Source organism: Cupriavidus sp. 01T418, from assembly GCF_056398885.1.
Map to the genome: position 1 here is coordinate 1 of NZ_JBFTQG010000031.1, position 56,189 is coordinate 56,189.

At 65.0% G+C, this 56,189-nt stretch carries 52 protein-coding genes, 1 tRNA gene and 1 pseudogene (1 of these 54 running past the window's edge); 17 read left to right on the forward strand and 37 right to left on the reverse strand.

Features of this window, described 5'->3' with window-relative positions; all coding sequences use genetic code 11:
• Positions 1–281 precede the first annotated feature (281 nt).
• The 11 genes from AC1DQ3_RS24670 to AC1DQ3_RS24720 all read right to left on the reverse strand — a co-directional run bounded on the left by AC1DQ3_RS24670 (position 282) and on the right by AC1DQ3_RS24720 (position 11,372).
• Positions 282–713, reverse strand: a complete 432-nt coding sequence (locus AC1DQ3_RS24670) for a hypothetical protein (protein WP_477122863.1) — start codon at positions 711–713, stop codon at positions 282–284.
• A gap of 214 nt (positions 714–927) precedes the next feature.
• A complete protein-coding gene (locus AC1DQ3_RS24675) occupies positions 928–1,404 on the reverse strand; it encodes a putative quinol monooxygenase (protein WP_477122782.1) in 477 nt (158 codons plus the stop codon).
• A 30-nt stretch (positions 1,405–1,434) separates the two neighbouring features.
• Positions 1,435–2,415 carry an NAD(P)H-dependent flavin oxidoreductase gene (locus AC1DQ3_RS24680; RefSeq protein WP_477122783.1) on the reverse strand — a complete coding sequence of 327 codons (981 nt, stop codon included), beginning with the start codon at positions 2,413–2,415 and terminating at the stop codon, positions 1,435–1,437.
• Positions 2,416–2,455: 40 nt separating this feature from the next.
• Positions 2,456–4,267: an acyl-CoA dehydrogenase C-terminal domain-containing protein gene (locus AC1DQ3_RS24685; RefSeq protein WP_477122784.1), complete on the reverse strand. Its 1,812-nt coding sequence runs from the start codon at positions 4,265–4,267 to the stop codon at positions 2,456–2,458.
• Between the two features lie 119 nt (positions 4,268–4,386).
• Positions 4,387–6,276, reverse strand: a complete 1,890-nt coding sequence (locus tag AC1DQ3_RS24690; protein ID WP_477122785.1) for an acyl-CoA synthetase — start codon at positions 6,274–6,276, stop codon at positions 4,387–4,389.
• A 124-nt stretch (positions 6,277–6,400) separates the two neighbouring features.
• On the reverse strand, positions 6,401–6,859 hold the full coding sequence (locus AC1DQ3_RS24695; protein WP_477122786.1) for a MaoC family dehydratase: 459 nt from the start codon (positions 6,857–6,859) through the stop codon (positions 6,401–6,403).
• Positions 6,860–6,899: 40 nt separating this feature from the next.
• Positions 6,900–7,688 (reverse strand): crotonase/enoyl-CoA hydratase family protein, encoded by a 789-nt coding sequence (locus AC1DQ3_RS24700; protein WP_477122787.1) that lies wholly within the window; start codon positions 7,686–7,688, stop codon positions 6,900–6,902.
• Between the two features lie 48 nt (positions 7,689–7,736).
• Complete coding sequence (locus tag AC1DQ3_RS24705; RefSeq protein WP_477122788.1) at positions 7,737–8,519, reverse strand: SDR family oxidoreductase; 783 nt, start codon at positions 8,517–8,519, stop codon at positions 7,737–7,739.
• Between the two features lie 136 nt (positions 8,520–8,655).
• Complete coding sequence (locus AC1DQ3_RS24710) at positions 8,656–9,429, reverse strand: enoyl-CoA hydratase (protein WP_477122789.1); 774 nt, start codon at positions 9,427–9,429, stop codon at positions 8,656–8,658.
• A 135-nt stretch (positions 9,430–9,564) separates the two neighbouring features.
• On the reverse strand, positions 9,565–10,197 hold the full coding sequence (locus AC1DQ3_RS24715) for a response regulator (RefSeq protein WP_477122790.1): 633 nt from the start codon (positions 10,195–10,197) through the stop codon (positions 9,565–9,567).
• A gap of 8 nt (positions 10,198–10,205) precedes the next feature.
• A complete protein-coding gene (locus AC1DQ3_RS24720) occupies positions 10,206–11,372 on the reverse strand; it encodes a PAS domain-containing sensor histidine kinase (RefSeq protein WP_477122791.1) in 1,167 nt (388 codons plus the stop codon).
• 91 nt (positions 11,373–11,463) lie between these two features.
• Here AC1DQ3_RS24720 and AC1DQ3_RS24725 point away from each other — a divergent pair, with 91 nt between their 5' ends.
• Entirely contained in the window at positions 11,464–12,030 is a 567-nt protein-coding gene (locus AC1DQ3_RS24725; protein WP_477122792.1) for a TetR/AcrR family transcriptional regulator, read from the forward strand.
• 32 nt (positions 12,031–12,062) lie between these two features.
• Here the strand turns inward: AC1DQ3_RS24725 and AC1DQ3_RS24730 are convergent, their stop codons facing one another.
• The 3 genes from AC1DQ3_RS24730 to AC1DQ3_RS24740 all read right to left on the reverse strand — a co-directional run bounded on the left by AC1DQ3_RS24730 (position 12,063) and on the right by AC1DQ3_RS24740 (position 15,245).
• Complete coding sequence (locus AC1DQ3_RS24730) at positions 12,063–12,365, reverse strand: hypothetical protein (protein WP_477122793.1); 303 nt, start codon at positions 12,363–12,365, stop codon at positions 12,063–12,065.
• 488 nt (positions 12,366–12,853) lie between these two features.
• Positions 12,854–13,825 carry a VTT domain-containing protein gene (locus AC1DQ3_RS24735; protein WP_477122794.1) on the reverse strand — a complete coding sequence of 324 codons (972 nt, stop codon included), beginning with the start codon at positions 13,823–13,825 and terminating at the stop codon, positions 12,854–12,856.
• Positions 13,826–14,177: 352 nt separating this feature from the next.
• Positions 14,178–15,245 (reverse strand): alkene reductase, encoded by a 1,068-nt coding sequence (locus AC1DQ3_RS24740; protein ID WP_477122795.1) that lies wholly within the window; start codon positions 15,243–15,245, stop codon positions 14,178–14,180.
• Between the two features lie 370 nt (positions 15,246–15,615).
• On the opposite strand from AC1DQ3_RS24740, the gene AC1DQ3_RS24745 reads away from it, so the two are divergent.
• Both AC1DQ3_RS24745 and AC1DQ3_RS24750 read left to right on the forward strand, forming a co-directional pair.
• The gene (locus tag AC1DQ3_RS24745; protein ID WP_477122796.1) at positions 15,616–16,065 is read left to right on the forward strand and encodes an Rrf2 family transcriptional regulator; all 450 of its coding nucleotides are present in this window, start codon (positions 15,616–15,618) and stop codon (positions 16,063–16,065) included.
• A 130-nt stretch (positions 16,066–16,195) separates the two neighbouring features.
• Positions 16,196–16,714 (forward strand): DUF1697 domain-containing protein, encoded by a 519-nt coding sequence (locus tag AC1DQ3_RS24750; protein WP_477122797.1) that lies wholly within the window; start codon positions 16,196–16,198, stop codon positions 16,712–16,714.
• A gap of 258 nt (positions 16,715–16,972) precedes the next feature.
• On the opposite strand, the gene AC1DQ3_RS24755 is transcribed toward AC1DQ3_RS24750, so the two are convergent.
• On the reverse strand, positions 16,973–17,887 hold the full coding sequence (locus AC1DQ3_RS24755; RefSeq protein WP_477122864.1) for a LysR family transcriptional regulator: 915 nt from the start codon (positions 17,885–17,887) through the stop codon (positions 16,973–16,975).
• Between the two features lie 214 nt (positions 17,888–18,101).
• Here AC1DQ3_RS24755 and AC1DQ3_RS24760 point away from each other — a divergent pair, with 214 nt between their 5' ends.
• Positions 18,102–18,731: a glutathione S-transferase family protein gene (locus AC1DQ3_RS24760; RefSeq protein WP_477122798.1), complete on the forward strand. Its 630-nt coding sequence runs from the start codon at positions 18,102–18,104 to the stop codon at positions 18,729–18,731.
• 84 nt (positions 18,732–18,815) lie between these two features.
• Positions 18,816–19,184, forward strand: a complete 369-nt coding sequence (locus AC1DQ3_RS24765; protein WP_477122799.1) for a nuclear transport factor 2 family protein — start codon at positions 18,816–18,818, stop codon at positions 19,182–19,184.
• A gap of 134 nt (positions 19,185–19,318) precedes the next feature.
• Here AC1DQ3_RS24765 and AC1DQ3_RS24770 read toward each other — a convergent pair whose 3' ends face one another.
• From AC1DQ3_RS24770 to AC1DQ3_RS24800, 7 genes and pseudogenes are all read right to left on the reverse strand, one after another.
• The gene (locus AC1DQ3_RS24770) at positions 19,319–20,521 is read right to left on the reverse strand and encodes a ribonucleotide-diphosphate reductase subunit beta (RefSeq protein WP_477122800.1); all 1,203 of its coding nucleotides are present in this window, start codon (positions 20,519–20,521) and stop codon (positions 19,319–19,321) included.
• Positions 20,522–20,594: 73 nt separating this feature from the next.
• Positions 20,595–23,441, reverse strand: a pseudogene (locus tag AC1DQ3_RS24775) (ribonucleoside-diphosphate reductase subunit alpha); the annotation flags it as partial.
• A 503-nt stretch (positions 23,442–23,944) separates the two neighbouring features.
• Positions 23,945–24,562 carry a 1,6-anhydro-N-acetylmuramyl-L-alanine amidase AmpD gene (ampD, locus tag AC1DQ3_RS24780; RefSeq protein WP_477122801.1) on the reverse strand — a complete coding sequence of 206 codons (618 nt, stop codon included), beginning with the start codon at positions 24,560–24,562 and terminating at the stop codon, positions 23,945–23,947.
• Positions 24,555–26,273 (reverse strand): sigma-54-dependent transcriptional regulator, encoded by a 1,719-nt coding sequence (locus AC1DQ3_RS24785; protein WP_477122802.1) that lies wholly within the window; start codon positions 26,271–26,273, stop codon positions 24,555–24,557. The genes ampD and AC1DQ3_RS24785 overlap by 8 nt, the downstream gene beginning before the upstream one ends.
• A gap of 83 nt (positions 26,274–26,356) precedes the next feature.
• Positions 26,357–28,426 (reverse strand): sensor histidine kinase, encoded by a 2,070-nt coding sequence (locus AC1DQ3_RS24790; protein ID WP_477122803.1) that lies wholly within the window; start codon positions 28,424–28,426, stop codon positions 26,357–26,359.
• A 68-nt stretch (positions 28,427–28,494) separates the two neighbouring features.
• A complete protein-coding gene (locus AC1DQ3_RS24795) occupies positions 28,495–28,776 on the reverse strand; it encodes a PP0621 family protein (protein ID WP_477122804.1) in 282 nt (93 codons plus the stop codon).
• Between the two features lie 7 nt (positions 28,777–28,783).
• Complete coding sequence (locus AC1DQ3_RS24800; RefSeq protein ID WP_477122805.1) at positions 28,784–29,713, reverse strand: cytochrome C assembly family protein; 930 nt, start codon at positions 29,711–29,713, stop codon at positions 28,784–28,786.
• A gap of 103 nt (positions 29,714–29,816) precedes the next feature.
• Here AC1DQ3_RS24800 and ffh point away from each other — a divergent pair, with 103 nt between their 5' ends.
• Entirely contained in the window at positions 29,817–31,211 is a 1,395-nt protein-coding gene (gene ffh, locus AC1DQ3_RS24805) for a signal recognition particle protein (protein WP_477122806.1), read from the forward strand.
• Between the two features lie 86 nt (positions 31,212–31,297).
• Positions 31,298–31,840, forward strand: coding sequence for a hypoxanthine-guanine phosphoribosyltransferase (locus tag AC1DQ3_RS24810; protein WP_477122807.1), 543 nt, complete (start codon positions 31,298–31,300; stop codon positions 31,838–31,840).
• Here AC1DQ3_RS24810 and AC1DQ3_RS24815 read toward each other — a convergent pair.
• From AC1DQ3_RS24815 to AC1DQ3_RS24835, 5 genes are all read right to left on the reverse strand, one after another.
• The gene (locus AC1DQ3_RS24815; protein ID WP_477122808.1) at positions 31,824–32,444 is read right to left on the reverse strand and encodes a LysE family translocator; all 621 of its coding nucleotides are present in this window, start codon (positions 32,442–32,444) and stop codon (positions 31,824–31,826) included. The two genes, AC1DQ3_RS24810 and AC1DQ3_RS24815, sit on opposite strands and share 17 nt — an antisense overlap.
• A gap of 114 nt (positions 32,445–32,558) precedes the next feature.
• Entirely contained in the window at positions 32,559–32,702 is a 144-nt protein-coding gene (locus AC1DQ3_RS24820) for a hypothetical protein (protein ID WP_477122809.1), read from the reverse strand.
• A complete protein-coding gene (locus AC1DQ3_RS24825) occupies positions 32,699–33,652 on the reverse strand; it encodes a 2OG-Fe(II) oxygenase (RefSeq protein ID WP_477122810.1) in 954 nt (317 codons plus the stop codon). Before AC1DQ3_RS24825 ends, AC1DQ3_RS24820 begins: the two co-directional genes overlap by 4 nt.
• Positions 33,649–34,410, reverse strand: a complete 762-nt coding sequence (locus AC1DQ3_RS24830) for a lytic transglycosylase domain-containing protein (RefSeq protein ID WP_477122811.1) — start codon at positions 34,408–34,410, stop codon at positions 33,649–33,651. Before AC1DQ3_RS24830 ends, AC1DQ3_RS24825 begins: the two co-directional genes overlap by 4 nt.
• Positions 34,411–34,415: 5 nt before the next feature.
• Positions 34,416–36,137 carry a proline--tRNA ligase gene (locus AC1DQ3_RS24835; protein WP_477122812.1) on the reverse strand — a complete coding sequence of 574 codons (1,722 nt, stop codon included), beginning with the start codon at positions 36,135–36,137 and terminating at the stop codon, positions 34,416–34,418.
• Positions 36,138–36,320: 183 nt separating this feature from the next.
• Between AC1DQ3_RS24835 and AC1DQ3_RS24840 the strand changes: the two genes are divergently transcribed.
• Together AC1DQ3_RS24840 and AC1DQ3_RS24845 are read left to right on the forward strand one after the other, a co-directional pair.
• The gene (locus tag AC1DQ3_RS24840) at positions 36,321–36,983 is read left to right on the forward strand and encodes an RNA pyrophosphohydrolase (protein ID WP_477122813.1); all 663 of its coding nucleotides are present in this window, start codon (positions 36,321–36,323) and stop codon (positions 36,981–36,983) included.
• A complete protein-coding gene (locus AC1DQ3_RS24845) occupies positions 36,976–37,605 on the forward strand; it encodes a CNP1-like family protein (RefSeq protein ID WP_477122814.1) in 630 nt (209 codons plus the stop codon). The genes AC1DQ3_RS24840 and AC1DQ3_RS24845 overlap by 8 nt, the downstream gene beginning before the upstream one ends.
• A gap of 106 nt (positions 37,606–37,711) precedes the next feature.
• Here AC1DQ3_RS24845 and proB read toward each other — a convergent pair whose 3' ends face one another.
• The 4 genes from proB to rplU all read right to left on the reverse strand — a co-directional run bounded on the left by proB (position 37,712) and on the right by rplU (position 40,810).
• The gene (gene proB / locus AC1DQ3_RS24850; protein ID WP_477122815.1) at positions 37,712–38,830 is read right to left on the reverse strand and encodes a glutamate 5-kinase; all 1,119 of its coding nucleotides are present in this window, start codon (positions 38,828–38,830) and stop codon (positions 37,712–37,714) included.
• Between the two features lie 90 nt (positions 38,831–38,920).
• Positions 38,921–40,021 carry a GTPase ObgE gene (gene obgE, locus AC1DQ3_RS24855; protein WP_477122816.1) on the reverse strand — a complete coding sequence of 367 codons (1,101 nt, stop codon included), beginning with the start codon at positions 40,019–40,021 and terminating at the stop codon, positions 38,921–38,923.
• Between the two features lie 147 nt (positions 40,022–40,168).
• Positions 40,169–40,429 (reverse strand): 50S ribosomal protein L27, encoded by a 261-nt coding sequence (rpmA, locus tag AC1DQ3_RS24860; RefSeq protein ID WP_035875569.1) that lies wholly within the window; start codon positions 40,427–40,429, stop codon positions 40,169–40,171.
• 69 nt (positions 40,430–40,498) lie between these two features.
• The gene (rplU, locus tag AC1DQ3_RS24865; RefSeq protein WP_006576525.1) at positions 40,499–40,810 is read right to left on the reverse strand and encodes a 50S ribosomal protein L21; all 312 of its coding nucleotides are present in this window, start codon (positions 40,808–40,810) and stop codon (positions 40,499–40,501) included.
• 580 nt (positions 40,811–41,390) lie between these two features.
• Here rplU and ispB point away from each other — a divergent pair.
• Positions 41,391–42,320, forward strand: coding sequence for an octaprenyl diphosphate synthase (ispB, locus tag AC1DQ3_RS24870; RefSeq protein ID WP_477122865.1), 930 nt, complete (start codon positions 41,391–41,393; stop codon positions 42,318–42,320).
• Positions 42,321–42,433: 113 nt separating this feature from the next.
• Positions 42,434–42,510, forward strand: a tRNA-Pro gene (locus tag AC1DQ3_RS24875).
• A gap of 90 nt (positions 42,511–42,600) precedes the next feature.
• On the opposite strand, the gene AC1DQ3_RS24880 is transcribed toward AC1DQ3_RS24875, so the two are convergent.
• Positions 42,601–42,990: a hypothetical protein gene (locus tag AC1DQ3_RS24880; protein ID WP_477122817.1), complete on the reverse strand. Its 390-nt coding sequence runs from the start codon at positions 42,988–42,990 to the stop codon at positions 42,601–42,603.
• A gap of 576 nt (positions 42,991–43,566) precedes the next feature.
• Here AC1DQ3_RS24880 and pilB point away from each other — a divergent pair.
• The 6 genes from pilB to AC1DQ3_RS24910 all read left to right on the forward strand — a co-directional run bounded on the left by pilB (position 43,567) and on the right by AC1DQ3_RS24910 (position 49,448).
• On the forward strand, positions 43,567–45,321 hold the full coding sequence (pilB, locus tag AC1DQ3_RS24885; RefSeq protein ID WP_477122818.1) for a type IV-A pilus assembly ATPase PilB: 1,755 nt from the start codon (positions 43,567–43,569) through the stop codon (positions 45,319–45,321).
• 72 nt (positions 45,322–45,393) lie between these two features.
• The gene (locus AC1DQ3_RS24890; protein WP_477122819.1) at positions 45,394–46,659 is read left to right on the forward strand and encodes a type II secretion system F family protein; all 1,266 of its coding nucleotides are present in this window, start codon (positions 45,394–45,396) and stop codon (positions 46,657–46,659) included.
• A gap of 3 nt (positions 46,660–46,662) precedes the next feature.
• A complete protein-coding gene (locus tag AC1DQ3_RS24895; protein ID WP_477122820.1) occupies positions 46,663–47,580 on the forward strand; it encodes a prepilin peptidase in 918 nt (305 codons plus the stop codon).
• 102 nt (positions 47,581–47,682) lie between these two features.
• Complete coding sequence (gene coaE, locus AC1DQ3_RS24900) at positions 47,683–48,294, forward strand: dephospho-CoA kinase (protein WP_477122821.1); 612 nt, start codon at positions 47,683–47,685, stop codon at positions 48,292–48,294.
• A gap of 205 nt (positions 48,295–48,499) precedes the next feature.
• On the forward strand, positions 48,500–49,258 hold the full coding sequence (zapD, locus tag AC1DQ3_RS24905; RefSeq protein WP_477122822.1) for a cell division protein ZapD: 759 nt from the start codon (positions 48,500–48,502) through the stop codon (positions 49,256–49,258).
• A gap of 4 nt (positions 49,259–49,262) precedes the next feature.
• A complete protein-coding gene (locus tag AC1DQ3_RS24910; protein ID WP_477122823.1) occupies positions 49,263–49,448 on the forward strand; it encodes a DNA gyrase inhibitor YacG in 186 nt (61 codons plus the stop codon).
• Between the two features lie 30 nt (positions 49,449–49,478).
• On the opposite strand, the gene AC1DQ3_RS24915 is transcribed toward AC1DQ3_RS24910, so the two are convergent.
• The 5 genes from AC1DQ3_RS24915 to AC1DQ3_RS24935 all read right to left on the reverse strand — a co-directional run.
• A complete protein-coding gene (locus tag AC1DQ3_RS24915; protein ID WP_477122824.1) occupies positions 49,479–49,919 on the reverse strand; it encodes an NUDIX domain-containing protein in 441 nt (146 codons plus the stop codon).
• Complete coding sequence (locus tag AC1DQ3_RS24920) at positions 49,916–50,818, reverse strand: ATP-binding protein (protein ID WP_477122825.1); 903 nt, start codon at positions 50,816–50,818, stop codon at positions 49,916–49,918. The genes AC1DQ3_RS24915 and AC1DQ3_RS24920 overlap by 4 nt, the downstream gene beginning before the upstream one ends.
• A gap of 83 nt (positions 50,819–50,901) precedes the next feature.
• Entirely contained in the window at positions 50,902–52,131 is a 1,230-nt protein-coding gene (gene argJ, locus AC1DQ3_RS24925; RefSeq protein ID WP_477122826.1) for a bifunctional glutamate N-acetyltransferase/amino-acid acetyltransferase ArgJ, read from the reverse strand.
• 149 nt (positions 52,132–52,280) lie between these two features.
• Entirely contained in the window at positions 52,281–55,064 is a 2,784-nt protein-coding gene (gene secA / locus AC1DQ3_RS24930) for a preprotein translocase subunit SecA (protein WP_477122827.1), read from the reverse strand.
• Between the two features lie 240 nt (positions 55,065–55,304).
• On the reverse strand, positions 55,305–56,189 hold the 3' portion of the coding sequence (locus AC1DQ3_RS24935) for a M23 family metallopeptidase (RefSeq protein ID WP_477122866.1). 51 nt of this gene lie beyond the right edge of the window; the window shows 885 of its 936 coding nt (coding positions 52–936); its start codon lies off the right edge, out of view; the stop codon is at positions 55,305–55,307.

Here is a 56,189-nt window from a genome sequence, read left to right on the forward strand (position 1 = left end):
GCTATCGATTGGCCGGCCTTCACCTGGCGAACCGCCTCCAATTTGTATTCCTGCGTGTATTTCGCTCGCGTTTGCTTGCCTGACATGTCTTAGCTCCTTGCTCGTATTTGAACATAGGCTAAGAACTCCACTCTTCGGGGGCAAGATCAAACCACAGGGCGGCTGACGTTGGCGGGAACCCGCCTTAGGCCCATCACACGCACGATCGCTTTCGCATCGCGCGGTCGGCCCGCCTTGTCCCGAAATCGTTCGGTAGTCCGCCCTGTCGAACTTCCGCCAGATCACCCACGCATTCGCAACAGATGCGCGTAAGAGACCAGCTTGCGTTTCTCATTTGCAAGCGTCTTTCGTTTGGACGCCGAGCGGGTTGGTTGGCCACGCTCGAACTTGGCGGCAGCGCGTGCATCCTCCTGCGCGTAGGTCCGCGCGGTCTTGGCTTCCGCCTTCAGGCGTTCAGCTTCCAGCCGCACAGCAGTGCGTTCCTCGCGGGCAAGCTCTTGCACGGCTGACATGATTTCGGCTCTTAGCAGATCGCGCCTTTGCTTGGCATCGGCACGGGCAGCCTGCAATTGCTCTTTCTTCTGCCGCAGCCAGTCTCTCCGGTTGACCGGCGCAGGCCTGGCCTCTGGTGGCACGCTCAGGCGCAAAGCCCTGCTGATTGAAACTCTCTCAGTCCGCAGCGTGCGCCGCGCTTCCTGCTTTGCATCACTCACGCTGCACCATTCTCCCAGCACCACATAGGTGCGGCCCATGCATCACCAGTTGAAGTCCATGAACTCACCCTGCAAACCTTACCATAGGACTCCATCCTGGGCTTGGACGAAGGGGGCCAGACACCGGCATGCCGCAGCGACCGGCCGCTCCCGGCTGCGGATTCGACTGGTCGATGCAACAGTCATCCAAGCCGCTGAAGGAATGCAGCTCCGCCTAGGCAGCCTTTTCGGGTGGCCGCACGCCATCGGTGACGTATTGCCGGATCGCCTCAAGGGTGCCCAGATCCAACTCCTTCGCGTCATCCACCCCGAAATGGCCGAGCCACTGTTCCACCAGCCTGGCGCGCTCGGGGTCGGATCTGCCGCTTCCGGCAAGTCCTGGATCAGCCGGGCTCAGGCCGGCAGCGACTTCCATTGCGGCCAGTCGTAACACGGTCGGCGCACCATCCATTAGCGGGCCCAGCTGGCGGCCGATCCGGCGATAGTGATCCGATTTGACGTGCGCCTGGGCAGCCGCCTCGTCGGCATAGCGCTCGACAAACACGTATTCATGTGCTTCCTCCGAACGCCACAGGTCGTACGACAGGCACCCGGCTTCCGCGCGCGACTCGACGACCAGGCCGGCCGCCAGCGCTTCGAACTCGGCCTCCCGGCCCTCCTTCACCTTGATCTTCGCTACGATTCCACGCATTTCCTTGTCCTCCTGATTGTTCCCAAATGTTTAGCCACGCGACAACATTCCCTGAAGTCGCGTCGCGACAATCTCCTCCGCCTGCTGCATGATCCTGTCGATCAGGTCTCCGACCCGGGGAATATCGTCGATGAGCCCGGCGACCATGCCGCAGGACCAGGCGCCCGCGTCGAGGTTGCCGTCCAGCATCACGCGCGGATAAACACCGCCGACCTCTTCGACGATGTCCGAGAAGGTGATGTCCGCCCCCAGGCGCTTTTCCTTCTCCAGCAGGCGCTCGACCCCCGCATTGTTCAGCACACGCTCGGTATTGCGCAGCGGGCGCATGACGAGCCGCGTATCGAGTTCCGTTGCGTCAATGATGGCCTGCTTGACCTTTCGATGTACCGGTGCCTCTTCCGTTGCGACGAAGCGGGTTCCCATGTTGATGCCGGCCGCGCCCATCGCCAGCGCGGCGACCAGCGAGCGGCCGTCTGCCATCCCGCCGGAAGCGATAAATGGCACCCTGAGTTCGTCCGCGGCGCGGGGTAGCAGAATGAAGTTTGGGACGTCGTCCTCGCCCGGATGTCCGCCGCATTCGAAGCCGTCGACGCTGACCGCATCGCAGCCGATGCTCTCGGCCTTCAGTGCATGCCGCACCGACGTGCATTTGTGGATGACCCGAACGCCCGCTTCGTGCAGCGTCGGCAGCCATTGCTGGGGATTGTTTCCGGCCGTCTCGACAATGCGGACGCCGCCATCGATGATCGCCCGCACATAGCCCGCGTAGTCCGGCGGATTGCGCGACGGCAGAAAGGTCAGATTGACACCGAACGGCTTGTCGGTCATTTCCCGGCATCGCCCGATCTCACGGGCCAAGGCGTCCGGACTTGGCTGCGTCAGTGCCGTAATGATGCCCAGGCCGCCCGCATTCGATACCGCGGCGGCCAGCTCCGCGAACCCGACGTAGTGCATGCCACCCTGGATGATGGGATGCTCGATGCCGAACAACTCGGTGATTTGTGTCTTCATCGAAAAAGCTCCTTGTAGAAAATAGAAAAGTATTGATCGTTCAGAAGTGGTCAGCCGGCAGCGCCATCAGACAGGCTGCGCCCGTCTCCACTCGCTGCCGCAAGGCCGGGACCAGCGGCAGTTCACGCGCGAACCAGAAGCGGGCGAGTTCCAGCTTGCGGCGCAGGAAAGGTCCGTTCTCCGCGTCGGGCAGCAGGCCGAGCGCGACGTCCGACATCCGCAGCCACATCCAGGCGCAGGCGACGATACCCATCATGGCCAGGAAATCGCTGGAGGCGGCGCCGGCGTCGTACGGGTTGCGCGACGGGTCAGCAAGCCACTTCGCGCAGGCACGGATATCCTGCGCGGCTTGCCGTAGCGCGTCAGCGTGCGCGCGCAACGGCTCGCGCTGTGCCGCCTCCCCTGCGGTGGCATCGACCATGTCGAGAAACCCGGCCAGCGCCCGCCCGCCGCCGGCGGGCAGCTTGCGCAGCACGAGATCCAGCGCTTGCACACCGTTGGCCCCCTCATAGAGCTGGAAGATGCGACAGTCGCGCACGAGCTGCTCGACGCCGTTGTCGCGGATGTAGCCGTGCCCGCCCATCAGTTGCATGGCGTCGTTGGCCGACTCGAAGGAGCGGTCGCTAAAAAACGCCTTGACGACGGGCGTCAGCAGGCTGCCGATCGCGCTTCGGCTGGCGCGCAGCGCTTCGTCGGGTTCGTCGAGCAGCGCCCTCACGTGAAGCGCGAGGGCACGGGCGGCTTCGAGGAAGGACGCCTGCTTCAGCAGCAGCCGGCGCACGTCTGGGTGGACCACGATCGGGTCCGCCGCGTCGCCGGTGCGATCCTCCGCCCTGGCGGCCCGGCCGGCCAGCCGCTCGCGGGCGTAGTTGGCCGCGTGGCCATAGGCGCGGCTTGCCGACGACAGCGCCTGCAACCCGGTGACGAGGCGCGCTGAATTCATCATGTCGAACATGCCGCTCATGCCGGCAGACGACTTGCGTTGCGTGCCGCCAGGCTGGCTCGACTCCCGCAGCGGATAGGCCAGCGCATGCTCGAATGACAACGTGCAGGTCGCGCTCCCCTTCAGGCCCATTTTGTGCTCGATTCCGGCCACGACGACGCCGTTCGATCCGCCCGACATGCCGCTATCGGGGTCCACCACACGCTTGGGTACCAGGAAAAGCCGGACCGTCGACAGGTCGTCGCGAATGCGTCCATCCTCGCCCGGAACCTTCGCCAGCACGAGGTGGATGACGTTCCCGGTCAGATCCTGGTCGCCGCCGGAAATGAAGATCTTGGTGCCGCTGAGGCGCCAGCTACCGTCAGGCTGCGACACCGCACGCGTCTTCATCAGCCGCAGGTCGGTCCCGCAATGCGGTTCGGTCAGGCACATCGTGCCGGCCCAGCGGCCCTCCACCATCGCTGGGACGACGTGCTCCAGCATCCACGGCTCGCCGGTGCGGCGGACCGTCTCATGCGCGGCGGCGGTCAGTATCGCGTAGAGGCCGAGCGAATTGCAGGCTGATGCGGAGAACTCACGCACGGCCTGGTCGATCCCCTCCGGCAGGCCAGCTCCGCCGGATTCCTCCGGGACCGAGACCCGGTTCCAGCCTGCCTCGCACAGCGCGGCGTATCCGGCGAGGTAGCCGGACGGCGTCCTGACCGCGCCGTTGTCGAAGTGGCAGCCTTCTTCGTCCCCGGGGCCGTCCAGGGGCGCCCAGACCTTCTCGAAAAAGCGCGCGGCCTGTTCGAGCACCTGCCGCGTGTCTGCGCGCGCCATGCCACCCAGCGCGTGTGGCACGGTGGGCGCGATCACGTCGTGCAACAGGAAGACATAGTCGTCGACGGGCGCCTTGTAGTTTGTAGACACGGCGATTCCTTTTTGATGAATGCGATCGATGGCCGGACATCGGCCGGTCAGGCGATAGCCGATGTCGCTGGCGAACAGCCACTTGCCGGCTGTTCTTCGGTCGATGGGTCGGCTCCTGGTCAAGCTCCTTCGATATGTCGGACCGCATAGGGAATGGTGAAGCAGCGCAGCGCGCCGGCCAGGACCGCATCGTCGGCGTCACGCGTCGGCACCCGGATCTCCACGAAGAAGCCGCGGCTGCCCCGGTCCGTGGCCTGCACCTCTGCGCCCAGGCCGATGCCGTCGAGCGCGGCGCGGAACATCCGCTCGATGGCATCGATGCGCAGCAGGTTCTTCTGGATCTTGCCGACCGACGTCTTCGGCATTTCTGGCAGCACGAAGCAGTGTTTCGGAATTGCCGCGCGTTCTGGCATGTGCTCGGCGGCGTACCGCAGGATGCTATCCGCCAAGGCGCTCGCTCCCGGCTTCAGCACCACGTAGGCGACCGGTACCTCGCCGGCATGCGCATCGGGCGCGCCGACCACGGCGGCATCCTGGATCGCCGGATGGCCGAACAGCACCTCCTCCACCATCTTCGGATCGATGTTGTGTCCGCCGCGGATGATCAGGTCCTTGGCGCGGCCAGTAATCCACAGCCAGCCGTCCGCGTCGAGGTAGCCGAGATCGCCGGTGTCCAGCCAGTCRCCGTCGAACCAGAGCGCAGCCTTGTCCTGGCCCAGGTAGCCGGGGAAGACCGAAGGCCCGCGCACGATAACGAGGCCCGGCTCGCCCGGCGCGCAGTCCCGGACCACGCTCCCGGTGCCGTCCGGCAGCACCACGCGGACCTGCTGGTACGGCAGCCGCACGCCCGAGCTGCCAACCTTGACCTGCTCGACCTGGGGCGTGATGCAGGTGACCGCCGTGGTTTCGGTCATGCCCCAGCTTTCACGGATACGGACGCTGGTCATGCGATGGAAGGCGTCGGCGACGGTAGTCGACAGGGGCGCGGTCGACGAGGCGACGTAGGTCAGCGTCGAAATGTCAGCGCCACCCAGCGGAATCGACAGCACCTGGTTCACCAACGTCGGCACGAGGATCAGCATGTTGGCCCGAAAAGCCTCGATGATGCGCCAGAGGTTCGGCAGCACGGACGGATGGCGAAAGCCGGTCGATGTCATCAACACGACTGTCGCCCCCATCGCCAGCGGGCTGAAACAGCCGACCACCGCGCCGGCGACATGGAAAACCGGGACACCGAGCACTTGCACCTCGGTCGAGTCGAGTCCCCACAGGTAATTCGACGCCCACACCCAGTACACCTGGTTGCGGTGGAGGTTGCGCGCCAGCTTCGGCGCGCCGGTCGTGCCGCCGGTGTGGAAGAGCGAGGCGGTGTCGTCGGGCGAGAAGATCCGCCCGGAGAGCAGGCGATCGGAGGGATGGCGCTCGACGGCTTCGGCGAAATCGATGACGGGCACGCCGGCGGCCTTCGCCGGACCCGCTCCGCCGACGCGAATCACCGCCACCAGCGATGGAAGGCCGCGCGCTACGGCCTCCGCCTTGGCCCAGATATCGGCGTGCTCGTCGCCACCAAACGCGACCAGTACCTTGGTGCCGGCCGAGCGGAACATCTGGATGAGGATGTCCGGCTCCAGCATCCAGTTGGCCGGATTGACGATCCCCGCAGCCTGGGCACCCCACAGGACGAACTGCATTTCGGGGATCGCTGGCATCAGCACCGAGACGACATCGTCCTTGCCGACGCCGAGGTCGGCCAGCAGATTTGCCGTCTGGTGGACCTTGGCGCGCAACTCGGCATAGGTCACCTGCCGCGCAGTCTCGAGGGGACGGGCGCCGTCGGTGAAGTAGCGGATGGCAACCTTCGACGGGTCGATGGCGCAGCCGTCCATCAGCATTTCGTAGGTGGAGGCCGGCAGTTTGCGCTCCGCAAGCGGGACGCGCTCGAAGCGGGCGACGTCGGCTTCGCTCAACAGGAGGTCGGGGGTCCAGTAGTCTGGCATCGGGGCGGTCATCTTGTTGTCTCCAGTCTTTGTATTTCTTTGGGCGAACGGCACCCCAAGGGCGCCGTTCGCCCCTCCGCGCAATGACGTTCGTCGCACGGCGACGGTTGGTGTCGGTAATCGACGGGAACTGCTCCTAGAAGTACAGCTTGGCCAGCGACTCCGCGACGCAGACGGGCCTGGCCGATCCTTCCATCTCGAACGTGACTTTCCACGTCACCTTCACGCCGCCCTGCCCTTCGTCAGCCACGTCCTCCAGGACGGCGCGGATGCGTACCTTCGCGCCCACGGGCACGGGGCCGGTAAAGCGGACGCGGTTCAGGCCGTAGTTGACGCGAGCACGTACGCCCTCGAAACCAGTTACCTGCGCCATCAGCATCGGCAGCAGCGACAGCGTCAGGAATCCATGTGCGACGGGGCCGCCGAACGGCGACTCCCGCCTCGCCCGCTCGGGATCGACATGGATCCACTGGCGGTCGCCAGTTGCCTCGGCAAACAGATTCACCTCCTGCTGCGTAACCAGATGCCAGTCGCTCGGACCGGCCTCCTTGCCCTGGAACGCCTTCAGTGCTTCGATTGACGTGAAGGTCTGCATAGTGGCTCCCGTATCGGCAGTCATGGCGGTGAGCCGCAGCTCAGCGCCCCTGGAATCGCGCCTCGCGGCGCTCGACGAAGGACTGGATACCCTCCTTGAAGTCCTCCGTGGCGAAGACCTGCTCGCTCACCCGCGGGATGACGGCGATGGCCGCCTTCTCGCCGTGCTCGATGTAGGTCAGCGCCGCCGCTTTGGTCGCGCGCAGGCCGATGGGGGCGACCTTGCAGATCAGCCGGGCGATCTCCATCGCGCGCTCGCGGTGCTTGCCATAGGGATGGACCTCCTGGACGAAGCCGCAGCGATACGCCTCCTGTGCCGAGAACTCGTCGCACAGGAACAGGTGGTACATCGCGTTGCCCCAACCAGTGCGCGTCAGGTAGCGGAAGTGAGCGCCGCCGAGCGGGGCGATGCCGCGCTTCGATTCGAGTTGGCAGAAGCGCGCGGTATCGGCCGCAATCACGATGTCGGAGGCGAGCATCTGCTCGATGCCGATGGTATAGGTGATGCCGTGGACGACCGAGATCAGCGGCTTGCTGCAGCGCTTCTTGAGGCCGAACGGGTCGACCTGGTCGTCTGGAATCGGCTTGGCCGTGGCGTTCGGGCCGAAGAACTTCGGCATGTCGAGGCCGGCCGTGGTGTGCTCGCCCGCCGGATCCAGCACCGCCACCCACAGGTTGTCGTCGTTGTCGAACTCGGTCAGCCGCTGCGAGAGCTGCTGCATCAGTTCCGGCGTGATGGCGTTCTTCTTGGCGACGTTGTCCAGCGAAATAATCGCGATATGGCCCTCGATCGTCATGCGGACTTCGGGCGTGCCTGCTGCGTTGCTCATGGTGTTTTCCTTTGGATCGGGATGGTTTGGATTCGGAATCGAACTTCTTCAGACTGCGGTCAGGCCGCCGTCGACGGCGAGGATCTGGCCGGTGATGTGCTTGCCCGCGTCGCTCGCGAACAGCAGGGCCGCGCCCTTGAGATCGTCGTCGTCACCGATGCGCTGCAGAGGCGCCCCCTCCGACAGCTTCTCGACGCCCACTTTCTCGATCGTCCCCCTGGTCATCTTTGACGGGAAAAATCCCGGCGCGATGGCATTGACGGTGACCCCATGCGGGCCCCATTCGCCGGCCAGCGCACGCGTAAAGTTGACGATGGCGCCCTTGCTGGTGTTGTAGGCAATGGTCGGCTGGCCCTTGGGACCGTTGCCCTTGAGGCCGGCGATCGAGGCAAGGTTGATCACGCGCCCGAATCGGTTGGGAATCATCGACAGCCGCCCGATCTTCTGCGTCAGCAGGAAGATTGAGCGCACGTTCAGGTTCATGACCTTGTCCCAAGCGGACAGCGGGTGGTCGACGGTGGTCGCGCCCCAGGTGGCGCCGGCGTTGTTGACGAGGATGTCGACCTTGCCAAGGCGTTCCATCGCTTCGTTGGCGAGGCGTTCCACGTCGTCCTCCACGGCGTTGTCAGCGGCGATCCAGCTTGCGTCGACGCCCAGGCCGGCCAGATGCGCCTGCGCGGCTTGAAGCGCGTCCGCCTTGCGCGCCGAGATCACCACGCGGGCGCCCTGCGTGCCGAGCGCCTCGGCAATCTGCAGGCCCAGCCCGCTGGATCCCCCGGTGATGAGAGCCGTGCGGCCCTTCAGGTCGAAAAGTTTTGCCACAGCAGTCATTGCCGTCTCCTTGTTGATGGGTGGAACTCGTCACAGCATTTCGAACAGCACGGCGGCGCCTTGTCCGCCACCGATGCACATGGTCACCACGAGGTACTTCGCGCCGCGCTCTGATTGGCTGTCATCGGCCCCGGGCTCAGGCGGGGGCAGCGGTCCGCACGGGCGCCCGTTGCAGGAAGCGCCGGAAAATTTCCTGTGCCTCGGGCGACTGCCGCAGGGTGTCGAACACGACCGTCTCGCGCTGGAGACTGTCCCTGACCAGCATCTCGGTCGCCTCGCGCACCAGTCCGCGCGTCGCCATCAGCGCCTGGCGCGGCTTGCTGGCGAGGCACTTGGCGATCGCCAGCGCCTCCGCCGCGACCGTCTCCAGCGGCATCACGCGATTGATGAGTCCAGCCCGATGGGCTTCGGCGGCGGGAATGGTGGTGGCCAGCAGCAGCCATTCGGTTGCCTTGTTGCGGCCCACCACCTGCTGCAGCAGCAGCGTGGAGGCGAATTCAGGGCACAGCCCGAGGTCGACGAACGGGAAACGGATGCGGGCATCGTCGGAGGCAACGACGTAGTCGCAATGCAGCAGCACGGTCGCCCCGATGCCGACCGCATGCCCGCAAACGCAGGCCACCATCGGTTTGCGCAGTGCAACGACCGCGTGCAGGAACGGCACGGCGGTCGACTCCTTGTGTTCGGTGGCCTGTCCATTGACGAACAGGCCGATGTCGTTGCCGCTGCTGAAGTTGCCGCCCTCGCCACGGAGCAGCACGACGCGGACGTCATCGCGACGGTCCGCCTCGGCAATCGCATCGGCGAGTGCCGAATACATCTGCGCGGTGAGCGCGTTCTTCTTGGCCGGCCGGTTGATCGTCACGACCAGCACGCCGTCGTCCAGGTGCAGCAGCACGTCTGCCGTCATCGCTCTCTCCTTCGTTCCGACTCGTGTGGAATCGTGTCGTTGAAGAGAGTTTGGACGTCCGGCGCGAATCCGGCTGTCGGAACTGGCTCTGCGCCTTGTCAGCGTTTTCTGAAGCTGAGGGCTGCGATCAGTCGATCAGTCGATCAGTCGATGTTCGACGGCATAGCGCGCCAGCTCGGCATTGCTGGAGACGCCGATCTTCTTCAGGATGCGTGAGCGATAGGTGCTCACCGTCTTCACGCTCAGGAACATCTGCCGGCCGATCTCGGTCAGGCGGATACCGCGCACGATCAGAAGCATGATCTCGTATTCGCGCGACGACAGTTGCTGGCGCGGCGCCGCGTCGCTGACCCGGTCAAAGCCGTCGAGCAGGCAGCTCGCGACGGCGGGCGTCATGTAGCGCTTGCCCTTCGACACATTGCGGATCGAATCGACCAGTTCGATCGGGTCCATGTCCTTGGTGACATAGCCGGACGCGCCGGCCTGGAAGGCGCGCAGTGCGTACTGCTCGGCCGGGTACATGCTCAGCACGACCACCGGCATGGCGGGGCGCTCGGCGCGCAGCGAGGGCAGCATCTCCAGGCCGCTGCGGCCCGGCATGTTGACATCGAGCAGCGCCACGTCGAAGGGCTGCTCGCGCAGGCGGCCAAGGGCTTCGCTCGCATCGCCGGCTTCGGCCACGACATCGAAGCCGTCCTGCTCGGCAAGCAAGCGTTTGAGGCCCTGGCGAAAGATCGTGTGGTCGTCGATCAGCAGCAGGCGAATCATGGCTGTCCTCAGTCGATGTGAGCGCCGGGATTGGCGCACTTGTTGGTATCGTCGTTGACGGCGGACGCTACCGGCACGCCGAGCCGCAGACGCGCGCCGGAGCGGGGTCCGGTGTCGAGAACGAGTGTGCCGTCGAGCTCGCGTGCGCGTTCCTGCATGCCCAGCAGGCCGAGATGGCCATCGGCCGCGACGCGATCGAGGTCGAAGCCGAGGCCGTTGTCCGAGATTTCCAGCTCAAGGCGATCGGCCGCCCAGTCAAGGCTCACGGTGACTTCGGTAGCTTTGGAATGCCTGGCGACGTTGGTGAGCGCTTCCTGGAAGATCCGGTAAATGCCGATCTCACGGTTGCGGTCCATACCTCGCGCGGCGCCCGTGGTGCTAAAGCGCGTGGCGATGCCGTAGCGGCGCTCGAAGCGCTCGAGGTCGAGGCACAGCGTGTCTTGCAGGCCCAGGTGGTCGAGAGCGCCCGGGCGAAGTCCTTCGGAAATGACGCGCACGGTTTCGATGGTCTCCTGCGTGAGCTGGAGGGTCTTGGCTGCGGTCAGCGCCAGCGAGGCGAGCGCCGGCGCCGCCCCGCCACCTTGCCGCGCCCGTGGCGCGCGATAGCGGTCCAGCGCCTCGATGCCCCACGACAGCCGCGACAGGTCAAACTTGATCGCCGTCAGCATGCCGCCGATCACGTCGTGCAGCTCGCGCGCCACGCGGTGGCGCTCCTTCTCGCGGACATTGTTGGCACTTGCAACCAACTCCTGCAAGCGCTCGCTGGCCTCGACCAGCTCGGCGCGTTGCCGCTCGCGCTCGGAGGTGTCGATACTGAGGCCGACGATCGCGGGCCGGCCGTGGAAAATCACGCGCGTGCCATGGATCTCGAAGCAGCCCGGGTTGCGGGACGAGGTCCGGCGAATGACGAACAGCTCCGAAGCGCCAACGCCCCTGATCTGGCGCTCGTACCGGGCCATCAGCGCACCGCGTTGCGAGGGGTTCGCCACATCGCAAAGCCGGGCGCCGAGCAACTTCTCGCGCCTGAGACCGCACATGCGCGCGAAAGTCTCGTTGACATAGCGGAAGCGGGCGTCTTGCAGGATGTAGATGCCGGCGATGGACTGCTCGACGATGCCCTTGAAGGGAACCTCGTAGTCGTCCAGGTCAACGTTCAGCTCGTCCAGCTCGTCCATGGCAGCTACCCGCTATCTGAATGATGATTGTCATGCTGGAGAATGACGAGCATAATGCAGAAAGTCAAGACAAAACCATGGGATCTGACAGATGGGCCACTCACAGGCGGACAAAGCGCAAAGCAGGGAGCGCATCCTGGAACAGGCCGCGGAGCAGATTCGGGATGGCGGATTGGAGTCCGTCAGCGTCGGCAAGCTGATGCGTAGCGCCAACCTGACGCACGGCGGCTTCTATGGGCACTTTGCGTCGCGCTCGGACCTGCTGTTGCACGCGCTCGAACGCGCGCTGGATGCCGGGCTAGCCGCGTTCGAGGCGAAAAGCGGGAAGGAGCCGGTCGAGTACAGCGCAACGGTACGCAGCTACCTGAGCCGCAAGCACCGCGACGGGCGCACGACCGGCTGCGCAATCGCCGCGCTGGCGGGCGACGTGGCGCGCGCCGACGAGTCGGCGCGCGCGGCGATGTCGGCCCACATCGAAGGGTTCATCGGCCGGATGGACGCCGCGCTGGGCGGGGACGATCCGGACAAGGCCGTGTTCGCGGTCAGCGCCATGATCGGGGCTCTGGTGGTGTCTCGTGTGATGGCCGACGAAAAGCGCTCCGACGCAGTGCTGGCCGCGGCGAAGCGGGAGTTGCTCGCTTTGCAGCAGAAGGAATGAGCCACGCCGCCGCGATCAGGGCCGGCCACGGGTCACTTGAGCGCCCAGGGGAACAGGCCTTGGCCATGGGTGCGCTCATAGACGGTGGTCAGCGTAGCGACCCTGGCTCCTGCCTCGAATACGTCGAGGTCGCGCTGGCATAAGGAGCCATACCGTTGATTCCGCACCGGCGAAACCGTCAAGGCTTCCCGCACCTGTGCACTCTGCCCAAAGTCCAGGAAATAGCGGATGGTGAGCCATACGGGACGTAATGCCGCTTCTCCCTGGGAATACTTGTCGCATAGCCGGGCCACCGCCAGGCATTGCGCAATGTCGTCGTCATGCCTTGTCGTCACCGGCAGCATTCCGCTACGCCAAGGCATGTAGCTGCTTGACGGTAGCTCGCCATCCAGGACGACATGCGCGCGACCAACGATAGCCCCCGCCTGCCTGAGTTCGGCCAACCATCGCTGCTGCCGACCGTCCCCGTGCTTCAGACGTGCGTCGACGTCGCATCTGCCCGCTTGCAATGGCCTGTCAACGTGGGCCGTCAGCATGATCGGGCTGAGTGCACCGCACGTCGACTCCACCACAACATTTAGCAGTAATTCCGCCATACCCGGCTGTCCGAGCGTTGCGCGTGGCGCCTGCCCTTGTTGCGCGATTCGCAATGGCTCCCTGGACGCTCGTGGACCGGACGATGCGAAATCCATTTCTCCCTCCTGCCCTGTTGCAGGCGCCCCCAAGGCGCTTACTGCTCTTGACTATAGTGAGGAACCATCTGGAAGAGCGATGTCGGGAGAAATAGGGAAAAATCTGACATGGACCCGTCGTTAATACGTATCTACACCCCGTTACTTTGTCCTCGTCCAAAGCCCTGCTGTCCGGTCGGCTCTACTGGATAGCCGTCATGCTCCCACGCATCAAGGCCGCCCTTCAAGGCCCGTACATATCGGAACCCCTTTCGACGCATTTGCTGCGAAATCTTTTTCGCCGTCGCTTCGTTAGGACAAACACAGTAGATCACGAGGTCATGTTCAAGCAGCGTCTTGTCAACTTTCCCGGGTGATGCCAGGTCGATCGATATCGCGCCGGGGATACGGTGCGGCTCTGCTTTGCGTACCGCAGTCGGGCGAGCATCGAGAATGACCGGCGGATGCTCGGACCTTATCATCTCGTTTAGCTGCTGCGGTGTGATTCGTATATGCGCGAGCCAGCGACGAAAACGCAGGCGCTGAATCCATCGGAATGCTGCGAAGAGTGCTCCGACCGCGACCAGCACTTCTGCAACAGTTACGCCATGCGCACTGATCAGAGACATCAACCTGGTCAGCTCTGGACCAAAAAAGGCGCCACCAGCGAGCCACGTGCCCGACCACATCGCACCCCCAGCGAGGTCCCACGAGAAGAAGACTCGTCGGTCAATTCTGGTAGTACCCAAAAGCGGAGATGCGATAAGTCCCAGGCCGGGGATGAATTTCGCCACGAGCAGCAGTGGCGCCCCGTAACGCTCGAACCATGCGTGGGTCTTTCGGATACTTGAGTCCAGCGATAGAGATATTCGGACCAGACGTGTGAGGAGACGGCGACCATGGTGTCGTCCAAGCACAAACCACAGCCCATCCGAAATGAGAACGGCAGCGACCGCTGCCAGGAATACCGAACCGAAAGAGACGGCGCCGGCAGCCACCTGAGAGCCGGCTAACAGCAGCATCGGCGCAGCCGGAACCGGCGCGCCAAGTTGTGTGACCAGGACACTGAGGAAGACTACCAAGGCTCCCCATTCGGAGATCAGGATGGGTGAAACTGTAATCAACAGCTGACTCCGCACATCTTCGACAAACGAGCAGGGCGCGATGGACGCACGTGTCGATGGGTTGCATTGTCGCACAAGAGACGGGCCCCTGCTCGCGCGGTACCGGCCCCGTTTCCTCACACGGCACGCACGCTCGTGGGCGCTCATGCAAAACAGTTTTGCACCACGCGATTGTCAAACAGTCGCCGTGAGACTGGCGCGCCCGGAGTCGACGGCGCCGGAAGTCGCGTTACTCCCGCCGCACTGCGCGTCAGATTCGACCTGATCCGGGATCTGGATCAGGCATGCTCAGAAACCCACCAGCAACCGGATCCCTATCCGGTGGCTGCGGCGCCGGCAGCGCGCGTCGGCTTCAAACAGCTTCGTCGAGCAACGGATAGTCGTTGTAGCCGGTTTCGTCGTCCGTGTAGATCGTTTCCGGATTGACCGTATTGAGCGGCGCACCGCGTCGGAAACGCTCCACCAGGTCAGGATTGGCGATAAAAGGACGTCCAAACGCCGCCGCGTCCGCCTCGCCGCGTTCGATGGCCAGTTCCGCGCTCTCCCTCGTCAGCCCTTCGTTGAGGATGTAGGCCCCTTTGAAGATACGCCGCACGTCACGGCCGATGCGATTCTCGCCGCGATCCAGCGCCTCGCGTGCAAAAATGAAAGCGATGTTGCGCGCGTTGAGTTGCTCGGCGATATACGTGAAGAGCGCGCGCGGATTCGAATCGCGCATCGAGTATGAACTCGACATCAGGTTCAGATGCACGCCGATGCGGCCCGCCGGCCAAACCGTGAGCAACGCGTCGACTGCCTCCAGCAGGAAGCGCGCGCGATTCTCGATCGAACCGCCATAACGGTCGGTCCGCTGGTTGGATCCGTCGTGCAGAAACTGATCAAACAGATAGCCATTTGCCGCGTGAAGCTCGACGCCATCAAAACCAGCGCGTTTTGCGTTTGCGGCGCCGGCCCGGAAATCCTCGACGATGCCTGGAAGTTCTTCGGTCTCCAACGCACGCGGTACGGTGTACGGGCGATGAGGCCGCACCCGCGTGACATGGCCTTCCGGCGCAATTGCGCTGGGGGCGACCGGAAGTTGGCCGTCATGGTAGAGCGGATCGGAAACCCGCCCGACGTGCCACAACTGGGAGACGATCAGGCCGCCCGCATCGTGTACCGCGGAAGTTACCTCAGTCCAGCCGGCAATCTGCTTCTCGGTCCAGATGCCCGGCGTGTTCGGATAGCCAACGCCCTGAGGCGTAACCGAAGTGGCTTCGGTAATGACGAGTCCTGCGCTCGCACGCAGCACATAGTGCCGCGCATTGAGGGGGCCCGGACTGCGCTCGGAGAACGCGCGCATGCGCGTGAGCGGCGCCATGACAATGCGGTTCGACAGCTTCAGCGCGCCAATCTGGATAGGATCGAAGAGTGTGGACATCTGCGGGTTTCTCGTTCGGTATTGAAGATGAAATGGAAATGGACGGCAGCTTCGTTTCCGTTGACTGTGGACACGTCGTAAGACCTACGCGTATCTTCACAGTGCATCTGATGTAACTGCATTGGTTACAACATAAACCATCAGCGCCATCTACACAAGCCTTTCGTCATGAAAGTCCGACATCGACGAGACAAGAATGGTATGGTTGGGCGGCTTTGGCGCGTCTTTGAACCCGTGCGTATAGACAGTTGTCGCCCGTCTTACAGGGCTGCGAACGCGCGAGGCCGCCGGGATTCATCAAGCTTGTCAAGTTGACAACCCATGCTGTAATGAATATGGTTACAACTAAACTGACTAATACAGGCTTTCCATGAGCGCTAACAGCCGCCTGACCGTGGCGACCCACATCCTGGCGTGGATGGCGCTCGTCACGCGGAACAATCCTGACCCGGTCACGTCCGACAGGATTGCTGCGAGCGTCAACACGAATCCGGTGGTGATTCGTCGTACGCTCGGGCTGCTTGCAAAAGGCGGCCTCGTCGAAAGTTATCGCGGCGTCAATGCGGGATGGCGTCTGACCAGGCGTGCGGACGCAATCAGCCTGCTCGACGTCTTTGATGCACTTGAAGAGGGTGCGCACTTTGCGCTGCACCCTTCGAAGCCCAGCCAGGCGTGCCCCATCGGGCGAGGCATCGGGTCGACGCTGAGCCACGTCTATGCGTCGATCGACGATGGCGTTCGAAAGACGCTTGCCGCCACGACGATCGAAGAGGTACTTGCAGACACCCTTGCATCGCGATCGTCGAAAAAACGCGGCTGAAACCAGGTCGGTTGTCTCGGGGCACATCGGCCCGAAAGAATGTTTGACCAGCCGGTGCGGTGGAACGTCACCCTGCATTTGCCGTTGACCGCAAGATGCGTGGCGGTTCGCCAGCTACCAAGAGATAGCCATGTCCCGATACGTTGCCTTTCTTCGCGGCGTCAGCCCGATGAACGCCCGGATGACCGAACTCAAGCGCTGCTTCGAGGCGGCGGGCTTCTCCGAAGTGAAAACCTTGCTCTCCAGCGGGAACGTCGTGTTCAACGCGCGATCGTCGTCACTGACCGGCCTGGAGCGACGCGCCGAGAAGGCGATGCAATCTGAACTGGGCCACAGCTTCGACACCTTCGTCCGGCCAGCGCGCTATCTCCAGGATCTCATCGACTCGGACCCCTTCGCCGGGTTCAGCCTTGCGCCTTCGGCCAAGCGGGTTGTCACCTTCCTCCGCAGCCCGGTTTCGCCAGACGTGAAGCTGCCCATCGAGCGCGACGGCGCAAGCATCGTCAAGGCCAATGCCACGGAGGTCTTCAGCGCCTACGTGCCTGACCCGAAGAAAGGCCCCGTGTTCATGAGCCTGCTCGAACGCTCGTTCGGGAAGGACATCACCACGCGCACGCTCGATACGGTCATCAAGTGTGCCAGGACATAGGCTTTATGCGTAAGGCGGTCGCCCGAACACTTGCATTGACCGGTTGACCCCATAGTCGAGAACGGACGCCGGATCGCACGGTAAGCGGCCAGTTCGGTAGTTCGCGAAGGCCGACTCAAACCGGACCAAAATCGTCCGGCGTTATCTCCGCGAAGCCGCTCTTTCTCGTTGCCGTTGGAGACTTCGTGTTCAGAGGCGGACCTCTGTCGCTATGCTCGGCTAGCCTGCACTATTTCGAGATATACCCTGCGCACGCCCTCACTTTGCGCTCCATTCTGCCGTGGTCAGCTTGGCGATGAAGAAGTCGGCCAGGGCGCTAACCTTTGCTGGTCGTGCGCGGGCAGTGGGTGTGACGAAATAAAGGCCGCCTTCGGGCAAGCGCCAGTCCGTCAACATCGGTTCAAGCTGATTGTCGGAAAAGTACTGGGTCGCAACAAATTCAGGGAGTTCAGTGATGGCAAGTCCCGAGAGGACAGTGGGTAGCAAAGCTTCCACGCTCGTTCCTCGCAATGCCCCGGTTGGTGCAACCGCGCATTCCTCGCCACTTTTGTGGGTAAAGCGCCAAACGTCGCGCTTACTCCTGTTCGTGTAAGTAAGACACTGGTGGGCGCCCAGATCTTGTGGGTGCTGTGGACGACCATAGCGAGCCAGGTAGGCGGGGGATGCCACGACAAACCGACGCACGTGTGCAATGTGACGCGCGACGAGAGACGAGTCTTCCATGATGGCGATGCGCAGGGCGGCATCGAACCCTTCCCCAATCAGATCGGCATGGGCATCCGTGAGATGAAGATCCACGGAAATATCCGGGTAGGTCCGGAAGAATTCGGGCAGCAGCGGGGCAACCCAGCGAGCGCCAAAAGTGAACGGCGCAGCGAGCTTGACCAGACCACGCGGTCGGCTTGAGGTCTCACGGGCGAAATCCTCGGCCTCCTCGGCGTCGGCATAGATTTTCGCCGCTCGTTCGGCGAGTGTGTGGCCATAGTCCGTGAGTGCAAGTCGTCGGGAGGTACGATTGAACAGTCGGCCTCCCAGCCGCTCTTCAAGGCGGGTAACGGCCCGAGAGACCGTGGCGACCGAGACACCCATGGCCGTGGCCGCCGCAGCGAACGAACCTTCTTCGGCGACCTTCGCGAACATCGCGAGCCCTTCGAAATCCGGGAGCTTTGACATCGACAATCCTGCAACGATGGTTTTCATTCATTTCTATTTCGAAAAATAGCATCTCGCCATAGATTTGTCTCACCCCACTCAGGAGATAGATCGTGGTACGCAGACTCGAAGGAAAAATTGCCGTCGTCACCGGTGGCACGACCGGCATCGGCCTAGCCACCGCCAAGCGTCTGCAACTGAAGGCGCGCAGGTCTCCACTAGGAAAAATACGACAATGATTGAAGTTCTCGCATTCCCCACGCCCAACAGCGTCAAAGTCCCGATCGCATTGGAAGAGATGGAACTCGACTATCGGCTCGTTCCCGTCAACCTGCGCCAGGGCGAGCAGAAGACCGACGCCTTCAAGGCGATGAATCCCAACGCGAAAGTCCCCGTTCTCATCGACCGTTCCGTTCTCGGAGACGGCGATGTGGTCCTCAGCGAATCCGCCGCGATCCTGGTCTACCTTGCTGAGAAGACCGGACAACTTCTTCCGAAGAATGGCCCCCACCGGGGCAAGGTCTTCGAGCAACTCTTCTTCCACGCGTCCGGCCTCAGCCCGGCGTTCCTCCAAGCGTTTCTGGTCGCGATTCAGTCGTCGCCCCAGCCCGAGGCCCAGGCGCGCGCGCTATCGGAGGTTGACCGGGCGCTGGGCGTGCTCAATCACGGCCTTGAGCATCAACGGTACGTTGCAGGTGACGCCTACAGTATTGCGGACATCGCCCATTTCGGGTGGGCGTGGCGCCATCAGGCCGTCGGTGCAACCCTCGACAAGTTCCCATTCGTCGCGCGATGGTACGCCGAGATCTCGGCTCGACCTGCGGTCGCCAGAGGCATCGCAAAGACCTTGGCGCTTGCTCAGTAATCCGACCGCTGTATGGCTATAGCTAGCATCGATTCACAGTGGCAGGCGATTGAGAGACAACTACTTGCCTTAAGGAGGCAGCCAATGTCCAACAGTATTCCGACACTACTGAGACGCAATCTCGACGTCTTCGGTGAGAACGATCCCGCGCGCCGGCGCGCGCTCATCGATGAAATCTTCACCGAGGATTGCGTATTCCATGACCCCAGCAAGGGCATCTTCCGCGGCCGTGACGAGATCGATCGGATCGCGGGCGCGATCAAGGCAACCCACCCTGACTTCCAGTACCAGCCAATCGCCGAGCCCGATGTGTCGGGCGATGGCGGGCGGATCCGATGGGTATCCGGCCGTCCAGGCGAGGCTCCAGCTTACGCTGGAACTGACTTCATCATTGCCCGGGAAGGCCGCATAGCCGCCGTTTATCTCTTCTTCGACACGCTGCCCCACGGTTAGCTGCGGACTGGAACCAGAGACAAAAAAAACTGCCCCGAGGCAAATGTGCCGAGGGGCAGTCCAGTGTCACGGAAAGGCAGATCTAATGTCGCTAACGACAACGATTCTGGCGGTTACCAAACAGCGAAATCACCTCAATCCCAAGACAACGCCCCACCCGTCTGATACTCGATCACACGCGTCTCGAAGAAATTGCGTTCCTTCTTCAAGTCGATCATCTCGCTCATCCACGGGAACGGGTTTTCCTCGTTCGGGAACAGCTGCTCCAGGCCGATCTGCTGGCAGCGGCGGTTGCAGATGAAGCGCAGGTAGCCCTTGAACATCGGTGCGTTCAGGCCCAGCACGCCGCGCGGCATGGTGTCCTCGGCGTAGCGGTATTCGAGGTCCACGGCCTTCTTGAACAGCGCGGTGATCTCTTCCTTGAACTCGGTGGTCCACAGGTGCGGGTTCTCGAGCTTGATCTGGTTGATCAGGTCGATGCCGAAATTGCAGTGCAGCGATTCGTCGCGCAGGATGTACTGGTACTGCTCGGCGGCGCCGGTCATCTTGTTCTGGCGGCCCATTGCCAGGATCTGCGTGAAGCCCACATAGAAGAACAGGCCTTCCATGATGCAGGCGAACACGATCAGGGACTTGAGCAGCTTCTGGTCGTTTTCCGGCGTGCCGGTCTTGAAGGCCGGGTCGGTCAGCGTGTCGATGAACGGGATCAGGAACTCGTCCTTGTCGCGGATCGACTGTACTTCGTGGTACGCATTGAAGATCTCGGCTTCATTCAGGCCGAGCGACTCCACGATGTACTGGTAGGCGTGCGTGTGGATCGCTTCTTCAAACGCCTGGCGCAGCAGGTACTGGCGGCATTCCGGCGCGGTGATCTGGCGGTAGGTGCCCAGCACGATGTTGTTGGCGGCCAGCGAATCGGCGGTGACGAAGAAGCCGAGGTTGCGCTTGATGATGCGGCGCTCGTCTTCGGTCAGGCCGTTCGGGTCCTTCCACAGCGCGATGTCGCGCGACATGTTGATTTCCTGCGGCATCCAGTGGTTGGCGCAGCCGGCCAGGTATTTTTCCCAGGCCCACTTGTACTTGAACGGCACCAGCTGGTTGACGTCGGTCGAGCCGTTGATGACGCGCTTGTCGGCGGCGTTCACGCGGCGGTCCGTCGGCGCGTCGGACGCCGGCAGGTTGCCGAGGATGCCCGTGCCGGCGGGTTGCGTGGCGGCCGGCGGCAGCACGCCGTGCTGGTCGACAGAGCGTGCGGCAGCAGGCATGGCGGCGGGATTCGGCGCGGACTGCGGGGCAGCCTGCGGGGTGGCTTGAACGTCGTCGTCCCAGCTCAGCATGATGTGGTTCTCCGTGGAATGCTTTGATTGCCGTGGCCCACGCCCCGCGCGAAAGGCGCGGCGCGGGCCACCGCGGGTGATCGATGCCGGCGGCGCTGATGCCACCTTCGCTACCCGACGACACGGCGTTGAGCGAGCCGCGCGACACGGTGGATTTCTCCACGTGGGTGGCCGCCATCGTGCGCAGGTAGTACGTGGTCTTCAGGCCGCGCAGCCAGGCCAGCTTGTAGGTGTCGTCCAGCTTCTTGCCCGAGGCGCCGGCCATGTAGATGTTCAGCGACTGGGCCTGGTCGATCCACTTCTGGCGGCGGCTGGCGGCTTCCACCAGCCAGCTCGGCTCGACTTCGAACGCGGTGGCGTAGATGTCGCGCAGGTCTTGCGGGATGCGGTCGATGCGGGCCAGCTTGCCGTCGAAATACTTCAGGTCGGCGACCATCACTTCGTCCCACAGGCCACGTGCCTTCAGGTCGCGCACCAGATAGTCGTTGACCACCGTGAACTCGCCCGACAGGTTGGACTTGACGTACAGGTTCTGGAAGGTCGGTTCGATGCAGGCCGACACGCCGATGATGTTCGAGATCGTGGCCGTGGGCGCGATCGCGATGCAGTTCGAGTTGCGCATGCCATGCTGCTTGATGCGCGCGCGCAGGCTGTCCCAGTCCATGGTCGAGGAGTGATCCACTTCCAGGTAGCCGCCGCGTTCATCGGCCAGCAGCTTGAGCGAGTCCTGCGGCAGGATGCCGCGATCCCACAGCGAACCTTCATAGGTGCTGTAGCGGCCACGTTCTTCGGCCAGCTCGCTGGAAGCGCGGTAGGCGTAGTAGCACACCGCTTCCATCGAGGTGTCGGCGAACTGCACCGCGGCGTCGCTGGCGTACGGCAGGCGCAGCATGTGCAGGCAGTCCTGGAAGCCCATGATGCCCATGCCGACCGGACGGTGGCGCAGGTTGGAATTGCGCGCCTTCTCGACCGCGTAGTAGTTGATGTCGATCACGTTGTCGAGCATGCGCATCGCGGTGCGGATGGTCTTCTCGAGCTTGGCGTGGTCGAGCACCTGGGTGCCGTCGGCCTGTTGCTTCAGGTGGGCGACCAGGTTCACCGAACCCAGGTTGCACACCGCGATCTCGTTGTCGTCGGTGTTGAGCGTGATTTCCGTGCACAGGTTGGAGCTGTGCACCACGCCCACGTGCTGCTGCGGGCTGCGGATGTTGCACGGATCCTTGAAGGTGATCCAGGGGTGGCCGGTCTCGAACAGCATGCCCAGCATCTTGCGCCACAGCTGCATGGCGGGGATCTTCTTGAACAGCTTCAGCTCGCCATTGGCGGCCTTGGCTTCATAGCCCAGGTAGGCGGCTTCGAAGGCCTTGCCGACCTTGTCGTGCAGGTCCGGGCAGCTGGCGGGCGAGAACAGTGTCCACTCGCCGCCTTCCATCACGCGCTTCATGAACAGGTCGGGAATCCAGTTCGCCGTGTTCATGTCGTGGGTGCGGCGGCGGTCGTCGCCGGTGTTCTTGCGCAGTTCGAGGAATTCCTCGATGTCCAGGTGCCAGGTTTCCAGGTAGGCGCAGACCGCGCCCTTGCGCTTGCCGCCCTGGTTGACCGCCACGGCGGTGTCGTTCACCACCTTCAGGAACGGCACCACGCCTTGCGACTTGCCGTTGGTGCCCTTGATGTGCGAGCCGAGGGCGCGCACGTTGGTCCAGTCGTTGCCCAGGCCGCCGGCGAACTTGGAGAGCAGCGCGTTTTCCTTGAGCGCTTCGTAGATGCCTTCGAGGTCGTCCGACACGGTGGTCAGGTAGCACGACGACAGCTGCGAGCGGCGGGTGCCCGCGTTGAACAGGGTCGGCGTGGACGACATGAAGTCGAACGACGACAGCAGCTGGTAGAACTCGATGGCACGTGCCTCGCGGTCCTTCTCGCCCAGCGCCAGGCCCATCGCCACGCGCATGAAGAATGCCTGCGGCATTTCGATGCGGGTTTCCTCGATGTGCAGGAAGTAGCGGTCGTACAGGGTCTGCAGGCCCAGGTAGTTGAACTGGAAGTCGCGCTGGGCGTCCAGCGCCGCGCCCAGGCGGGCCAGGTCATAGGTGGCCAGCTTCTCGTCGAGCAGTTCGGCCTCGATGCCGCGCGCGATGAACTTGGGGAAGTACTCGGCGTAGCGTGACACCATCTGGGTCTGGGTCACTTCGGCGCCCAGGATTTCCTTGCGGATGGTGTGCAGCAGGATACGCGCGGTGACCTGGCTGTACGCCGGGTCCTTCTCGATCAGGGTGCGCGCGGCCAGGATGGCGGAGTCGTAGACCTGGGTCATCGGCACGCCGTCGTACAGGTTCTTCAGCGTTTCCTTCAGGATCGGCTCGGCGCTGACGGCATCGCCCAGGCCCGAGCAGGCGTTGTCGATCAGGCCATGCAGCGAGCCCAGATCCAGCACGCGGGCCACGCCGCCGTCGGTCACGTTGAACGTGGCGCCGCCTTCCTGCACGCGGGCCACCGCCTGGGCGTTGGCCTGGGCGCGTTCCTGGGTGCGCTTCTCGCGGTACAGCACATAGGAGCGGGCCACCTCATGCTCGCCCGAGCGCATCAGCGCCAGTTCGACGTGGTCCTGCACGTCCTCGATATGGAAGGTGCCGCCATTGGGGCGGCTGCGCAGCAGCGCGCGGACCACGTTCTGGGTCACTTGCTCGACCACTTCGCGCACACGCGCCGAAGCGGCGCCCTGCCCGCCGTTGACGGCGAGGAAGGCCTTGGTCACCGCTACCGAGATCTTGCTCGGCTCGAACGCCACCACGGCGCCGTTGCGGCGGATGAGCTTGTAGTCCTGGTAGCTGCCGGCAGCGGCGGTAGCGGGGCTCGACTGCGGATTCGCTGCTGCACCGGCGGCGCCTGCGCCGCTGGAAAATTCGTTCTGGGCTGTCTGCATGAGGAACTCCTGTTCTGACCCGTTGTTATATGAGTGACAAAGAGTCCCGAGCAGAATGCATACAAAGACACAGAAACGCCGCCCGGTCCTGCCCGGGAGGGACGCGCTGCCTTGCTGGATTCTGCTGGGACTCTTGTGATGCTCCGACCCTTCGGCGGACCGCAGCCAACGCTGCGGCGGAAACTGCACACCTAGGCCGGCTCCCCGAAAGCACCACTATATCTAGTGGTCGATGCGAAAAACTGGACTAAGTATAGTGAAACGGAACCGTTTCACCAGTCTTGACAAGCGCTTTTTTGGCGCGAATTCCGGTGCAGGCGCAGCATGCGGCGCTGCGCCATACCCGCCAGCCCAAGAGGCGCAAGGGATCCGGCCCGGCGGTGCGTTACCGCACTGTGACGAGAAATTTTTTTGATTGAGCAGGCCGCTCCGATAGGCATGGACTTTATCAGGGTTTTCCCCAGGTCAGCACTATCACCCAGACCCCGCAATCGGGGCTTGCTTCAAGGCGGGGCTTTGCGGTAAGGGAGGAGCGCGGGGGCCAAGCCAGCGGCGGCGGCAAAGGCCGCCCAGTCGAAATGCGGCCCGGGATCCGTCTTGCGTCCGGGCGCGATATCGCTGTGTCCTGCCACCGCCCGCACCGGGTAGGCGGCGAACAGGGCGCGCGTCAGCGCGGCGGCAGTGTGGTATTGCGCCAACGTGAACGGCTGGTCGTCACTGCCTTCGATCTCGATGCCGATGGAAAAGTCGTTGCAACGGGGCCGGCCGAAGAACGCAGACTGGCCCGCATGCCAGGCCCGGTCCAGGCAGGAAACGAACTGGACCAGTTCGCCCTCTCGCGTCACCAGGAAATGCGCCGAGACCTGCACCTGATGGATCGTCGCGAAGAAGGGATGGCGGGACGGGTCGAGGCGGTTCTGGAAGAAGGCCTCGATATCGCCGCTGCCGAACTGGCCGGGCGGCAGGCTGATATTGTGGATCACCACCAGGTCCACCGGCACGTGCGCGGGCCGGGCGTCGAAGTTGGGCGACGGCACGCGGCGCGCGGCGGGCACCCAGCCGGCCGCGTCGGGGTTGAAGACCGGGCCGGCCACGATCTTGCCGTTGTCTTGCTCAGGCATCGCGCTCTCCATTGGCGGCAAGCACCCCGCCCAACGCGCCATCGGGCATCGCTTCGCCGGGGTCGGCGGCACCGTCGGCCGCATCGTCGCGCCCCTCGCGAATGCCAAGCTGCTGGATGCGGTAACGCAGTTGCCGGAAACTCAGCCCCAGCAGCGGCGCGGCGGCGGTGCGGTTGAAGCCGGTCTGTTGCAGCGCCTGCAGGATCAGGTCGCGCTCAAGCGCCTCCAGCCGGCCCGGCAGGTCGATCGGGAAGGTCGCGCGACCGGTCTCTCCCGCCCCCTCGTCCAACGCGGCGGGCTGCGCGAGCGCAGCCGCTTGATCGCCCGATCGGGCTTCGGGCCGCGCTTCGGGGTGGCGATCCAGCCCGCGGTCAGGCTGGAGATCGGGCGGGAAACCGGGCATCGACGCCGGCGCGGCGGGCGGCGGCGGCGCATCGGCCCCTGCGAAGGCAGGCCCAGGCGCCGGGGCCGCCGGGGACGGCGAGGCGGACGAGTGCGGCGCGGCCGAATGCCCCGTGCCCGCGTCCAACGGGCCAAGGTCGTCCACCTCGATGACTGTGCCTTCCGCGAAGGCATAGGCGCGTTCGAGCAGGTTCTCCAGCTCACGCACATTGCCCGGGAACGCATAGTCGGACAGGCGTTGCAACGCGGTCGCGGCCAGCCGCTTGGGATGGGGGTCGCCATAGCGCACCGCCAGGTGCTCCAGGATGGCGCCCGCCAGCACCGGGATATCCTCGTGCCGTTCGCGCAGCGTCGGCACGCGCAGCGCCAGCACGTTGAGCCGGTAGAACAGATCCTGGCGGAACTGGCCGGACGCAACCATCGCGGAGAGGTCCTTGTGGCTGGCGCACAGCACCCGCACGTCCACGCTCTCCTCGCGGCTCGCGCCGATCTTGCGCACGCGCCGCTCCTGCAGCACGCGCAGCAGCTTGACCTGCATCGCCAGCGGCAGGTCGGCCACCTCGTCGAGCAGCAGGGTGCCGCCGTTGGCGGCCTGGAAAAAGCCCCCGCGCTCGGCGTCCGCGCCGGTGAAGGCGCCCTTCACATGGCCGAAGAACTCCGATTCCATCAGGGTTTCGGGGATGGCGCCGCAATTGACCGCGATAAAGGGGTGCGCAGCACGCGCGCTGACCTCGTGGATGGCACGCGCGGCGCGCTCCTTGCCGCTGCCGGACTCGCCGCTGATGACGATCGGCGCCATGCTGCGCGCCAGCCGGGATAGCGAGCGGCGCACCTCGCGCATGGCCTGTGAATGGCCCGGCAGCAGGCTGGCCGCGCGGTCCGTATGCTCCGGCAGCGCCCCGCCGGCGCCCTCGGCGCCATCGCGCTGCTGGCGACCCAGCGCATTGAGGATCAGGCTGCGCAGCTGGTCCAGCGAGACCGGCTTGGCAATGTAGTCGAAGGCGCCCGCCTTGAGCGCCTCCACGGCGTTGTCGGCGCTGCCGTAGGCGGTGATCACGGCGACCGGCACCCGTTCCGGCGCGCTGGAGAGCTGTCGCACGATATCGATGCCCAGCCCGTCGCCGAGCCGCATGTCGGTCAGCACCAGGCTGTAGCGGCGCGCGGCAAGCTGCTGGCGCGCCTCCGCCAGCGAGCCCGCCAGCACCACGTCATGGCCCATGCGGCGGATCGAGATATCGAGCAGTTCTCGCAGGTCGGCCTCGTCGTCGATGACGAGTATCGGGTCGGGGCCTGGCGTCTTGATGGGCATGGGTCTGCGTCTGGCGGTATGGCGAAGTGGAATCGGCGCACGGCGGCTCGCTGGCGGTAAACCGTTCGCGGCGGCAGCGCGGCTCAGCCGCCCGCGCTGTCCGGCGCGTCGAGGCGCAAGGTCAGGACAAAGGCCTTGGCCGGCAGTGTATCGCGTGCCGCGGGCGCCAGCATGCCGGTCTGCGCCAGCAGCGCGTCGAGCGAAATCGTACCGTAGCGCACCTGGGCGTCGTTGGCGCCGCATAGCTCGCGCGCCATGAAGAGGCCCAGGCCGGTGCCCTRCGCGTTGCTGGTAAAGAAGGGCTCGAACAGGGTGCGCTGGTGCTCGCGCGACACCTCGACGCCATCGTTCCAGACGATCAGTTCGGCGTGGTGCTGGTCCAGCGTGTGGGCTAGCAGCCGGATCGCGCCGGGCAGGCGACTGCAATAGCGCCAGGCGTTGTCGAGCAGGTTGCCAAGCACCTGCTGCAGCTGCGAGGGATCGAAGATGACCGGGCGCGGCACGTCCACCGTGAGCCGGATAGCATTGGCGTTGATCTCCGCCGGACGCGGCACGCGCCGCGCGCCGACCGGATCGTCGCTGGTGGAACGCGAGCGCATCTCCAGCCGCCAGCGGCCAACGATCTCGGGCAGGGCCTGGTTCAGGTCCACGGCGGCGCGCTCGGTGCGCGGGCGGCGCGACATCTGCAAGATATCCGACACCACCTGGTCGAGCCGGCGCACATTGTCATGGATGATGCGCAGCAGCCTGGCGTCCACATCGCCCTCGGGCTGCCCCGTGTCGGCGGGTCGCGCGCCGCGGCGGCTGGTCTCGGCCAGCAGTTCGCTGGCCTGGCTGATGGCCGCCAGCGGATTGCGGATCTGGTGCGCCACGCTGGCCACCAGCCGCCCCATGGCGGCCAGTTTTTCCTGCTGCACCTGCTCGGCGATGCGCTCCCAGCTCTCGATATGGACCAGCACCGTATCGCGCATCTCGCTGCGCAGCAGAGCCTCGTCCTCCGGGCGCCAGGCCATCGCCTCGTTCTGCGCGATGGCCAGGCGCAGCCGGGCCGCGGCCTCGGGCGACAGGTCGTTCCAGGTGCCGGTGTTCATGGCATTCTGCGCGCCGAGCGAGACCGACAGCGAGGAAGCAAAGGTCGAACGCAGGCTGGCCAGCCCCGGCAGCAGGAAGCGCAGCCGCAGCCGCGTATGCAGGATGGGTCCCCGGCCTGAGGAGGGCCGCGAAGGCAGCGGCAGCAACTGCAGGATGCGCGGCGCGTCGTCCTTGCTGCGCACCCAGTCGCGCAGCATCTCCATCAGCGGCTGCAGGCGGGGAATCTGGCGCAGGTCGAACAGCGCGTCGCGCCCGGTGGCGGGCGTGTCCGTCTGCTTGCCCCGTTCGGCGGGCTGCACGCCCAACAGCACCACCGCGGCCGGGTTGGCGGCCACCACCGCGCCGTTGGCGCGCAACAGCATCACGCCGTCCTGCATGTCGTTGACCATCAGCCGGTTGACCAGCTGCTGCAGGCGCAGCTCCTGCTCGCGCGCCAGCGCCAGCCGCTCCTGCGCAAGCTGGCGGTTGGCCAGCAGGTACATCAGCGAGGCCGCGATCATGAAGACCAGGCCGTACAGCCCCGAGCCCAGCAGGCCCGCGTCGGCCTGGCGCAGCAGCAGGGTCTGCGCGAAGGGGGCGCTCATCACCACCAGCGCCGAGGCCGCCGCGGCGAACAGCGCGAACAGCAGGCTGGTAAGCGCGCCAGCCTGCAGCGCGGGCAACAGGAAGATCATGGCCAGCCCCTCGCCGCCATGACCCTGCGCGAGAAAGATCAGGCCCAGCAGGACCAGGTCGGCCAGTACCTGGGCGCGCACCCGCAGGTGAAAGCCGCGGCGCCACCACAAGGCCGAGACCACCAGCGCCAGCGCCATCGCGGCATAGGGCACGGCCAGCGGCAACGCGGCCAGGACGTTGCCCAGCGCCTGCGAGGCCCGTCCGGGCTCGGCCCGTTGCGCGGGCAGCCAGGCGAAGCCCAGCAGCACCACGGCCACCGCCAGCCGGGTCCAGCAGAAATAGCGCAGCAGGCGCCAGTGGAATTCAGGGGGCTCCGGCTGGCGCCACATCTCGGCGAGGCTGCGCCATGCGTTCAGGCGGGACCAGAACGAGAGGTGACCGCTCATGGGGCCGCTTGTGGGACCGCTTGTGGGACCGCTTGTGGGACCGCTTGTGGGGCCGCTCACGGGGCCATTCATGCAGCAGGGCTGCCCGGATCGCTGTCGGCCGGCAGATGGGCGCGCCGGCAGTAGTGCAGGCCGCGATAGGCGATCGCCTCTCCCTGCGGCAGGTGCACGCCGCACTGCGCGCATTGCACCATCGGTTCCTGCGGGGGAGCGGGCTGGGTACGCGCTTGCGGCCCTGGCGCGGAGCCATGCCGGGCGGCGCGCTCCTCCCGCTGGCGCGCCGCGGCGCGCTGTCGAAGCCACCAGAAGAAGCCCAGCACCACGGCCAGGACCAGGAAAATGCGTGCCATGCCAGCCTCAGAGTCGGTGCAGTATGACTTCGATGACGAAACGGCTGCCGACATAAGCCAGCAGCAGAATGCCGAAGGATGCGATCACCCAGCGCAGGGCGGTGCGGCCGCGCCAGCCGTAGAAGGTGCGTCCGGCCAGGATACCGGCGAACATCACCCACGACAGCAACGCGAATACGGTCTTGTGGTCGAACCGGAAGGCCCGGCCGAACAGTTGCTCGGAGAACAGCAGGCCCGACAGGATGGTCAGCGTCAGCAGCACGAAGCCGGCGCCGATCAGGCGGAACAGCAGCTTTTCCAGCGTCAGCAAGGGCGGCAGCAGGTCCAGCCAGCGGCCCACCCATTGCGCCGGCTCGCCGGCCTTGCCGAGCTGGGGCGAGCGGTTGAATCCGTGCAGGCGGCGTTCGGCCAGCAGCATCAGGAAGGCGTGGAAGGCCGCCAGCGTGAACAGGCCATAGGCCACATTGGCGATGATGAAGTGCAGCTTGAACAGCGGCCGCGCCGCGTAGCCCAGTATCTGCGAGCCTGGAAAGGCCAGCGGCATCAGGCTGGCCAGCATCGCCACCGGGATCACGATCAGGCCAAGGCCGGCCAGCGAGAAAAAGAAGCTCTCGATCCAGTAGATGCCCACACCCAGCCACAACATGGCGGACAGCGCGAAGGCAAACCCGAATACCATGCGGTCGGCCGGGAAGATGGTTTCATGCAGCAGCAGGCCGTGGCTGGCCACCGCGGCCAGCATCAGGATGTGCCACCAGGCCGGCCGGGCCTCGCCGCGCCCGCCTCCCCCGCTGCCCTGCAGCAGCACGGTGGTTGCCGCGCCCCCGATGGCGCCGCCGGCGCCGGCGGCCGATAGCTGCAGGTTGCGCGTCGCCCAGCCGTGATAGGCCAGGCCGCAATAGAGAAGTGCCGTCAAGGCATACAGTACAATGGCCATTTGCACAGTTTACCTTAGCGCCCCGTCCCGGTGGCGCCCCGCTTGAGCCGGGTCGCGAGCCCGCATCAAGCCTCGATCAAGCCCTATCCCCCGGACTTCTGCCATGCTGGACAATCTCACTCAACGCCTGGCGCGGGTCGTCAAGACCATGCGCGGCGAGGCTCGCCTGACCGAAGCCAATACCGCCGAAATGCTGCGCGAGGTGCGCCTGGCCATGCTGGAGGCCGACGTCGCCTTGCCGGTCGTGCGCGAATTCATCGCCCGCGTGAAGGAAAAAGCACTCGGCGAAGATGTGGTATCTAGCCTGACCCCGGGCCAGGCGCTGGTTGGCGTGGTGCAGCGCGAGCTGACTGCCGTCATCGGCGGCGAGGAAAGCCTGACCGCCGGCGACAAGAGCGGCGAGCTGAACCTGGCGGTGCAGCCGCCCGCCATCATCCTGATGGCCGGCCTGCAGGGCGCGGGCAAAACCACCACGGTGGGCAAGCTGGCCAAGTGGCTCAAGGAAAACAAGAAGAAGAAAGTGCTGACGGTGTCGTGCGACGTCTACCGTCCCGCCGCTATCGCCCAGCTCAAGACCGTGTCCGAGCAGGTCGGCGCCGACTTCTTCCCCTCCGAGCCCAACCAGAAGCCGGTGGACATCGCCCGCGCCGCGGTGGATTGGGCCCGCAAGCATTATCACGACGTGCTGATCGTCGATACGGCAGGCCGCCTGGGTATCGACGAAGCGATGATGCAGGAAATCGCCGCGCTGCACGCCGAGATCAAGCCGGTCGAAACCCTGTTCGTGGTCGACGCCATGCTGGGCCAGGATGCGGTCAACACCGCGCGCGCCTTCCATGACGCGCTGCCGCTGAGCGGCGTGGTGCTGACCAAGCTGGACGGCGATGCGCGCGGCGGCGCCGCGCTGTCGGTGCGCCACATCACCGGCTGCCCGATCAAGTTCGTCGGCGTTGGCGAAAAGCTCGATGGCCTGGAGCCCTTCTACCCCGATCGCATGGCCCAGCGGATCCTGGGCATGGGCGACATCCTCGCCCTGGTCGAGGAAGCCCAGCGCGGCGTGGACATGGAAGCCGCCGAGAAGCTGGCCAAGAAGATCAAGAAGACGGGCGACTTCGACCTCGAAGACTTCAAGGCCCAGATCGGCCAGATGAAGAAGATGGGCGGCCTGGGCAGCCTGGTGGACAAGCTGCCGGCGCAATTCGCCCAGCAAGCCCAGGGTGCCAATATGGACGTGGCTGAGAAGCAGGTGCGCCGCATGGAAGGCATCATCAACAGCATGACCGCGGCCGAGCGCGCCAAGCCGGACCTGATCAAGGCCAGCCGCAAGCGCCGCATCGCCACCGGCGCCGGCGTGCCGGTGCAGGAAGTCAACCGCCTGCTCAACCAGTTCGACCAGATGCAGACCATGATGAAAAAGCTCAAGGGCGGCGGCATGATGAAGATGATGCGCTCGATGGGCGCGATGAAGGGCGGCATGAAGGGACTCTTCAACCGCTGAGCCATTCCGCGTGGCGGCGCTCTCCCCCCGGCGGCCGCTACGCTACCCGCAAAAGACAAGACAGAGACAGAGACAGGATCCACATCATGATGACCGCCGAACAGGCTCGCGAGCTTTGGGCCAACTCCGAGGAAATCGTCAGCGCGCAAGCCGTCCAGGAATCGCTGGACCGCATGGCCGGCGAGATTACGGAAAAGATGGGCGACACCTTCCCGCTGGTGCTGTCGGTAATGGGCGGCGCGGTGGTTTTCACCGGCATGCTGCTGCCCAGGCTGGCCTTCCCGCTGGAATTCGACTACATCCACCTCTCGCGCTACAACAACAAGACGGTGGGCGGCGAGATGCAATGGCGCGTGGCGCCGCGCGAGTCGGTCAAGGGCCGCATCGTGCTGGTGCTGGACGACATCCTGGATGAAGGCGAGACCATGGCGGCCATCCGCCAGCGCATCATGGATATGGGCGCCACCGCCGTCTACGCGGCCGTGCTATGCGAGAAGGTGCTGCAGAAGCCCAAGCCCATGCATCCGGATTTCTGCGGCTTCACCGTGCCGGAGCGCTATGTCTTCGGCTGCGGCATGGACGCCCACGGCTACTGGCGCAACCTGCCCGCCATCAGGGCCTTGCGCTGAGGATCGGCCACAGCGAAGCCAGCAGCAACAGCGCCATCGCCACGTTGAACAGGCGCAGCACCCGCGGCTGCGCCAGCCAGCGCCGCAAGGCCGAGCCGAACACGGCCCACATCGCCACGCTGGGCAGGTTGATCACGGCGAACAGCCCCGCCACCAGCAACACATTCAGCCAGACATTGCCGTGCAGCACGTAGGTGCTGCATGCGCCCACCGCCATCACCCACGCCTTGGGATTGACCCACTGGAACGCGGCCGCGGCGAGGAAGCCCATGGGCTTGCCGACTTCGCTTTCCTGGATCCCGCCCGACGTTGCCAGCTTCCATGCCAGCCAGGCGAGATAGACTGCCGCCACCATGCGCAATACCTGCCACGCCCACGGGAAAACGGCGAACAGGGAACCCAGCCCAAGGCCGACCACCGCCACCATCAGGCCGAAGCCGGCGCTGATGCCCAGCACATGGGGCACGGTGCGGGCAAAGCCGAAGTTCACGCCCGAGGCCAGCACCATGGTGTTGTTGGGGCCGGGGGTGATCGAGGATACGAGGGCGAAGGCGCAAAAGGCGGCAAACACGCCGGATCCGGCAACAAGCTGGGGCAGTGCCATGAAGGCTCCATCACATACGAAAAGGACTGTTGGCAGTCTAGCCTCAGGCAACAGTACAGTACCGGTACAGTTAACCAGAAAACTGACAATACGCCTTGCGCGGCGCGCCGCCGGTCACGGATGGTCCGACAAGTTCGGATGGGTATGCGGCAGGCAGGCCGCGGCGCTGTCGCTGGCGCGCCGGCTTTCGACATACGGCATGGCGGGATCGAACCAGTAGCGGGCCGGCTGCGTGCCCGCCCCGGAGCGGCGCATCATTCGCTCCGGTACGGCCTCTCGCGCAGCCATTTGGTGGCGATCCATTTCTCGCCCTCCTCGACCGGCAGGCCGGCGTGCAGCGTGCGCACATCCAGCGAGCCGTCGGATTTGCGATAGCTGAAATAGACGGCATTGCCCTTGACCGGCGCCACTTCGAGGCCAAGCTTGGGGAAAGCGGTGGCACCGCCGGCTGTCGGGCTGTTCAGGTAGATCACCAGGGTGGCCACGCGTTGCCCGCCCACCCTTAGCTGRCGCGCTTCGCCGGGCCGCTGCGGGTTGAAGTAATCGTAATGCGGCTGGTACTCGCCGCCGGGCTTGTAGTTGAGTATCTGCAAACCCTCGCCACGATCCGCCGCGATGCCGGTCACCGCGGCGATGCACGCCTCGATGCGCTCGATCAGCGGATGCTCGCCCACCTGGAACATCGCGCCCAGGCTGGTGCGCGCCTCGATCAGGTTCTCGTCGCCGGTATCGGGGTTGATCACCGGCGAGCGCGCCAGGCGGCCGCGCGCCAGCTCCATCAGACCGTCGCATTCGGCGTCGGTCAGGAGTTGCTGGAACAGGGTGACGCGCGGCGCGGCGAGCGTGAACAGGATGGGAATCTCGCGCCCGGCATGATGGGCGGCATTGCGGCTGGCAGGCGCACCGGCATGGCCGCCAGGATCGCCATGATCCCCGGCAAGCTTGTCGACGCCCGGCTCGGCTGCCATCTCCGCGGCGGTGTCCGCCACGGTCCCACGCGCCTCGGAGCGCGCCGCGGCAGCCAGCGCAGCGGCCACCGTGGCTCGCGCGAAGGCCATGTCGTAGCCGGACTGGCACATCGACTGCACCAGCGCCTCGGCACCGAAACCCTGCCCGATATGGCGCCGCAGCCAGCGCTCCAGATCCGCGGAGGACCTGGTGTAGCCGGCCTTGCCAGTGGTACTGGGAGTGCCGGGCGTGCCGCTCATGAGGGATTGGCCAGTCGCTGCGGCGAGAACGGATTGCGCGCCGGCGCCTCGGGCGGCACCGCACGGCTGCGGGGCGCCGTGCCGGCATCGGGGTCTCCGGCCACGGTGACGGTCGCCTCGGAGTACTGCCAGCGTTTCCAGGCCGCCAGCACCGCGTTGGGATATTCGGGACGGCCCCGGCTGCCGTTGTAGCGGCCCAGCGCCAGGAACAGGTCGCCCTGCTCGCGGTCCAGATAGTGCCGCAGGATGGTGCAGCCGTAGCGCAGGTTGCTCTGCAGGTGGAACAGCTTGCGGGCGTCGCCGTCGCCGACGCTGCGCACCCAGAACGGCATCACCTGCATCAGCCCGCGGGCGCCGGCCGAGCTGATCGCGTACTTGCGGAAGTTGCTCTCGACCTGCACCAGGCCGAGCACCAGCGCCGGTTCCAGCCCGGCGCGCTTGGCTTCGTAGTAAGCGGTCTCGATCAGTTCGATGCGCACCTGCGGCTCGGGGATGCGCCCGGCCAGCCGGTGCGACATCTCCTCCAGCCACTTGATATACGCCAGCTGCTCGCCACCGGTGGCGAAGGCCGGGCGCAGCGGGCGGCTGTCGGCGATGGCCGCCGCCAGCGCGCCGCGCACCGAATCGGCCAGAGCCTCTTCCTTCTGCGCCCCCGCATGCGCGGCGGCGCTCAGCAGCACCAGCAGCAAGCCGGCACCCGCCCGCGCCAGGCGCAGGCGGCGGCCCTGGATCAGACCCGGCAGGCGAGGCGGGCCCATGGCGCTCAGGCCGACAGCAGCCCGCGCACGTGGCCGACCACGTCCGCGACCGGCAGCTGGGTGGCTTCGGCGTCGCGGCGGCCCTGGTACTCGACGCGGCCTTCCTTCAGGCCGCGGTCGCCCACCACCACGCGGTGCGGCACGCCGATCAGTTCCCAGTCGGCGAACATGGCGCCGGGGCGCTCGCCGCGATCGTCCAGGATCACGTCGACGCCGGCCGCCAGCAGTTCGGCATGGATGCGGTCGGCCTCGGCCTTGACGGCCTCGGAGCGGTCGTAGCCGACCGGGCAGACCACCACCGCGAAGGGGGCGATCGATGCGGGCCAGATAATGCCGCGCTCGTCGAAGTTCTGCTCGATCGCTGCTCCCAGGATGCGGGTCACGCCAATGCCATAGCAGCCCATCAGCATGGGCTGGGTCTTGCCGTTCTCGTCCAGGAAGGTGGCGCCCATCGAATCCGAGTAGCGCGTGCCGAGCATGAACACGTGCCCGACCTCGATGCCACGGCAGATTTCAAGCTGGCCCTTGCCATCCGGCGAGGCATCGCCCGCCACCACGTTGCGCAGGTCGGCCACCTCCGGCTCGGGCAGGTCACGGCCCCAGTTGACGCCGGTCAGGTGGTAGTCCCTCTTGTTGGCGCCGCAGACGAAGTCGCTCATGTTGGCAACCGTGCGGTCGGCCACCACCTTGACGGGCTTCCTGGCCCCGATCGGGCCGAGGTAGCCGGGGGGCGTGCCGAAGGTCTCGACGATTTCAGTCTCGGTGGCAAAGCGGAACTCGGCCAGGCCGGCCACCTTGCTGGCCTTGACCTCATTGAGCTCGTGGTCGCCGCGCAGCAGCAACAGCCAGATCTGCGCACCAGCCTCGCTGTCGGTGGCCAGCACGATCGACTTGACCGTGCGCGCCAGCGGGATGCCAAGCAGTTCGGCCACGTGCTCGCACTTGGCCTTGCCCGGGGTGGGCGTATTCACCATGTCTTCGGCCGGCGCGGCGCGCTGCGCCAGCAGCGGCAGGGCCTCTGCCGCTTCCATGTTGGCCGCGTAGTCCGAACTGGGGCAATAGACGATGGCGTCTTCGCCGGTATCGGCGATGACATGGAACTCGTGCGAGCCGGAACCGCCGATGGCGCCGTTATCGGCGGCCACGGCGCGGAACTCCAGGCCGAAGCGCTGGAAGATGCGCACGTAGGCGTTGAACATCTTGTCGTAGGAGACCTTCAGGCCGGCGGCGTCACGGTCGAAGGAATAGGCATCCTTCATGGTGAATTCGCGCCCGCGCATGATGCCGAAGCGGGGCCGGCGCTCGTCGCGGAACTTGACCTGGATCTGGTAGAAATTGACCGGCAGCTGCTTGTAGCTGCGGATTTCGCTGCGGGCGATGTCCGTGACCACCTCTTCAGAGGTGGGCTGCACGGCAAAGTCGCGCTCGTTGCGGTCCTTCAGGCGCAGCAACTCGGGGCCCATCTTGTCCCAGCGGCCGGTTTCCTGCCACAACTCGGCGGGCTGGATCACCGGCATCGACAGCTCGACCGCGCCGGCGCGGTTCATTTCCTCGCGCACGATGGCTTCCACCTTGCGGATCACCCGCAGGCCCACCGGCATGTAGCTATAGATGCCCGCGCCGAGCTTCTTGATCATGCCGGCACGCATCATCAGTTTGTGCGACACGATTTCCGCGTCGGAGGGGGCTTCCTTGAGGGTGGAAATGAAGAATTGCGAGGCTTTCATCCGTTGCTTTCTCGTGAGGCCATGCCCGCCCCGGCGGTTCCGGGGACAACATGGCGCGAATCCGTTGCGCGCGCGCCTGATGCTGCGCTTTCTGCTCGGGGAAAACCAGCACCCCGTTGCACAAAGCCCTATTACGCGCTTCCTTTATAATCAACGTAATTCTAAAGGATTCGAGGTGCAGTCATGCTCGATCGTGAAGGCTTTCGCCCGAACGTCGGCATCATCCTCATCAACGCACGGAACGAGGTGTTCTGGGGCAAGCGTATCGGCGAACATTCGTGGCAGTTTCCACAAGGCGGCATCAAATACGGCGAAACGCCGGAACAGGCGATGTACCGCGAGCTACATGAAGAAGTCGGTCTGCTGCCCGAGCACGTCAGGATTGTCGGTCGCACGCGCGACTGGYTGCGTTATGAGGTGCCGGACAAGTTCATCCGCCGCGAAATCCGCGGCCATTACAGGGGACAGAAGCAGATTTGGTTCCTGTTGCGCATGGCGGGCCGCGATTGCGACATCCGCCTGCGTGCCACCGACCACCCGGAGTTCGATGCCTGGCGCTGGAGCCACTATTGGGTCCCGCTCGATGCGGTCATCGAGTTCAAGCGCGACGTCTATCAATTGGCGCTGACCGAGTTGTCCCGCTTCCTGCAGCGCAATACCCGCGCGCCGCTGAGCCCCTACGGCACGCATGGCCGGCACGGCTCCGCGCGCGCCGGTCATGCCCGCGCGGGGCTGGACGAACCGCCCGACAGCGTGCCAGCCCTGGCGCATCAGGACCTGGCCCGCCATCCGGGCCCAACTTCGCCGGCCGAGCCGGCGTCCACAGAACGGAGTACCGATGATTGATTTCGCCGGCCGCGGCTTGCGCCCGAGCCTGCCCGCCGCCTGCCTGCTGGCGGCAACCCTTTGCCTCGGACTGGTTGGCTGCGCCAGCAAGCCCAAGCCGCAGCCGCAGCCAGTGGAGGAGGCCGAGGACTACACGCCGCCGAAAAAGGAATGGAGCATACTCGACCCCTTCGCCCCGAAGGATTTCAGGGAAGTCGAGGTCGCGCTGCCGGCGTTACCGCGCGATGCGGATCTGATCCCGTTCGAAGTCAGCCCCGCCGGCAACTTCGATTTCTCGGTGGACGCGAAGTCGGTTTCGGTGGGCGCGGATGGGGCGGTGCGCTATACGGCGGTCGTTACGGGTGCCAACGGCATGCGCAACGTCAGCTTCGAAGCCGTGCGCTGCGACACGCTCCAGCGCAAGATGTACGCCACCTTGCCCAAGGGGGCGACCGAATGGGTACGCAACCGCAGCGACGACCGCGAAGGCTGGACCCAGCTGGCCGGCATCGCGCGCAACAACTACGCTGCCACGCTGGCCAAGGATTTCATGTGCGAGGGCCGCGGCGCGGCCGGCACGGCGAAGGAGATCGTCAGGGACTTGCGTGGCGAGGCGCCGCGCAAGAGCGCGATCCCGCGTTGAGGCTGAGAGTGGCGCGGTAGTCAAGCGCTGTTTCAAACACAAAGGGCTGCACATGCAGCCCTTTGTGTTTGGTGTTTTGGTGTTTGGTATGTGCAGTTCAGGCCATTCAGACCAGCACCAGGTTGTCCCGGTGGATCAGTTCGTGCTCGTTCTGGTGGCCCAGCACCCGTTCGATCTCGGACGACGGCTTGCGCGCGATCAGCCTTGCCTCTGAACTGGCGTAGTTGGTAATGCCGCGCGCCACCTCGTGCCCGGCAGCGTCGATACAGGCGATGACTTCGCCGCGCGCGAACTCGCCCTGCACTTCCACCACGCCGATCGGCAACAGCGACTTGCCGCCGCTGGTGAGCTTGTCGGCCGCGCCGGCATCGATCACCACGCGCCCGCGCAACTGCAGGTGATCCGCCATCCATTGCTTGCGCGCGGTCAGGCGTCCGGTCGGAGCCAGCAACTGGGTGCCGATGCCTTCGCCCGCAGCCAGCCGCTCCAGCACATTGGCTTCGCGCCCGGAGGCGATCACGGTGTGCGCACCGGACTTGGCGGCGCGCTTGGCGGCCAGGATCTTGGTCAGCATGCCGCCGCGGCCGATCGACGTGCCGGCGCCGCCGGCCATGGCTTCCAGTTCCAGCGCGCCGGCCAGCGCCTCATCCACGAACTCGGCCTGGGGATTGCTGCGGGGATCGGCGGTATAAAGGCCACGCTGGTCGGTCAGGATCACCAGCGCATCGCCTTCGATCAGGTTGGTGACGAGCGCGCCCAGCGTGTCGTTGTCGCCGAACTTGATTTCGTCGGTGACCACAGTGTCGTTCTCGTTGATGATCGGCACCACGCCCAGCGACAGCAGGGTCAGCAGGGTCGAGCGCGCGTTGAGGTAGCGCTCGCGGTCGGCCAGGTCGGCGTGGGTCAGCAGCACTTGGGCGGTGCGGATGCCGTAGCGGCCGAACTGGCTCTCATAGACCTGGGCCAGGCCCATCTGGCCCACCGCGGCCGCGGCCTGCAATTCGTGGATTTCCTTGGGACGCCGCACCCAGCCCAGCCGCTGCATGCCCTCGGCAATGGCGCCGGAGCTGACCAGCACGACTTCCTTGCCGGCCATGCGCAGCTTGGCGATCTGCGCCGCCCAGCGGGCGATGGCCTCGTGATCGAGACCCTTGCCGTCGTTGGTCACCAGGCTGGACCCGACCTTGACGACGATACGTTTTGCCTGGGCGATGACCGATTGCATGGGGAGAATCCTGTCTGCTGGGTGCTGTCGTTTTCTTGGCGGGCGAGCGCATCGGCTCGCCCTGCTGCCGGGCTGCGCTCAGCCCCCGGCTCAGTTTTGATCGCTGCCGGACTGGTCCACATTGTGCAGCCGCTCATCCAGGCGGATGTCCGGCTCCGCCAGCGCGGCGATTTCCTCGGCCTTGATCGCAGCCAGGTGATCCTTGATCGCGTAGATCAGTTCGCGGCAGCCTTCGCCGGTCAGGGCGGAGATGCGAAACACCGGGCCCTTCCACTTGTAGCGCTTGACGAAGTCCTTGACGCGCGCGTCGCGCTCGTCCTCGGGCACCACGTCCAGCTTGTTGAGCACCAGCCAGCGCGGCTTCTCGTAAAGCGCTTCGTCGTACTTCTTCAGTTCGTTGACGATGGCGCGGGCTTCGGCGACTGGATCCACCGCCTCATCGAACGGCGCCAGGTCGACGATATGCAGCAGCAGCCCCGTGCGCTGCAAGTGGCGCAGGAACTGGTGGCCCAGCCCGGCCCCTTCGGCCGCGCCTTCGATCAGGCCGGGAATGTCGGCCACCACGAAGGACTGCTCGTGATCGACCCGCACCACGCCCAGGTTGGGATGCAGCGTGGTGAAGGGATAATCCGCCACCTTCGGGCGCGCATTGGAGATGTGCGAGATAAAGGTCGACTTGCCGGCATTCGGCATGCCCAGCAGCCCCACGTCGGCCAGCACCTTCAGCTCCAGCTTGATCATGCGGCGCTCGCCGGGCTTGCCGTCCACCTGCTGGCGGGGCGCGCGGTTGGTACTGGACTTGAAGTGCAGGTTGCCCCAGCCGCCCAGGCCGCCCTGCGCCAGGCAGACGCTCTGGCCGTGCTCGGTCAGATCGGCGATCAGGTCGCCGGAATCCATGTCCAGGATCTGCGTGCCGACCGGCATGCGCAGCCGCACGTCCTCGCCGCCCGCGCCATAGCAGTCGGCGCCGCGGCCGTTCTCGCCGTTGCGCGCCACGTGCTTCTTGGCGTAGCGGAAGTCGATCAGGGTATTGATGTTGCGGTCGGCCACCGCGTAGACGCTGCCGCCGTCGCCGCCGTCGCCGCCGTCGGGGCCACCAAACGGCACAAATTTCTCGCGCCGCATCGATGCGCTGCCATTGCCGCCGTTGCCGGCGATGACTTCAATTCTGGCTTCGTCGATGAACTTCATGATGACCTTCCGTGGTGGAGCGGCCGCAGCGCGCGCCCGGCCAGGATGGCGGGGCCGCGCAGTCGGCGGACGGCGACATTGATATTGTCGCCAGAAACGAAAAAGCCCCGCAAGTACTGCGGGGCCTTCATGCTGCAAAGGCTGTGATCAGACTGCCGGAACGACGCTGACCTGCTGCTTCTTGGCAGCGCCCTTGACGGCGAACTGCACGTGACCGTCGACCAGGGCAAAGAGGGTGTGATCCTTGCCAATGCCGACGTTCTCGCCCGGATGCACGCGGGTACCGCGCTGACGCACGATGATGCTGCCGGCGTTAATAGCCTGGCCACCAAACACCTTGACGCCCAGACGCTTCGATTCGGAATCGCGGCCGTTCCGTGTGGAACCGCCGCCCTTTTTCTGTGCCATGATTAACTCCTGTCGCTTTACTTTACCTAGTTACGCTTGAATTCGATTTCGATGGTGACTGAGCGGGGCTCAGGCGACGATCGCTTCGATGCGCAGCTCGGTGTAATTTTGACGATGGCCTTGACGCTTTTGATAGTGCTTGCGACGGCGCATCTTGAAGATCTTCACCTTATCGTGACGACCTTGGGAGATAACGGTAGCCTTGACGGAAGCCCCGCTAACCAGCGGCGTACCAAACTTGATTTGGTCGCCTGCGCCCACTGCGAGCACCTGGTCGAGCGTGATTTCTGCGCCAATGTCTGCCGGTATCTGTTCTACTTTAAGTTTTTCGCCAGCAGCAACCTTATATTGCTTGCCGCCGGTTTTTACGACCGCGTACATTGTCGAACCTCTCGATGTGAAATAAAACGCCGAATGCCAACGCCGGCGCGCCCTTGCGTCCGTTTCATCCCGCCGCCCCTGATCCTGGGACCAGCGACAAAGAAGGAAAACAGACAAGCCGGACGGCCCAATTGGCCCGGTTATCTCCCGCCAGCGCATCTGCAGACAACACAAAGCGGCCGGAGGAAACCCACGATTGTATATCAAAGCCGGGAAAAGTACAAAGAAAACAGACACATAGCCTGTCCGGCCGCGTGCCGCGCCGCCTGATGCACTTCTTCGCCCGCTCAGATCAGAGCAGGTCCGCCAGCAGGAAACCGGCGAGGGCGGCGAAAGCTGCCCACAGCGCGGTCCGGCGCAGGCGGCGGCTTGAAAAGGAATGTTGCGGGGTCATGGCCGCATTATAGGTTGCCGGGGCGGCCACGCCTGCGCTTCCCGGCGCGGCCTGCGACGCCGCTGCACCCCCCGTTCCGGGGACATACATACACCCGCATCGCTTATAATCGGCGGGTTTTGCGTAACGGTGAACATCTTGTCCCAGTCTTCCGCCACTGCCTTGCTTGCCCCGGTCGCTGCCGACATGCGCGCCGTTGATTCGGTGATCCGCCAGCGCCTGGCATCCGAGGTGCCGCTGATCGAGCAGATCGGCGAGTACATCATCAGCGCGGGCGGCAAACGCCTGCGCCCGGTGATCCTGCTGCTGTCCGCGCGAGCCTTCGGTTATGACGGCAACAGGCACCACGACCTGGCCGCGGTGGTCGAGTTCATCCACACCGCCACCCTGCTGCACGACGACGTGGTCGACGAGTCGGAGCTGCGGCGCGGCCGCCAGACCGCCAACGCGGTCTTCGGCAACGCCGCCAGCGTGCTGGTAGGCGACTTCCTCTATTCGCGCGCCTTCCAGATGATGGTCGACGCCGGCAGCATGCGCATCATGGAGATCCTCTCCAATGCCACCAATGTGATCGCCGAAGGCGAAGTCCTGCAGTTGCTCAACATGCACGACCCCGATGTCACGGTGGAGCGCTACCTGAAGGTGATCCGCTACAAGACGGCCAAACTGTTCGAAGCCTCGGCCCAGTTGGGTGCCGTGCTGGCCGGCGCCGACGCCGCCACCGAAGAAGCCGCCGCGGAATACGGCCGGCGCATCGGCACCGCGTTCCAGCTGATCGACGACATGCTGGACTACACGGCGAGTGCGGAGCAGATGGGCAAGAACGCCGGCGACGACCTGCGCGAAGGCAAGCCCACCCTGCCGCTGCTGCACCTGCTCGAGCACGGTACACCCGAACAACGCACCCTGGCCCGCGAAGCCATCGTGCAAGGCGGCACCGAGCACTTCGATGCGGTGTTCACGGCAATCCACGGCAGCGGCGCGCTGGAGGTCACCTTCCAGGCGGCCCAGCGCGAGGCCGAAGCGGCTGAGAAGGCGGCGCGGCAATTCCCCGATTCGCCCCTGAAGCAGACGCTGATCGACCTGTGCGAGTTTTCGCTGCAACGGCAGTCCTGATGCGATAGGGCTCGACTCACCGGGGAAGGCACGTCACCCTCTTCCATTCCACAAAAAAGGCTGCTACACTTTCGTTCTTTCGCGCCACGGCATCTTCAGGCGCTTAAATAAAACGGGGTGTAGCTTAGCCTGGTAGAGCGCTACGTTCGGGACGTAGAGGCCGGAGGTTCGAATCCTCTCACCCCGACCAGATTTCCCTTGTCAATCAAGGACAAAAAGCCCAGCAACCGCTGGGCTTCTTGCTTTCTGGTCGCCATCTGTGCCAATTCTGAGACCGGGCTCAGGCGAGCCTTTCCTTCAGGAACGCCACGAGATACGGGGTAGCGGCGGCGGCCACCGTCGATGCGGTGGAAGGATCAATACCCATTCTCCCCGCCAGCGACTCAGCCACCCGACCGGTCAGGATACCTTCCCCGCCTTCCATCAGCGACTTGAAAAAACCGTCGCCCCGGACCAGGCCTGCAGCGAAGGACGCAAAAAAGCTCCGGCCCGCATGCTCGCCCATCAGGCCGGCATTCTGTTCTTCAACGTGAGCGTGCGCGGTCTCTGCGGCCTGGCTCAGCATTTGCTGTCCATCATCCGCACTGATGCCCTGAGCCGCCAACGCTTGGGCAGCCTGGCTCCCATGCTCGGAGGCCAGAAATTCAGAAACTAGTTGCTGTGCATCCATGGAACACCTTCCTGCAGAAGTTACGGTTTAGAGTCCCGAACGAGAGTTGAGGCGACTGATCTGCGGACGCCACCTCATGATGTTATCAGCCCTATATGAAGCCTGACCGTCCAGTGGACCGATCTTGATGTTGCGCCCGCTTCCGGCTGCCCATCAGCAAAACGCAGGACTGGATTGACCGGGGACGCCCGCACTAGCCCGTAAGGACCCCGACCCCAGCCAAGCCGGCGCCGTGGTCGCTCACAAAGCGGGGGGAATGCGACCTTGACATGGGAGCCGAACGCGCGAAAACCACTTCGCCGTTGAGCCAAAATGCGGCCACCGGCCACCATGGAGCCCCCTAAAAAATGATCTGTGCCAAATCTGTGCCAGCGGGGCATTTTTCCATCTGTAATTTGGGGTGCGCGCAGGGGCCGATTCCCACCCCCTTGTCCATCCCCCGCGCAAGTAGGGTTGCGCTCGTGTCGCACAAACGCCAATGCTGCTCCCGATGCGCCTTTACAAAAAGTGACCCCAGCGGCAAACTGCCCCGATTCGGGGTCTTTCGGCCGCTTGCCGGCCATCTAGCGTTTTGCCATGACACTTGGTCTAGCTCTTGCACAGAGCCGGCGCATCGCGCCGGCCCTGCTCGCCCAGCTTGAACAGTCGGCACGAGAAAAAAAGTCGCAGCTGATCGACGAGATCATCGCCAGCGGCACCATGACTGCACATGATGTGGCGATCTTCGCGGCTGATAAATATCAGCTGCCTCTGGTCGATCTGAGTCAGTACAACCTGAACAAGGTGCCGCCGGCATTGGCGGGCAACCGCGAATTCCACGCGCACCGGCTGCTGCCGCTGGGCCGGCGCGAAAACCGGCTGGTGCTGGCGCTGTCGGACCCGGGCAACCAGGCCGGGCTGGACGCCATCAAACAGAAATACAACCTGCCGGTGGACGCCGTCGTGGTCGAGCACGACAAGCTGATGACCTATGTACGCTCCGCCACCGACGATAGCGGCGGCACCTTCAAGTCGATCGCACCCGTGCAGGCCGAGCGCAAGATGATCGTGTACGATCCGGTCGCCTCGGCCGGCGCGCTGCGCAACAAGACCGCGGCCGATATCGACGATGCCCCGGTGGTGCGTTTTCTGCACAAGCTGCTGACCGAGGCCTTCCACCGCGGTGCCTCCGATCTTCACTTCGAGCCCTTCGAGACGTTCTACCGCATCCGCTTCCGCGTGGACGGCGTGCTGCAGGAAGTCGCGCGGCCGCCGGTGGATATCCGCGACAAGATTTCCACGCGCATCAAGGTGCTGTCGCGCCTGGACATCTCTGAAAAGCGCGTGCCGCAGGACGGCCGCATGAAGCTGCTGATCGCCCTGCCCAAGGAAAAAGGCGGCGAGAAAGACGCCAAGGACGGCAAGGAGCCCAAGGAGACCGTGGAGAAGGCGATCGACTTCCGCGTCTCCACCCTGCCGACGCTGTTCGGCGAAAAGATCGTGATCCGGATCCTGGAGTCGTCCTCCGACAAGCTCGACATCGACCAGCTCGGCTACGAGCCGGCGCAAAAGGCGATGCTCCTGGACGTCATCAAGCGCCCCTACGGCATGGTGCTGGTGACCGGTCCCACCGGCAGCGGCAAGACGGTGTCGCTGTACACCTTCCTGAACCGGCTGAACCAGGACGACATCAATATTTCCACCGCGGAAGATCCGGCCGAAATCCAGTTGCCCGGCATCAACCAGGTCAACGTCAACGAGAAGGCGGGCCTGACCTTCGCCGCGGCGCTGCGTTCCTTCCTGCGACAGGATCCCGACATCATCATGGTCGGCGAAATCCGCGACCTGGAAACCGCCGACATTTCGATCAAGGCGGCCCAGACCGGCCACCTGGTGTTCTCCACGCTGCACACCAACGATGCGCCGACCACGCTCACGCGCCTGATGAACATGGGTGTGGCGCCCTTCAATATCGCCTCCAGCGTGCTGATGATCACCGCGCAGCGGCTGGCGCGGCGGCTGTGCACCTGCAAGCGGCCCGGCGAACTGACGCGCGAGGTGCTGATCGATGCCGGCTTCCGGGAACCGGATCTGGACGGCAGCTGGCAGCCCTATCATCCGGTCGGGTGCGAGCGCTGCAACGGCAGCGGCTACAAGGGCCGTTGCGGCATCTACCAGGTGATGCCGATCAACGAGGCCATGCAGCAGATCATCCTGGCGCACGGCACGGCCTTGCAGATTGCCGAGCAGGCGCGCAAAGACGGCGTGCTATCTTTGCGCGAATCCGGGCTGGCCAAGGTGAAACTGGGTATCACCTCGCTCGAGGAAGTCCTGGCAACAACAAATTCATAAAAAGAGCGTAGAAGCGTAGAGACGCGCAAGCGTGGCGAACGCAAAACAACGAGATGTCATTAGGGGTCAATCATGGCGACACGCGCACCAGCCGCCGCCGCACGCAAGGCGGCTGCGTCCAAGGGGAAATCCGGGCGCAAGGCGCCCACGCAGTACATCTTCGAGTGGGAGGGCAAGGACCGCAAAGGCAAGAGCTTCTCGGGTGAACTGCGCGCCGAGAGCCAGGCCGAGGTCAATGCCACCCTGCGCAAGCAGGGACTGACCGTCGTCAAGCTGAAGAAACGGCGTGCTGCCCGCGGGCGCAAGATCACGCAGAAGGACATCGCGTATTTCACCCGCCAGCTGTCGACCATGCTCAAGGCGGGCATCCCGCTGCTGCAGTCGATCGACATCATTGCACGCGGGCACGCCAACCCCAATTTCACGCAGTTGCTCGGCGCGATCCGCTTCGACATCGAATCGGGCAGCAGCATGGCGCAGGCGTTCCGCCGCCATCCGCAACACTTCGACACGCTCTACTGCAATCTGATCGACGCCGGCGAGCAAGGCGGTATCCTGGACGCCCTGCTGGAGCGCCTGTCGCTCTACATGGAAAAGAGCATCGCGCTGAAGAGCCAGATCAAGTCGGCCATGATCTATCCGATCGCGGTGCTGTCGGTAGCCTTCGCCGTGACAGTGATCCTGATGATCTTCGTGATCCCGGCCTTCAAGGGCGTGTTCTCGAGCTTCGGCGCCAACCTGCCGGCGCCGACGCTTGTCGTGATTGCGATCTCGGACTTCTTCGTCGACCACTGGTACCTGGTCATCGGCGCGCCCCTGCTCTCCATCACGCTGTATATACGCAGCCTGAAACGCTCGGAGAAGGTCCAGCGCGCCAGCGACCGCCTGCTGCTCAAGCTGCCGATCTTCGGCTCGCTGTTCCGCAAGGCCGTGATCGCCCGCTGGACCCGTACGCTGGCCACCATGTTCGCCGCCGGCACGCCGCTGGTGGAGTCGATGGATTCCGTGGCCGGCGCCGCCGGCAACTGGGTCTACTTCGACGCCACCAAGGAGATCGAGCAATCGGTGCGCATCGGCTCCAGCCTGACCAACGCCATGCAGGCCACCCATGTGTTCGACAATATGGTGCTGCAGATGACGCAGATCGGCGAGGAATCCGGCGCGCTGGACAATATGCTGCTCAAGGTGGCCGAGTTCTACGAGCGCGAGGTCGATGACGCGGTAGCCGCCATCTCCAGCCTGATCGAGCCGCTGATCATCGTGATCCTGGGCGTGCTGATTGGCGGCATGGTGGTGGCGATGTATCTTCCGATCTTCAAACTGGGACAGGTGGTGTAAGGCATGTGGCTGTTTTCCGCGGACGGCGCCAGTGGCGCGATTTCCTCACTGGCTGCCCCCGCGCAGACCATCGCCGGACTGGCGGCGCTGCCGCCCTGGTTCCTGGTCGCCGCCGCCGCGCTGGTGGGCCTGCTGGTCGGCAGCTTCCTCAATGTGGTGGTGCACCGCCTGCCGCGCATGATCGAGCGCGACGAGGCCAACTACATCGCTGAGCTGCGCGACGACCCCCTGCCCCATCCCGAGCCCTACAACCTGATGGTGCCGCGCTCCGCCTGCCCGCACTGCGGACACGCCATCGGCGCGCTGGAGAACATCCCGGTGCTGAGCTACCTGGTGCTGCGCGGACGCTGTTCGGCCTGCCGCGCGCCCATCGGTGTGCGCTATCCCCTGGTGGAAGCCGGCACCGCGCTGCTGACCGCGCTGGCCACCGCCCACTTCGGGCCGACCTGGCAGGCGCTGGCGGCGATCGCCATGATCTGGGCGCTGATTGCCCTCACCTTGATCGACGCCGATACGCAACTGCTGCCCGACCAGATCACCCTGCCGCTGCTGTGGCTGGGCCTGCTGCTCAATCTCGGCGGACTGTTCGCCCCGCTGCCCGACGCCGTGATCGGCGCCGCCGCCGGCTACCTGCTGCTGTGGACGGTGTACTGGGCGTTCAAGCTGGTGCGCGGCAAGGAAGGGATGGGCTACGGCGACTTCAAGCTGATGGGCGCGCTGGGCGCCTGGTTCGGCTGGCAGGCGCTGCCGGCGCTGGTGTTGCTGTCGTCCGTGGTGGCGCTGGTATTCGCGCTTGCCAATATCGCGCTGCGCCGCCAGGATCGCGATACGCACTTCGCCTTCGGCCCCTATATTGCCGGTGCCGGCCTGCTCGTGCTGTTCTTCGGCACCAATGTGCTGCCGCTGGGTATTGCAGGCTGAACGACGGCAGGCTGAACGACTGCAGGCTGAACGGCGGCGCCGGGCGCATGACGGCGGCCCTGCCATGGCAAAATCAGCACCACCGCAAGCTTTGAGAACGATATGCTGCAAATCGGACTGACCGGAGGCATCGGCTCCGGCAAGACTCGCGTGGCGGACCTGTTCGCCGCGCGCGGCGCCGCCCTGATCGACACCGACCTGCTGGCACACGAGATCACCGCGCCCGGTGGCCTTGCCATCCCGGCGCTGCTCGAAGCATTTGGCCCCACCTGCCTGCGCGCCGACGGCGCCATGGATCGCAACGCCATGCGCGAGCTGGTGTTCTCGGACCCGGCGGCCAAGGCCCGGCTGGAAGGCATCACCCATCCCCTGATCCGCAAGCTGACCGAAGCGCGCGCTGCCGCGATCGGCGCCGCCGGGCTGCACCCGTACCTGATCTATGTGGTGCCGCTGCTGGTCGAATCGGGCTCATGGCGGGCACGGGTCGACCGGGTGCTGGTGGTCGATTGCAGCGAGGCCACCCAGGTGGCCCGCGTCATGGCGCGCAACGGTTTCAGCCAGGCCCAGGTCGAGGCCATCATGGCAAGGCAGGCCCGGCGCAGCGATCGCCTGGCCGCCGCCGACGACGTGGTCGACAACGAGGGCCCGCCCGAAGCGCTGCTCGCGCAGGTGGACCGCCTCGACCAGCTTTACCGCTCGCTCGCCGCAGCTTAGGCACCATTCCTGTGCAGTGGCGCATGCGGCATGTCAAGTCGGGGGGTTTCATTGTCCGGATTGGCGGACTCGCATAGAATGCGCTGGAACCATGCGGGAAATGGCCGCATACTCCCTGTATCGCGGGCCCACGCCAAGTCACATCGAGCGGACCCCGGATCAGACCGCCCACCCGCCAACTCGCCTTGTTGCACGGATATACCCATTGATTCTGTACGAATATCCTTTTAACGAACGCATCAGGACTCTCCTGCGCCTGGAAGACCTGTTCGATCGGCTGGATTATTTTCTCGGTCAGGATCACGCCCTGCAGCATCATGTGGCGTTGACGACTCTGTTCGAGATTATTGACGTCGCCGGCCGCGCGGACCTGAAGACCGATCTGATCAAGGAGCTGGAACGCCAGCGCCAGGCGCTGACCGCGTTGCGCGCCAATCCGCAGATCGACCAGGGCGCGCTGGATGCCGTCATCGGCGAGATCGAGCAGGCCATCGCCCAGCTCAGCCAGCTGGTCGGCAAGGCCGGCCAGTTGCTGACCGACAACGAGTGGCTGACCAGCATCCGCAGCCGCGCCATCATCCCGGGCGGCACCTGCGAGTTCGATTTGCCGGCCTACTACGCGTGGCAGCACCGTCCCGCGGAAGAGCGCCGCTCGGACATCCTCAAGTGGGCGCGCCCGCTGGTGCCGCTGCGCGTTGGCACCAACACCGTGTTGCGCCTGTTGCGCGAGTCCGGCCAGAGCGGCAAGGTCATCGCCACCGGCGGCAGCTACCAGCAGATGCTGTCCGGGCGCAGCTACCAGCTGATGCAGGTGCTGCTGGACGAATCGCTGCTGGCCTTCATCCCGGAGATGAGCGCCAACAAGTACATGCTGTGGGTGCGTTTCACGCAGCAGGATGGCGATCTTCGTCCGCGCTCGGTCGATGCCGATATTCCCTTCCTGCTCAAGCTCTGTAATTTCTGAAGCAATGACAACCGTAGTCAAATGCCCCACCTGCGGCACCGACGTGGCCTGGGTACCCGAGAATAAATTCCGTCCCTTCTGCTCGAACCGCTGCAAGCAGATCGACCTGGGTGCGTGGGCTGCCGAGAAATACGTGATCGGCAGCAAACCTGGCGAGAATCCCTCGCCGGACGAGGACGACAAGGACTAAGCGCTGCGGGGCCGTCATGGCCCCGCAAGCTCAGGCAGCGCCGCTCTCGGCGGCCAGCCAGTCCAACACGGGGATGGTGGCGGGCAGCAGGGGGCCCACGTCCACCGGCGCCGATTGCCACGAGAAGGCCTGGCCCTCGCGGCCGACCAGTTCGCCCTTCCACGCCGTGACCTTGCAGAAATGCAGGCGCACATAGGCATGCGGGTAATCATGTTCCAGCACGTGCCAGCGCACGCATGCGCCCACCTCGATGCCGAGTTCCTCGTGCAGCTCGCGCCCCAGCGCTTCCTCCACCGACTCGCCCGGCTCCAGCTTGCCGCCAGGGAATTCCCAGTAGCCTTCGTAGGGCTTGCCGGCAGGCCGCTGGGCCAGCAGGAAGCGGCCGTCGGCCAGCACCATCACACCCACGGCAACCTCGGTCACCTTGCGCGGCGGCGTGGCGGCTTCGGTGGTTTGCAGCGCCTCGCTCATGCCTGGCCGTCCTGCGCCGAGGCAAGGTACGGCTTGCCATGCTTGCCGCCCCAGTCGCGGGCGAATTGCCAGGCCACCCGGCCCGAGCGCGAGCCGCGCTCCAGCGCCCATACCAGCGCATCGCCGCGTGCCGCGGCGATGTCTTCGGCGCTGCAGCCGAAATGGCCGAGCCAGTGGCCGACGATGGCCAGGTACTCGTCCTGCTTGGGCGGATAGAACGACAGCCACAGCCCGAAGCGCTCGGACAGCGAGATTTTCTCTTCCACCACCTCGCCGGGATGGATCTCGCCATCGTCGGTGTGCCGGTAGGTCTCGTTGTCCTTCATGTACTCGGGCAACAGGTGGCGGCGATTGGAGGTGGCGTAGATCAGCACATTATCCGACTGCGCCGCCACCGAGCCGTCCAGCGCCGACTTCAGCGACTTGTAGCCCGACTCGCCTTCTTCGAACGACAGGTCGTCGCAGAAGATGGCGAAGCGCTCGGGACGCCCCGACAACTGCTCGACGATATCGCCCAGGTCGCCGAGTTCGTCCTTGTCGACTTCCACCAGCCGCAGGCCATCCTTGACGAAGGCGTTGAGGCAGGCCTTGATCAGCGAGGACTTGCCGGTACCGCGCGCACCGGTCAGCAGCACGTTGTTGGCCGGCAGGCGCTGCACGAACTGGCGTGTATTGGCGACGATGGCGCTCTTCTGGCGCTCGATGTTCTTCAGGTCGTCCAGATGGATCGGCGGCAGCTGGCGGATCGCCTGCAGGTAGCCGATATTGCCGAACAGGCTCTGCCGCTTGCGCCAGCGGAAGGCGACCGCCTGCTCCCAGTCGGACTCGGTCAGCTGAGGCGGCAGCCATTGTTCAAGGCGGGCGAGGAAATTGTCGAGGCGGGCAGCAAGGTCTGACATGGCGGCTTGGGGGGATGGCGGATCGTTGGCGGGGGTACGGCACGCCTGCCGCGCACGTGGGCACGGCGGGCGCTCGGCAGTGCTTACGAACGGTAGTCCGCGTTGATCGAAACGTAGTCGTGCGACAGGTCGCAGGTCCACACCGTGGCGGTGGCGTCGCCGCGGCCGAGCGCAATGCGCACGGTGATCTCGGCCTGCTTCATCACGCGCTGGCCGTCTTCCTCACGATACTCGGGGTTGCGGCCGCCGTCGCGCGCGACCAAAACATCGTCCAGCCACAAATTGACATGCTCGACCTCGAGATCGTCCACGCCGGCATAGCCCACCGCCGCCAGGATACGGCCCAGGTTGGGGTCCGAGGCGTAGAAGGCGGTCTTGACCAGCGGCGAGTGCGCCACCGCGTAGGCGATCAGGCGGCATTCGGCCACGTCCTTGCCGCCCTCGACCTGGATGGTCATCAGCTTGGTGGCACCCTCGCCATCGCGCACGATCATCTGCGCGAGTTCCTGCGACAGGTCGGTCAGCGCGGCGCGCAGCGCCTCGAAGTCGGCGCCCTCGGCACGCGTGATGGCCGGCGCGCCGGCCTGGCCGCTGGCAATCAGCACGAAGGAGTCGTTGGTCGAAGTATCGCCGTCGATGGTGATGCTGTTGAAGGACCGGTCCGCCGCGTATGACACCAGCGCCTGCACCACATCCTGGGACACGGTGGCATCGGTGGCGACAAAACCCAGCATGGTCGCCATATTGGGACGGATCATGCCCGCACCCTTGCTGATGCCGGACAGTGTCACGGTCTTGCCGCCGATCTGCAGGGTGCGCGACGCGGCCTTGGGCTGCGTATCGGTGGTCATGATCGACTCCGCCGCTGCCAGCCAGTTGTCGGTTCTGGCATTGGCAATCGCGGCTGGCAGCGCGGCGGTGATGCGGTCCACCGGCAGCGGCTCGAGGATCACGCCGGTCGAGAACGGCAGCACCTGCTCGGCGGCGATGCCGAGCTGCGCGGCCAGCGCATCGCAAGTGGCGCGCGCATTGGCCAGGCCCGGCTCGCCGGTGCCTGCATTGGCATTGCCGGTATTGACCACGATCGCCCGGATGCCCTTGCCCGCGGCCAGGTGCTCGCGGCAAACCTGCACCGGTGCGGCACAGAAACGGTTGCGGGTGAACACGCCAGCCACGGTGCTGCCTTCGGCAAGGCGCACCACCAGCACGTCCTTGCGGTTGGCCTTGCGGACACCGGCTTCGGCCCAGCCGAGCTCGACGCCGGCGACAGGTTTCAGGTTCTCTGCCAGCGGCAGGGGCAGGTTGACGGCCATGTGCGTTCCTCTACGTGTTCGACGTTGCTGGTATTTCTGTTCTTGCTGCTTTTACCAAGGCCAGGCGGCGGCGGATGGTGCATGGTGCGCCTCCCCTGACGAACATGCCCGCTTGCGCGGGCATGTTGGCTGATTTCACGGTGCGCGGCTTAGCTGAGCTTGCCGTGGCACTGCTTGAACTTCTTGCCGGAGCCGCATGGGCAGGGATCGTTGCGCCCCACCTTGGCCATGCCGGCGGCTTCTGCCGCCGCGGCGTAGGCGACGCCGGCGCGTTCGGGCGCGGTGCTGCCGACGCCCTCCGCCACCTGCGTGGCCTCGGCGAACTCGTCGTGCTTGTACTGCACGTTGGCCAGATGCGACAGGCCTTCCTCGATCTGCTCCGAAGCCTGTTCGAGCTCTTCCGGCGACTGGATCTGCACGTTGAAGATCACGCGCGTGACCTCGACCTTGATCACGTCGAGCAGGCGGGCGAACAGTTCGAACGATTCACGCTTGTATTCCTGCTTGGGATCCTTCTGCGCATAGCCACGCAGGTGAATGCCCTGGCGCAGGTGGTCCAGCGCCGCCAGGTGTTCGCGCCAGTGGGTGTCGATGCTTTGCAGCATCACCGAGCGCTCGAAGCCGGCGAAGGATTCGCGGCCGACCTGGTTGACCTTGCCGTCGTATCGCTCGTCGGCGGCACGGAGGATCAGGTTCAGCAGTTCTTCGTCCTCGATGCTCTGGGCGGCCTCGATGGTCGTGGCCAGCGGCACTTCCAGCGACCATTCCTCGCGCAGCTTGGCCTCCAGGCCGGCGATGTCCCACTGCTCTTCCATGGTGTCGGCCGGCACGTGGTCGCGGAACGTCTCGACCAGCACGCTCTCGCGCAGGTTCTTCACCAGTTCGCCGACGTCCTGCGACTCGAGCACTTCGTTGCGCAGCTTGTAGATTTCCTTGCGCTGGTCGTTGGCGACGTCGTCGTACTGCAGCAGTTGCTTGCGGATGTCGAAGTTGCGGCCTTCGACCTTGCGCTGGGCGGATTCGATCGAGCGCGTGACGATGCCCGCCTCGATTGGCTCGCCTTCCGGCATCTTCAGGCGCTCCATGATGGCGCGCACGCGGTCGCCGGCAAAGATGCGCAGCAGCTGGTCGTCCAGCGACAGGTAGAAGCGGGACGAGCCCGGATCGCCCTGGCGGCCGGCACGACCGCGCAGCTGGTTGTCGATACGACGCGACTCATGGCGCTCGGTGCCCACGATATGCAGGCCGCCGGCGGCCTTGACCTGCTCGTGCAGCGATTGCCATTCGCCCTCGAGCTGGCCGATGCGCGCGGCCTTGTCGGCGTCGGAAAGGCTTTCGTCGGCTTCGATGAAGCCCGCCTGCTTCTCCACATTGCCGCCCAGCACGATGTCGGTACCACGGCCCGCCATATTGGTGGCGATGGTGATCATCTTGGGCCGGCCCGCCTGCGCCACGATCTCGGCTTCGCGCGCGTGCTGCTTGGCGTTGAGCACCTGGTGCGGCAGCGTGGCCTTGTTCAGCAGGTCGGACAGGTATTCCGAGGTCTCGATCGAGGTCGTGCCCACCAGCACCGGCTGCCCGCGGTCGTAGCAGTCGCGGATATCGCGCACCACGGCATCGTAGCGCTCGGTCGAGGTCTTGTAGATCTGGTCCTGGAAGTCCTTGCGCTGGGCGCCGCGGTTGGTGGGGATCACCACCACTTCGAGGCCGTAGATTTCCTGGAACTCGTAGGCTTCCGTATCGGCCGTGCCGGTCATGCCGGACAGCTTCTCGTACATGCGGAAGTAGTTCTGGAAGGTGATCGTGGCCAGTGTCTGGTTTTCCTGCTGGACGGTCACGCCTTCCTTGGCTTCCACTGCCTGATGCAGGCCATCGGACCAGCGGCGGCCCGTCATCAGGCGGCCGGTGAATTCGTCGACGATCACGACTTCGTCATTCTGCACCACGTAGTGCTGGTCGCGATGGAACAGGCTGTGCGCGCGCAGGGCGGCGTACAGGTGGTGCATCAGCGTGATGTTCTGCGGCGCGTAGAGCGATTCGCCCTCGCCGATCAGGCCTTGCTGCACCAGGATTTCCTCGGCCTTCTCGTGGCCCGCTTCGGTCAGGTAGACCTGATGGCCCTTTTCGTCCACGTAGTAGTCGCCGGGCTTCTCGACACCGGTGCCGTCTGCCTTTTCCTCGCCGATCTGGCGATCGAGCAGCTTGGGCACGCCGTTCATGCGCTGGTACAGGTCGGTGTGGTTCTCCGCCTGGCCCGAGATGATCAGCGGGGTGCGCGCCTCGTCGATCAGGATCGAGTCCACCTCGTCGACGATGGCGTAGTTCAGCGGCCGTTGCACGCGCTGGCCAGGGTCGTAGACCATGTTGTCGCGCAGGTAATCGAAACCGAACTCGTTGTTGGTGCCGTAGGTGATGTCGGCCGCGTAGGCCGCTGCCTTCTGGTCATGCGGCATCTGCGACAGGTTCACGCCGACCGACAGGCCGAGGAAGTTGTACAGGCGCCCCATCCACTCGGCATCGCGCTGGGCCAGGTAGTCGTTCACGGTAACAACGTGCACGCCCTTGCCGGTGATGGCATTGAGGTACACCGCCAGCGTCGCGGTGAGGGTCTTGCCCTCGCCGGTGCGCATTTCGGCGATCTTGTTGTCGTTGAGCACCATGGCGCCGATCAGCTGGACGTCGAAATGGCGCATCTTCATGACCCGCTTGCTGGCCTCGCGGCACACCGCGAAGGCATCGGGCAGCAAGGCCTCGAGCGACTCCCCGGCGGCATGGCGCTGCCGGAAGACCTCGGTCATGCCGCGCAGGTCGTCATCCGAAAGTGCCTCGAACTTCGGCTCCAGCGCATTGATCTGCGCGACTGCCCTGCCATATTGTTTGATCAGCCGTTCATTACGGCTGCCGAAGACTTTCTTGAGAAGGCCCGTGATCATCGATTGCTTTCACCTACGCAAGTGGTACGCCGCCGTGGTACGCACTAGGCGGCTTGGCGGCCGGCTTGGCCGGCTGCCCAGGGCGGACCGCGCGAGGAAATAGGAAGATTGGCGCAAAACGCCGAGTTTATCATGCGCGCGGGTCACGACCGGAACCAAGCGGCGGGCGAAATATCGCACCCCCTGTCCGCAGGCAGCCCGCGCATCCAGTCCTTCCACATCGGGGCGAGCCCCGGTACTTCAACGGATGGCGGTGCGATCAGTCGGCATTGACGCCACGGCTGCCTGCGCCGGTGCCGCTTTAGCCACCGCCAGGAAGCGATCGGGATTCTGCGGGGTGCCGTCCACATGCACCTCGAAATGCAGATGCGCGCCGGTGGAGCGCCCCGTGGAGCCCACTAGCGCGACCTGCTGGCCGGCCTTGACGAGGTCGCCAGGCTTCACCAGCATCCTGGAAGCGTGCGCGTAGCGCGTCTTGAGACCATTGCCGTGATCGATGTCGATCAGGTTGCCATACTCGGGATGCCACTCCGCCGCCACCACCACGCCGCCGGCCGCCGCGACGATCGGAGTGCCGGCGGGCGCGGCGAAATCGACGCCCTCATGCAGTGTGCGGCGCCCGGTAAAGGGATCGAAGCGCCAGCCGAAGCCCGACGCATCATAGCCGGCCGCGACCGGCAGCACGCGCGGAATGCGGCGATCCTCGATCCGGCGATCCAGCAGGGTGCTGGCCACCACATCGAAATAGTCCGCATGCCGCTCGGCCTGTTCCGACAGCCTGGCCAGCGCGAGCTGCAGCTCCGTCAGGCTCGAGGTGTGCGACTGCGCCGCGGGCGCGAGGCCGCCACGGCCGGGCGGTTGCTGGAAGTTGAATTCCTTCGGTGCGATGCCGGCAAGCCCCGAAACCCGCTCGCCAAGCGCGTCCAGCCGCACCATGCGGGCCTGGATCTCGCCCACGCGCGCGGCCAGGACATTGAGGTTGGCGCGCAGGTAGGCATCGCCGTCCGGCGCCTGCTGCGGCGCACCAAGGCCTGAGCGCGCCGCGATCCAGGTCAGCGCCGACGAGACCAGCGCGACAAGCAGGCACAGCAGCACGATGCAGGCGAAGACCTTCCCGCGTGACAA

Bases quoted from the DNA above. Each gene is read 5' to 3' on its own strand.
- AC1DQ3_RS24675 (WP_477122782.1), bottom strand. From the start codon at position 1,404: ATGCGTGGAATCGTAGCGAAGATCAAGGTGAAGGAGGGCCGGGAGGCC.
- AC1DQ3_RS24680 (WP_477122783.1), bottom strand. From the start codon at position 2,415: ATGAAGACACAAATCACCGAGTTGTTCGGCATCGAGCATCCCATCATC.
- AC1DQ3_RS24695 (WP_477122786.1), bottom strand. From the start codon at position 6,859: ATGCAGACCTTCACGTCAATCGAAGCACTGAAGGCGTTCCAGGGCAAG.
- AC1DQ3_RS24700 (WP_477122787.1), bottom strand. From the start codon at position 7,688: ATGAGCAACGCAGCAGGCACGCCCGAAGTCCGCATGACGATCGAGGGC.
- AC1DQ3_RS24705 (WP_477122788.1), bottom strand. From the start codon at position 8,519: ATGACTGCTGTGGCAAAACTTTTCGACCTGAAGGGCCGCACGGCTCTC.
- AC1DQ3_RS24710 (WP_477122789.1), bottom strand. From the start codon at position 9,429: ATGACGGCAGACGTGCTGCTGCACCTGGACGACGGCGTGCTGGTCGTG.
- AC1DQ3_RS24715 (WP_477122790.1), bottom strand. From the start codon at position 10,197: ATGATTCGCCTGCTGCTGATCGACGACCACACGATCTTTCGCCAGGGC.
- AC1DQ3_RS24720 (WP_477122791.1), bottom strand. From the start codon at position 11,372: ATGGACGAGCTGGACGAGCTGAACGTTGACCTGGACGACTACGAGGTT.
- AC1DQ3_RS24725 (WP_477122792.1), top strand. From the start codon at position 11,464: ATGGGCCACTCACAGGCGGACAAAGCGCAAAGCAGGGAGCGCATCCTG.
- AC1DQ3_RS24740 (WP_477122795.1), bottom strand. From the start codon at position 15,245: ATGTCCACACTCTTCGATCCTATCCAGATTGGCGCGCTGAAGCTGTCG.
- AC1DQ3_RS24745 (WP_477122796.1), top strand. From the start codon at position 15,616: ATGAGCGCTAACAGCCGCCTGACCGTGGCGACCCACATCCTGGCGTGG.
- AC1DQ3_RS24750 (WP_477122797.1), top strand. From the start codon at position 16,196: ATGTCCCGATACGTTGCCTTTCTTCGCGGCGTCAGCCCGATGAACGCC.
- AC1DQ3_RS24755 (WP_477122864.1), bottom strand. From the start codon at position 17,887: ATGTCAAAGCTCCCGGATTTCGAAGGGCTCGCGATGTTCGCGAAGGTC.
- AC1DQ3_RS24760 (WP_477122798.1), top strand. From the start codon at position 18,102: ATGATTGAAGTTCTCGCATTCCCCACGCCCAACAGCGTCAAAGTCCCG.
- AC1DQ3_RS24765 (WP_477122799.1), top strand. From the start codon at position 18,816: ATGTCCAACAGTATTCCGACACTACTGAGACGCAATCTCGACGTCTTC.
- AC1DQ3_RS24770 (WP_477122800.1), bottom strand. From the start codon at position 20,521: ATGCTGAGCTGGGACGACGACGTTCAAGCCACCCCGCAGGCTGCCCCG.
- ampD (WP_477122801.1), bottom strand. From the start codon at position 24,562: ATGCCTGAGCAAGACAACGGCAAGATCGTGGCCGGCCCGGTCTTCAAC.
- AC1DQ3_RS24785 (WP_477122802.1), bottom strand. From the start codon at position 26,273: ATGCCCATCAAGACGCCAGGCCCCGACCCGATACTCGTCATCGACGAC.
- AC1DQ3_RS24795 (WP_477122804.1), bottom strand. From the start codon at position 28,776: ATGGCACGCATTTTCCTGGTCCTGGCCGTGGTGCTGGGCTTCTTCTGG.
- AC1DQ3_RS24800 (WP_477122805.1), bottom strand. From the start codon at position 29,713: ATGGCCATTGTACTGTATGCCTTGACGGCACTTCTCTATTGCGGCCTG.
- ffh (WP_477122806.1), top strand. From the start codon at position 29,817: ATGCTGGACAATCTCACTCAACGCCTGGCGCGGGTCGTCAAGACCATG.
- AC1DQ3_RS24810 (WP_477122807.1), top strand. From the start codon at position 31,298: ATGATGACCGCCGAACAGGCTCGCGAGCTTTGGGCCAACTCCGAGGAA.
- AC1DQ3_RS24815 (WP_477122808.1), bottom strand. From the start codon at position 32,444: ATGGCACTGCCCCAGCTTGTTGCCGGATCCGGCGTGTTTGCCGCCTTT.
- AC1DQ3_RS24820 (WP_477122809.1), bottom strand. From the start codon at position 32,702: ATGATGCGCCGCTCCGGGGCGGGCACGCAGCCGGCCCGCTACTGGTTC.
- AC1DQ3_RS24830 (WP_477122811.1), bottom strand. From the start codon at position 34,410: ATGGGCCCGCCTCGCCTGCCGGGTCTGATCCAGGGCCGCCGCCTGCGC.
- AC1DQ3_RS24835 (WP_477122812.1), bottom strand. From the start codon at position 36,137: ATGAAAGCCTCGCAATTCTTCATTTCCACCCTCAAGGAAGCCCCCTCC.
- AC1DQ3_RS24845 (WP_477122814.1), top strand. From the start codon at position 36,976: ATGATTGATTTCGCCGGCCGCGGCTTGCGCCCGAGCCTGCCCGCCGCC.
- proB (WP_477122815.1), bottom strand. From the start codon at position 38,830: ATGCAATCGGTCATCGCCCAGGCAAAACGTATCGTCGTCAAGGTCGGG.
- obgE (WP_477122816.1), bottom strand. From the start codon at position 40,021: ATGAAGTTCATCGACGAAGCCAGAATTGAAGTCATCGCCGGCAACGGC.
- rpmA (WP_035875569.1), bottom strand. From the start codon at position 40,429: ATGGCACAGAAAAAGGGCGGCGGTTCCACACGGAACGGCCGCGATTCC.
- rplU (WP_006576525.1), bottom strand. From the start codon at position 40,810: ATGTACGCGGTCGTAAAAACCGGCGGCAAGCAATATAAGGTTGCTGCT.
- ispB (WP_477122865.1), top strand. From the start codon at position 41,391: ATGCGCGCCGTTGATTCGGTGATCCGCCAGCGCCTGGCATCCGAGGTG.
- AC1DQ3_RS24880 (WP_477122817.1), bottom strand. From the start codon at position 42,990: ATGGATGCACAGCAACTAGTTTCTGAATTTCTGGCCTCCGAGCATGGG.
- pilB (WP_477122818.1), top strand. From the start codon at position 43,567: ATGACACTTGGTCTAGCTCTTGCACAGAGCCGGCGCATCGCGCCGGCC.
- AC1DQ3_RS24890 (WP_477122819.1), top strand. From the start codon at position 45,394: ATGGCGACACGCGCACCAGCCGCCGCCGCACGCAAGGCGGCTGCGTCC.
- AC1DQ3_RS24895 (WP_477122820.1), top strand. From the start codon at position 46,663: ATGTGGCTGTTTTCCGCGGACGGCGCCAGTGGCGCGATTTCCTCACTG.
- coaE (WP_477122821.1), top strand. From the start codon at position 47,683: ATGCTGCAAATCGGACTGACCGGAGGCATCGGCTCCGGCAAGACTCGC.
- AC1DQ3_RS24910 (WP_477122823.1), top strand. From the start codon at position 49,263: ATGACAACCGTAGTCAAATGCCCCACCTGCGGCACCGACGTGGCCTGG.
- AC1DQ3_RS24915 (WP_477122824.1), bottom strand. From the start codon at position 49,919: ATGAGCGAGGCGCTGCAAACCACCGAAGCCGCCACGCCGCCGCGCAAG.
- AC1DQ3_RS24920 (WP_477122825.1), bottom strand. From the start codon at position 50,818: ATGTCAGACCTTGCTGCCCGCCTCGACAATTTCCTCGCCCGCCTTGAA.
- argJ (WP_477122826.1), bottom strand. From the start codon at position 52,131: ATGGCCGTCAACCTGCCCCTGCCGCTGGCAGAGAACCTGAAACCTGTC.
- secA (WP_477122827.1), bottom strand. From the start codon at position 55,064: ATGATCACGGGCCTTCTCAAGAAAGTCTTCGGCAGCCGTAATGAACGG.